This is a genomic window from Orrella dioscoreae (assembly GCF_900089455.2).
Classification (GTDB): domain Bacteria; phylum Pseudomonadota; class Gammaproteobacteria; order Burkholderiales; family Burkholderiaceae_B; genus Orrella; species Orrella dioscoreae.
In genome coordinates this window covers 2,938,604-2,994,741 of the sequence record NZ_LT907988.1, presented here as the reverse complement: position 1 = coordinate 2,994,741, position 56,138 = coordinate 2,938,604, and the positions used below count along the sequence as shown (strand labels likewise).

Below are 56,138 nucleotides of genomic sequence, written 5' to 3'. Positions count from 1 at the left end.
GTCTGGCGCGCCGCGCTGGTGCTGCGCCCGCCAACGGGGCTGAGCAACCCCCAGGGTTTCGATTACGAAGGCTGGATGTTCCAGCGCGGCATCCGTGCACGCGGCACGGTGCGCGGCGAGCCCGTGCTGCTGCAGGCATGGGCAGGCGGCGCCGAAGCCCTGCTGCATCGTGCACGCTGGCATGTGCGGGAAGCCATGCTGCAAGCCCTGGCCGGCAAGCGTTACGGCCCCGTGCTGGTCGCGCTGGCCTTGGGCGACCAGCAGGGCGTGGCGCGCGAGGATTGGGACATCTTCAACCTGACCGGCATCACCCATCTGGTGTCCATCAGCGGCATGCACGTGACATTGCTGGCTGCCCTGGCAGGCCTGGCTGCGCGTGGCATCTGGAAGCGCCTGCGCTGGCGCCGCCGTGCCTGGGCGGAGCGGCTGCCGGCCCAGGCCGTGGGCGCGGCGGTCGCGGTCATCGTGGCGCTGGCCTACAGCCTGCTGGCCGGCTGGGGCGTGCCGGCGCGGCGCACCTTCTTCATGCTGGCGGTCATCGCGATGGCCGCCATGCTGCGCCTGCCGCTCACGCCCTGGCGCATCCTGCCCGCCGCGGCGGCGCTCGTCGTGGCGCTGGACCCATGGGCGCCGCTGGCGCCGGGTTTCTGGCTGTCTTTTGGTGCCGTGGCGGTGCTGATGCAGGCGGGGGCGAATGCCACGCAGACCGTGCAAGGCGACAAGCCGCCCAAGCGCTGGCGGCGGGCCGCGGCGCTGCTGTGGGAGGCCACGCGGCTGCAATGGCTCATCACGCTGGCGCTGACGCCCGTGCTGGCCTACCTGTTCCAACAGGTGCCGCTGGTGTCGCCGCTGGCCAATGCCATCGCGATTCCAGTCGTGAGCTATCTCGTCACGCCGCTGGCATTGCTGGCTGCCTTGCTGCTGGTCGCCCCTGGCGTGACAGCAGCGGGCGCCTGGGCGGCACTTGCGGGCGAAGCCGTGTTCGCGCAGATGATGGTGCCGCTGGTGGCCATGGCGGCGTGGGACGGCGCGGCGCTGAGCGTGGCGGCGGCGCCCTGGCCTTATCTGGTGCTGGCCCTGTTCGGCGTGGTCTGGGCGCTGGGAACGCCAGGGCTGCCGGTGCGCGCGGCCGGCTGGCTGCTGGCCCTGCCGGTGCTGGTGTGGCAGCCCACGCGGCCGCCACCGGGGCAGTGGCGGCTGACGGCCATCGACATCGGCCAGGGCGCGGCGGTCCTGGTGGAGACAGCCACGCAGACCCTGCTGTACGACACGGGCGTGCGCTACGGCCCGGACAGCGACGCCGCCAGCCGCGCCATCCTGCCGCTGTTGCGGGCGCGTGGCATCCGCGCGCTGGACGTGCTGGTGGTGTCGCACGCCGACGGCGACCACGCGGGCGGGCTGCGCAGCGTGCTGGCGGCGTTTCCGGTGGCGCAGGGCTACAGTCCCTTCGACATGGTGGCCTATCTCAGGCGCGAGGCCCGGCAAGGCCTGGCGACCTCGCCGATGCCGGCACTGCCAGCGCGCATGTCAGCGTGCGAGGCCGGTGTGTCCTGGGTGCAGGATGGCGTGCGCTTCGATTTCCTGCATCCGCCGCCAGGCGATGACAGCGCCCGGGCCTTGATGGACCGCAATGCCGCAAGCTGCGTGCTGCGCCTGGCGGGCGAGCACCACAGCGCCTTGCTGACGGGTGACATTCCCGTGGCGCAGGAGCGCGCGCTGGCGCGGGCGGGGCTGCCGGCCACGGAGTGGGTCATGGCGCCGCATCACGGCGCGGCCACGTCCTCCGGGGCTGATCTGGTGGCCGCGACGCAGGCCTGGCACGTGGTGGCGCAGGCTGGCCGCTACAACCGCTATGGCCATCCGAAAGCGCCCGTGCAGCGGCGCTGGGAGCGTGCCGGGGCGGTGTTCTGGCGCACCGATCTGCACGGCGCGGTCATGGCCGTATCGGAGGGACCCGGCACGCAGGGGCTGAGGATGCGCGCGCAGCGGTTGCATGCGCCGCGCTATTGGCAGGGACGATAAAAAAACACGGCCATCGGGCCGTGTTGTCGTCATGGCAGGATCGCTCAGCGCATCGGCTTGGGCGGCGCCGGTTGCGGCATGGGCTCCACGCGCTGCTCGTCATGCCGTTGGCGCGACGGGTTCTGCTGGCTGACCGGCACGGGCCTGGCATCCAGCGGCGCGGTGGCCGCGCCTTGCTCGACGGCCCACTTCACCAGCGCGGCCGACAAGGCGTCGGTGGCCTGGCCGAAAGCCGTGACGACGTCCGTCACGCTGGTGCCATTCGACGGCTGTGCGACCTCGAAGCGGTTGGCCGCCAGCAGCCTGCCGGTGCGCAGCGCAACCAGGCGGGCTTCGTAGCGCACGACGGCGACGGGTTTGCTGTCACGGTATTCCACCTGGAAGGTGCGCAGCGTGCCGGACAGGTCCAGCACCGAGGGCAGGGGATTGCGGTCGGTGCTGACCACGGCGATGCGGCGGTCATCCAGGAAGGCCTGCACCAGGCGCTCGCGCACCAGCACCGGCGACGGGTCGGCCCAGCGCACGCCTTCGTAGGCTGCCAGCCGGTTGCCATCGGGCACGACGAGGATGCGCGCCGAATCGATCATCTGGCCGCTTTCCGGCGTGCTGATGCGCAGCGAGGACATCGTGGGCGACTGGGACGCGGCGGGCAGGGCGGTCAGCGGCAATTGATAGACGGCGAGCTTTTCGCTCTTGGGCAGCAGCGTGCAGGCCGACAGCAGCGCGCTGGCGGCCAGCACGCCCAGCGCCACGGCGCGGCGCGTCAGGTTACGCGGGGCGGATGTCATGGACGGAACTCCTCAAGCGATTCGCGGCCCAGGATGTAGTTGGCCGGGTTGTCTTCCAGGCGGCGGGCGATGGCGTTGAGCGCCGACAGCGTGCTGCGCAGTTCGCGCACGGCCGGGCCGATCTCGCTGAAACCTTGCATGCCGCGGTTCAGCGCGGGCTGGTTGGTTTCCAGCAGCGTCTCGATGCGCGAGGTGGCGTTGGCCAGCGAGTTCATCGCATCCCGCGCGCCCTTCAGGGTGGCGGCACCTTCGCCGGCCACCAGCTGGTTCGTGTTCTTGATGAGGCTGGTGGCTTCCTTCAGCGCTGCCTGGCCTTCCTTGCTGGCCTGGGTCAGCTGGGCCAGCAACTCGCGGAACGAGTCACGCTGGTCCGCCATGGCGCCGGTGGCCTGCTCCAGGTTGGCCAGCGTCTTGCTGATGCTCTCGATGTTCTCCTTCGAGAACAGCTGCTTGGCATTGAAGATGATTTCGTTCAGGTTGCCCATCAAGTCTTCGCCGTTGGCCAGCAGCTTGGACAGCTGCGAGGGCGTGGCGACGATCACGGGTTCCTCGTTGCTGTCCGGCTTGGGCTTCAGCAGGGGGCTCTCCGGCGTGCCGTTGCCCAATTCGATGGCCGCGGCGCCGGTAATGCCGGTGATCATCAGGCGGGCGTTGGTGTCTTCCTTGATGCGGGCGGTGTCCTCGACGCGGATCCGCGCGATGACGCGGCGCGGGTCGTTGGGGTCGAGCGACAGCGCGACCACGTCGCCCACGCGGATGCCGCTGTACTGCACGGCGCTGCCGCGCGACAAGCCGTTGACCGGCTCGTTGAAGACCACGCGGTAGTAACTGACGCCGCCGTCGCCATGCGCCTTGGCCAACCACAGGCCGAAGATCAGGGCGCCGGAAACGGCGAGCAGGGTGAAGAGTCCAATGAGGACGTGGTGGGCACGTGTTTCCATATCAGGATCCCGTAGCGGCGGCGGCCGCTGCGCGTGCGCGCGGCCCGTGGAAGTATTCCTGCACCCAGGCGTCGTCGTAGCTGGCGACGGCGTCGATCGTGTCCACGACCAGCACCTTCTTTTGCGACAGCACGGCGACCCGGTCGCAGATGGTATAGAGCGTGTCCAGGTCGTGCGTGACCAGGAATACGGTCAGGCCCAGCGCATCGCGCAGGGTCAGGATGAGCTGGTCGAAGGCCGCGGCGCCGATGGGGTCCAGCCCGGCGGTGGGCTCGTCCAGGAACAGGATGGCGGCATCCAGCGCCAGCGAACGGGCCAGCGCCGCGCGCTTGATCATGCCGCCCGACAGCGAGGCCGGATACTTCGGGCCGGCTTCGGGAGGCAGGCCGGACAGCGCCAGCTTCACTTCCGCCAGCCGCTCGGCTTCGGCGCGCGACAGGCCGGCGTGTTCGATGAGCGGCAGCGCCACGTTTTCCGTGACGGTCAGCGACGAGAAGAGGGCGCCTTTCTGGAACAGTACGCCAAAGCGGCGCTCCTGCTCCGAGCGTTCGGCGGACGACAGGGAAAGCAGGTCCTTGCCTTCGACCTGGATGGTGCCGGCCGCGGGTTCCTGCAGGCCGACGATGCTGCGCAGGAGCACCGACTTGCCGGTGCCCGAGCCCCCCACCACGCCCAGGATCTCTCCGCGGCGCACGTCCAGGTCCAGGTTGTCGTGCACGACCTGGGCGCCGAACTGGTTGCGCAGGCCGCGCACCGAGATGGCGAGTTCGTCGCCAGCCTTGTCCTGGCGCGGGTCGTTGGCGGCCGTCACCATCCCATCTCCATGAAGAAGAGCGCGGCCAGGGCGTCGAGCAGGATCACCATGAAGATGGACTGCACCACGCTGGAGGTGGTGTGCTCGCCCACGGACTGCGCGCTGCCCGTGACCTTGAAGCCTTCCAGGCAGCCGATGATGGCGATGACGAAGGCAAAGATCGGCGCCTTCACCATGCCCACCAGGAAATGGCGGATATCCACGTTCTCCTGGATGATCGAGATGTAGCGCGTGAGCGAGATGTCCAGCGTCAGCAGGCAGACCAGCGCGCCGCCCAGCAGGCCGGCCAGCACGCCGATGAAGGTCAGGATGGGCAGCGAGATGAGCAGCGCGATGACGCGCGGCGCCACCAGCATTTCCACCGGGTTCAGCCCCAGGGCGCGCAGCGCGTCGATTTCCTCGTTGGCCTTCATGGAGCCGATCTGCGCGGTGTAGGCGCTGGCGGTGCGGCCCGCAATCAGGATGGCGGTGAGCAGCACGCCGAATTCCCGCAGGAACGAGAAGGCCACCAGGTTGACGGTGTAGATGGTGGCGCCGAACTGTTGCAGCACGGTCGCGCCCAGGAAGGCCACGACCGTGCCCACCATGAAGGTCAGCAGCGCGACGATGGGCAGGGCGTCCAGGGCGACCTGTTCGACCAGCGCCGTGACGGACGTGACGCGCCAGCGGCGCGGGCGGAAGACGGTGCGCGCGAGGGTCTCCAGCACCAGGCCGGCGAAACCCAGCAGCGTGATGAAGGTCTTCCAGCCGGCCATGACGGCAATGCCCACGCGCTCCAGCACTTCGCCCACGGCGTGGCGCGGTTCGCGTGGCGGCGGCGCGCAGCGGTCCAGCATGGCGACGCCCATGTTCTCCAGCAGGGCGCGGCGGGCGGCGGGCATGTCGGGGTCGGCCTGGGCGAGGTCCCGCGCATGTGTCGGGCCCAGCAGTTCGATCAGCAGGGCGGCGCCGGCGGTGTCCAGTTCCTTGAGCTCGCGCCAGTCGACGTCGGCCCCGGTATCACCGTCCGGCGCCAGCGCGTTGTCGGGCTGCAGGCGCGCGGCTTCGCGCGCCAGGGCCGGGTAGTTCTCCAGCACCCAGTCGCCGCCGATGACCCAGCGCGCGTCGCCGGCGTCCGATGCCTCGCGCGCGATCCAGGCCTCGCGGCCGGACGCACCGACGCGAACGGCGGACGATTCCCGCTTGGCGGCGGCCGGGTCGGGGGCGCGGAGTTGGGCCATGAAATAGGGGGGGAGGAAGAGACGCTGCGAGTCTAGCACTAAGGATGGGGCGTTTTTTTAAGGTGTTATTAATGGGAAGGCTTTGCTGTCGCGGGTTACGGCTGGGTGAGCAGGTGTTAGCGGCGTAGCAGGCGGTTGCCGGGCGTTTTCGTGGGGCCGGACAGCGGGTGGACGGGTTTCTCCGGCTGGATAAACCTGCCCACGAACGGAATCCGCCGCTCACGCTAAAATCCCGGCTTGCCTTCCCCCCTCCTGAACGAATCCCGCACCGTGCCCCTGTCCATCCTGAACGTCCCCGGTTCCTCCGCCCTGTCCGACTTCCGCCGCGCGCGACTGCTCGCCCGGCTCCAGGAGGCCGGCCTGCCCGTGGCAGATATTGCCGCCCGCCACGAACATTTCGTCTGGACCGACGGCGCCCTGGCAGGCGACGACCAGTCGCGCCTGCTGGCCTTGCTGGACTACGGCACGCCTTACACGGCGCCCGAGCGCGCCGACCAGGCCTTGGTGCTGCGCGTCATTCCCCGCCTGGGCACGATCTCGCCGTGGGCCAGCAAGGCCACCGACATCGCCCGCAACTGCGGTTTCGCCGCGGTGCGCCGGGTGGAGCGCGGGGTGCGCTACGCCCTGATCCCCCAGCGCGGCCTGCTGGGCATGGGCAGCAAGTCGCTGGACGACGCCCAACTGGCCCTGGCGGCAGGCCTGCTGCACGACCGCATGACCGAAACCGTGGTCGACGAGGCATTCGACGGCCAGGCGCTCTTCACGCCGCTGGCGGGCAAGCCCATGCGCACCGTTGCGGTGCAGGCAGAGGGCCGCCAGGCCCTGGTCACGGCGAACACCACGCTGGGCCTGGCCCTGTCGGAAGACGAAATCGATTACCTGGCCGAGTCCTTCAATGCGCTGGGCCGCGACCCGACCGACGTCGAACTGATGATGTTCGCGCAGGCCAACAGCGAGCACTGCCGCCACAAGATCTTCAATGCGCAGTGGGTCATCGACGGCCAGCAGCAGACCAAGACGCTGTTCGGCATGATCCGCGAGACGCACGCCGCGCAGCCCGCCGGCACCGTCATCGCCTATTCGGACAACGCCGCCGTCATGGAAGGCGGTGTCGCCACCCGCTTCCAGGTCGTGGGTCAGGGCGAAACCGGCGCGCCGCTGTATGGCCGCCAGGAAGCCACCATCCACACGCTGATGAAGGTGGAAACGCATAACCACCCCACGGCCATCGCGCCGTTCCCCGGCGCCTCCACGGGCGCGGGCGGCGAGATCCGGGACGAAGGCGCGACGGGCCGCGGCTCCAAGCCCAAGGCCGGCCTGACCGGCTTCACGGTCTCGCACCTGCGCGTGCCGGGCGCCGAGCAGCCCTGGGAGGCCGACCATCACGGCCTGCCCGACCGCATCGCCTCGCCGCTGTCCATCATGATCGACGGCCCGCTGGGCGGCGCCGCGTTCAACAACGAATTCGGCCGTCCCAACCTGCTGGGCTACTTCCGCACCTTCGAACAGACCGCCGGTGGCTCGCGCTGGGGCTACCACAAGCCCATCATGATCGCGGGCGGCCTGGGCAGCATCGATGCGCGCCTGACCACCAAGCTGCGCATCCCGCCGGGCGCGCTGCTCATCCAGTTGGGCGGCCCTGGCCTGCGCATCGGCATGGGCGGCAGCGCCGCGTCCAGCATGGGCGTGGGCAGCAACACCGCCGAACTGGATTTCGATTCCGTGCAGCGCGGCAACCCTGAAATCGAACGCCGGGTGCAGGAAGTCATCGACCGCTGCTGGCAGCAGGGCGAGCAGAACCCCATCCTGGCCATCCACGATGTGGGCGCCGGCGGCCTGTCCAATGCCTTCCCCGAACTGGTGAACGACGCCGAGCGCGGCGCCGTGTTCGATCTCAAGCGCGTGCCGCTGGAAGAGTCGGGCCTGTCGCCCGCCGAGATCTGGAGCAACGAGTCGCAGGAACGCTATGTGCTGGCCATCCAGCCCGCCGACCTGCCGCGCTTCCACGCCATCACGCGCCGCGAGCGCTGCCCCTATGCCGTCATCGGCATCGCCACCGAGCCGCGCGACCTGCGCGTGGTCAACGGCGCCACGGGCGATGACGCCACGCTGTTCGCCGAACTCGACGCGATGCTGGCCAGCCTGGACGCGCAACCCGCGCCGCAGCCGCCGGGCGCCGAAGGCGGCGCCCCGGGCCACCCGGTGGACGTGCCCATGAGCGTCATCCTGGGCAAGCCGCCGCGCATGACGCGCGACGTGCGGCGCTTGCCCGGCGTAGCCGAAGCGCTGGATCTCACCGTCATTTCCCTGGACGATGCCGCGCGCCGCGTGCTGCGTCATCCCACCGTCGCCAACAAGACCTTCCTCATCACCATCGGTGACCGCACCGTGGGAGGCCTCTCCAGCCGTGACCAGATGGTCGGTCCCTGGCAGGTGCCGGTGGCCGACTGCGCGGTCACGCTGGCCGACTACGAGGGTTTCCGCGGCGAAGCCATGTCCATGGGTGAGCGCACGCCCATCGCCATGCTCGACGCGCCGGCCTCGGGCCGCATGGCCGTGGCCGAAGCCCTGACCAACCTGGTCGCGGCCGACGTCGCGCGCCTGGAGGACATCAAGCTGTCGGCCAACTGGATGGCCGCTTGCGGCGTCGATGGCCAGGATGCCGCGCTGTTCGACACGGTGTCGGCCGTCAGCACGCTGTGCCAGGAAGTGGGCCTGTCCATCCCGGTGGGCAAGGACTCGCTGTCCATGCGCACCGGCTGGCAGGAAAACGGCGAGGCCCGCCAGGTCGTGGCGCCCGTCTCGCTCATCGTGACCGCCTTCGCGCCCGTCAGCGACGTGCGCGCCAGCCTGACGCCGCAGCTGCGTACCGACGCCGGCGACACCGCGCTGATCCTCATCGACCTGGGCCGTGGCCGCCATCGCCTGGGCGGCTCGATCCTGGCGCAGGCCTTCAACCAGGTCGGCGAAAACGTCCCCGACATCGACGCGCCGCAAGAACTGCGCGCCTTCTTCGTCACCATCCGCGCGCTGGCCGAGCAGGGCATCATCCTGGCGTACCACGACCGTTCCGACGGCGGCCTCTACGCCACCGTCTGCGAAATGGCCTTTGCCGGCCACACCGGCGTGTCCATCAACCTGGACATGCTGACCATCGACGCGAACACCGCCGATTGGGGCGACTACAAGATCCGTCCCGAGCAGGTCTCGGTGCAGCGCGCCGAGCTCACGCTCAAGGCGCTGTTCTCGGAGGAGGCGGGCGCCGTCATCCAGGTGCCGGCCGCCGAGCGCGACGCCGTCATGCAGGTGCTGCGCGCCGCGGGCCTGTCGGTCCACTCGCACGTCATCGGCGGCCTGAACACCCGCGACGAGGTCGAGTTCTTCCGCGACGGCCAGCGCATCTGGGGCGCGCCGCGCGCCGAACTGGGCCGCCTGTGGAGCGAGGTCAGCCATGACATCGCCGTGCTGCGCGACAACCCGGCGAATGCCAAGGCCGAGCTGGACATGTGGAACGACGCGGCCGACCCCGGCTTCACGCCGCGCGTGGCCTTCGACCCGCAGGAAGACGTGGCCGCGCCCTTCATCCATACCGGCAAGCGCCCGCGCGTGGCCATCCTGCGCGAGCAGGGCTGCAACAGCCAGGTGGAAATGGCCTGGGCCTTCGACACCGCCGGCTTCGAAGCCTGGGACGTGCACATGACCGACCTGCTGGCCGGCCGTGTCGACCTGGGCCAGGCGCAAGGCCTGGTCGCCGTGGGCGGCTTCAGCTACGGCGACGTGCTGGGCGCTGGCGAAGGCTGGGCCCGCACCATCCGCTTCAATGCGCAGCTGGCCGACCAGTTCGCCGCCTATTTCGCGCGTCCCGACACCTTCGCGCTGGGCGTGTGCAACGGCTGCCAGATGATGGCCGCGCTGGCGCCCATGATCCCGGGCGCGCAGGACTGGCCGCGCTTCACGCACAACCAGTCGGCCAAGTACGAGGCGCGCCTGTCCATGGTGGAGATCACCGCCTCGCCGTCGATCTTCTTCGCCGGCATGGAAGGCACGCAACTGCCGGTGGCCGTGGCGCACGGCGAAGGCTATGCCAACTTCGCGCAGCAGGGCGACGCCGTGCGCGTGCTGGGCGCGGCGCGCTTCATCGACAACCGTGGCGCCGCCACCGAGGCCTATCCCTTCAACCCCAACGGCAGCGCCGGCGGCCTCACCGCCGTCACCACCGCTGATGGCCGCTTCACGGTCATGATGCCGCACCCCGAGCGCGTCACGCGCAACGTCATGATGTCGTGGGCGCCTGCCCGCTGGGGCCAGGCCGATGCCGGCGGCGCCTATTCGCCGTGGATGCGTCTCTTCCGCAACGCGCGCGTCTGGCTGGGCTAGGCCCAGGTCGTCAGGGCCGAGACTTACGCGGCCCTGACGACACCGCAGCAAAAATGGAACGGCCGGGGCAACCCGGCCGTTTTGTTTGTGGCCAATGGCGGGTTTCGCGGGTTTCCGCTACTCCCGCAAGCACGCGATAGTCGCTATGTTTGCCTCATTCCGGCAGCCCCCGCAGACAGGCGGCGCCGGGAGCGGAGACGCCGCGGGCCTGGCGGGAGATCACGGGGCCAGGCATGGCGCGCGGCGGCGCGACTCGAACAAGAATGAGGAGAAGCCATGCTGTTGCAGTCGATACATACGCTGAGCTTGCGCAAGCGCCTGGGCTTGCTGGTGTTGTGCGCCGTGGTGGGCGTCCTGGCGATCGCAGCGGGTTTCCTGCTGTCCGAGCGCGCCTTGTTGATGGACGAACGCGCGCAGAGCGTGCGGCAGACCGTGGAGTCCGCGCACAGCCTGGTGGCGCGTTTCCACGCCCGCGCCCAGGCAGGCCAGATGACCGACGCGCAAGCCAGGACCGAAGCCATGGATGCCCTGCGCGCCATGCGCTACAGCGGCAGCGAATACTTCTGGGTCAACGACATGGCGCCGCGCATGGTCATGCATCCCGTGCGTCCGGAGCTGGATGGCAAGGACCTGTCCGGCATGGCCGATCCCAACGGCCTGCACCTGTTCGTGGAATTCGTGGACGTGGTCAAGGCCCAGGGCGGCGGCCTGGTCTATTACATGTGGCCCAAGCCCGGGCACGACGAGCCCGTGCGCAAGGCGTCCTATGTGATCGGCTTCGCGCCCTGGGGCTGGGTCATCGGCTCGGGGGTCTATGTCGACACCGTGGAAGCCACCTTCCTGCAGCGCGGCGCCACCTTCGGCGGCGTGGCCTTGTTGCTGGCAGCCTTGCTGCTGCTCATCGGCATGGTGATCTCGCGCGGCCTGTTGCGCCAGATCGGCGGCGAGCCCGGCCCGGCGGCCGAGGCCACGCAACGCATGGCGCGGGGCGACCTGAGCTGCGACATTCCCCTGGCGTCCCACAGCGAAGGCAGCCTGCTGCATGCCATCCGGGCCATGCGCGACAGCTTCGCCGGCATCGTGACCGAGGTGCGCGGCGGCACCAGCGCCATCGTGCAGTCCTCGCACCAGATCGCCTCGGGCAGCGCCGACCTGGCGTCGCGCACGGAATACCAGGCCAGTTCGCTGGAGGAAACCGCGGCCTCCATGGAAGAGTTCACGGCCACCGTGCGCCAGAACGCCGACAACGCCGCCGAGGCGTCCAGCCTGGTGGCCAGCACGGCCAGCACCGCCACGCGTGGCGGCGAGGTCGTGGAGCGCGTCGTCACCACCATGGGCGACGTGCAGGCCGCGTCGCGCAAGATCGTGGAAATCGTCTCGGTCATCGACAGCATCGCCGCGCAGACCAACATCCTGGCCTTGAACGCCGCCGTCGAGGCCGCCCGCGCGGGCGAGCAGGGGCGCGGTTTCGCGGTGGTGGCGGGCGAGGTGCGTGCGCTGGCCCAGCGCTCGGGCGCCGCGGCGCGCGAGGTGCGCCAGTTGATCGATGCGTCCACCGCCAGCGTCGAGGCCGGCACCGCGCTGGTGGCGCAGGCGGGCGCCACCATGCGGGAGGTGGTGCAGGGCGTGCAGGAAGTCACGCGCATCATCGACGAGATCGCCACGGCCAGCCGCGAGCAGTCCGACGGCGTCGAGCAGATCAACCAGGCCGTCAGCAGCATGGATCAGATGACCCAGCAAAACGCGGCCCTGGTGGGCGACTCGGCGAATGCCGCCGAATCATTGAACGCGCAGGCGGAAAGGCTGGAAGCGCTGGTCAGCGTGTTCAAGGTGGGCACGCCCAGTGCCACCGTGGTGCTGGAGGCCGAGCCGGCGCCCAGCCATGCCCGCGGGCCGCTGGTGTGGCGGGAGCAGGGCGCTTAGGGCCTGCAGGAGGGCTGCAGGCGCGCCCGCGCGATGCTCAGGCCAGCCTGTCCGCCCACTCGTCCCCGAACACCTCGGGCTCGCTGAAGGCTTCCAGGCGGGCGAAGTGCTGGTCGATGTCCTCGACGTACAGCGCGCTGGCGATGCCCTCGGCCAGCCGGCGCGCGCCGTCGCTGATGGCCGGGATATCGCCCGAGATCGCGCCGTGCGACAGCGCCGCGGGATAGTTGAAGCAATACACCCGCGCCAGCCCCGGGCAGGCGCCCGGCGTCTTCTCGCGCAGCTCGAAGGCCGGCCCCACGTCGGGCGAGTCGTGCAGCTCCTGGTCTTCGTCCCCCGAGGGCGGGGCATAGCGCTGGTGCCAGGCGCGCACGTGCGGCGCGATGGTCGCGAACTCCTCGCGCGCGAACCAGTCGATGCGAAAGCCCGTGGACAGGAACAGGAAGTCCAGCGCGATCACGCCCCGGGGCGTCGTCACGTGGATCTCGTCGCCCGCCATCTCGGCCTTCAGCACCGGCGACGACAGATGCACGCGCACATTCGGGTGGCGCATCACGCGCAGCGTGCTGCCGCGCGGGGGCGGCACCTGCTCGCGGTTGATGTAGTGGCGGAAGCGCCATTTCCAGGCGTCCGACAAGGCCTGGTGCCCATGCACCAGCCCCGGATTGCCCGCGGCCTTCTGCTTGTTGATGCGCGGGATGTCGGCGCGGCGCACCAGCATGTCCACGCGCTGGGCGTTGGCTTCCAGCGCGGTCGCGGCGCTGTCCATGGCCGACGAGCCCGCACCGACCACGCCTACGCGCTTGCCGGCCAGCATGGCCGCGTCCAGCACGTCCGAGGAATGCGCCCAGCGCTCGCGCGGCAAGCCGTTCACGAAGGCCGGCACCTGCGCGCCGCCCAGGCCGTCGCGGCCCGTGGCCAGCACCACGTGGCGCGCCAGCAGCGTGCGCGTGCCCTCGGCGTTGGCAATGTCCAGCGCCACCACGCCGTCGCCGCGCGGCCGCAGGCCCGACAGGCGGTGCGCATTGCGCAGGTCCAGGCCCATGACCTTGCGGTACCAGCGCAGGTAGTCCATCCATTGCAGGCGCGGAATCTTGTCCAGCGCTTCCCAGGCCGGCACGCCGTATTGCGCCTCGTACCAGGCGCGGAAGGTCAGGGCTGGCAGGCCCAGCGCCGGCCCTGTCAGCGTCTTGGGCGAGCGCAGCGTCTCCATGCGCGCCGTCGTGGCCCAGGGACCCTCGAAACCGGCAGGCGCCTGGTCGAAGATCACTGCCGTGATGCCCAGGTGGCGCAGCGCGGTCGCGGCCGTCAGGCCCGCCATGCCGCCGCCGATCACCGCCACGTCCAGCACCGGCAGGCCGTCGCGCTGGCTGGGCGGCACCCAGGCAGGCGGCGGCAGTTCCAGCCACGCCAGGTCCTGCGCCAGCCGGGCTTCCAGCGCGGCCAGGCCCGCAAGACCGGGGGCGCCGGGCGGATAGGGTGGGGCGCTGGCGGGGTTGCCCGTCAGGGGGGAAGGGGGCGCAGGGGCGGTGCAGGAAGGCGTTGCGGTCGATGTCATGCCCGCAAGTGTAGCCCTGCCCTGGGGCCGCCACGCCACACCTGTCCACGTCCGGATCAGGGTTTCCACTGACAGGTTCGCGCTCAGGCGTATAATCTTGCTTTGCGCCCGGAGTCCCCCATGCGTCTCATCAAAAAAGCACTCACTTTCGACGACGTGTTGTTGGTGCCTGCTTATTCCGACGTGCTGCCGCGCAACACGTCGCTCGCCACCCGCCTGACCCGCAACATCTCCCTGAACATCCCGCTCGTCTCGGCCGCCATGGACACGGTGACCGAAGCCCGCCTGGCCATCGCCATGGCGCAGGAAGGCGGCATCGGGATCATCCACAAGAACCTTTCCGCCGACGAGCAGGCCCGCGAGGTCTCCCGCGTCAAGCGCCATGAATTCGGCATCGTGATCGACCCGGTCACCGTCACGCCGGACATGAAGGTGCGCGACGCCATCGCCCTGCAGCGCCAGCACGGCATCTCGGGCCTGCCCGTGGTGCAGGATGGCAAGCTGACCGGCATCGTCACCAACCGCGACCTGCGCTTCGAAACCCGCCTGGACCTGCCGCTGCGTGACATCATGACCCCGCGCGAGCGCCTGGTCACGATGGACGAAAGCGGCACGCTCGACCAGGCCCAGACGCTGATGCACGAGCATCGTCTGGAGCGCGTGCTGATCGTCAACGACGCCTTCGAGCTGCGTGGCCTGGCCACCGTCAAGGACATCGTCAAGAACACCGAACATCCCAACGCCTGCAAGGACGCCCAGGGCCAGTTGCGCGTCGGCGCCGCCGTCGGCGTGGGCGAGGGCACCGAAGAGCGCGTCGCCAAGCTGGTCGCCGCGGGTGTCGACGTCATCGTCGTCGACACCGCCCACGGCCACTCGTCGGGCGTCATCGAGCGCGTGCGCTGGGTCAAGCAGAACTATCCCAAGGTCGACGTCATCGGCGGCAACATCGCCACCGGCGCCGCCGCGCTGGCGCTGGTCGAAGCCGGCGCCGATGGCGTCAAGGTCGGCATCGGCCCCGGCTCCATCTGCACCACCCGCATCGTCGCGGGCGTGGGCGTGCCGCAGGTCACCGCCATCTCGGACGTTGCCGAAGCGCTGGAAGGCACGGGCGTGCCGCTCATCGCCGATGGCGGCGTGCGCTACTCGGGCGACGTCGCCAAGGCACTGGCTGCCGGCGCCTCGGCCGTCATGATGGGCGGCATGTTCGCCGGCACCGAAGAGGCGCCGGGCGAAGTCGTCCTGTACCAGGGCCGTTCCTACAAGTCCTACCGTGGCATGGGCAGCCTGGGCGCCATGACGGACGGCTCGGCCGACCGCTACTTCCAGGACCCCTCCAACAACGCCGACAAGCTCGTGCCGGAAGGCATCGAAGGCCGCGTGCCCTACAAGGGCAGCGTCCTCGCCATCATCTTCCAGCTGGCCGGCGGCGTGCGCGCCTCCATGGGCTATTGCGGTTGCGCCAGCATCGAGCACATGCGCACCCGGGCTGAATTCGTCGAAATCACCTCGGCCGGCGTGCGCGAATCGCACGTCCACGACGTGCAGATCACGAAGGAAGCACCGAACTACCGCGCGGACTGATTCCTTTCCGCGCACCCCGCAGGTCCTATGCAGCACCCAAGCGCGCGCCCCTCGGCGCGCGCTTGGTTCATTCGCCGCCCTGAATTCACATTCAATCCGACAGAGTCCTCATGCATCAGCGCATCCTCATCCTCGATTACGGTTCACAGGTCACCCAGCTCATCGCGCGCCGCGTGCGGGAAGCGGGCGTCTACTGCGAAATCCATCCCGGTGACGTCGATCCCGCCTTCGTGGCCGAGCAGGCCGCGCAGGGCGGCCTGAAGGGCATCATCCTGTCGGGCAGCCACGCCTCGGCCTACGCCGAAGACGCTTTCTCGGTGCCCGCCAACGTCTTCGACGTGAAGGTGCCCGTGCTGGGCATCTGCTATGGCATGCAGTCCATGGCGCAGCAACTGGGCGGCGAGGTCAGCTTCTCGGACCACCGTGAGTTCGGTTACGCCGAAGTCCGCGCCCACGGCCACACGCGCCTCTTGGACGGCATCGAAGACTTCCGCACCCCGGAAGGCCACGGCATGCTCAAGGTCTGGATGAGCCACGGCGACAAGGTCACCGCGCTGCCGCCGGGCTTCAAGCTCATGGCCTCCACGCCGTCCTGCCCCATCGCCGGCATGGCCGACGAGGAACGCGGCTTCTACGCCGTGCAGTTCCACCCCGAAGTCACCCACACCCTGCAAGGCCAGGCGCTGCTCACCCGCTTCGTGCGCGAGATCTGCGGCTGCGAGGGCGACTGGAACATGCCCGACTACGTCTCCGAGGCCGTCGCCCGCATCCGCGAGCAGGTCGGTGACGACGAAGTCATCCTGGGCCTGTCGGGCGGCGTCGATTCGTCCGTGGCCGCGGCCCTGATCCACAAGGCCATCGGCGACCAGCTGACCTGCGTCTTCGTCGACCACGGCCTGCTGCGCCTGAACGAAGGCGAGCAGGTCATGGCCACCTTCGCCGACGCCATGGGCGTGCGCATCATCCATGTGGATGCCAGCGAACAGTTCCTGGGCAAGCTGGTCGGCGTCGAAGACCCCGAAGCCAAGCGCAAGATCATCGGCCGTGAGTTCGTCGAAGTCTTCCAGGCCGAAGCCGGCAAGCTCAAAAGCGCCCGCTGGCTGGCCCAAGGCACCATCTATCCCGACGTCATCGAGTCGGCCGGCGGCAAGACCGGCAAGGCCGTCGCCATCAAGTCGCACCACAACGTGGGCGGCCTGCCCGACACGCTGAACCTGAAGCTGCTGGAGCCGCTGCGCGAGTTGTTCAAAGACGAAGTGCGCAAACTGGGTATTGCATTGGGCCTGCCGCCCGCGATGGTGTACCGCCATCCGTTCCCTGGGCCTGGCCTGGGTGTGCGGATCCTGGGTGAGGTGAAGAAGGAGTACGCAGACCTGCTGCGTCGTGCGGATGCGATCTTTATCGAAGAGCTGCGCGGGACCGTGGATACGGTGAGTCAGCAGACGTGGTATGACCTGACCTCGCAGGCGTTTGCGGTGTTCCTGCCGGTGAAGTCGGTGGGGGTGATGGGGGATGGGCGGACTTACGATTACGTGGTTGCGCTGCGGGCTGTGCAGACGTCGGATTTCATGACCGCGGATTGGGCGCAGTTGCCTTATGCGTTGTTGGCCAAGGTTTCCTCGCGGATTATTAATGAGGTGCGGGGGATTAACCGGGTGGTTTATGACGTTAGTAGTAAGCCGCCGGCTACTATTGAGTGGGAGTGATTTGACGTCCTTCGAGGACTATCGCCAGCTATCGAAAAATCGTCGTAACGTATTGATTTTATAGGTAAATACGTCGCGGCATCTATCGGTGGCTATCGCCGGCTAGCAAAACAAGTTGACGGTGGCGCTGGCGGTAAGAATCGAGGCCGGATTAAGACACTCTCGTTCACTATTGAGACTTTTACTGTCTTTGACGGTAAAAATCTTCTCGGGAAAGCTTGTTTTACGCGGCTTTCCGAGCATCAGCAGGCCTCCAGGTCCCTGACGGTAAAAGCCGTCGAAAAACCGGAGGAAAACCTCGATGCTGACCGACGCTGCACTGCGAAATCTGAAGCCTAAGTCCAAGATTTATAAGGCTTCTGACCGGGATGGGATGTACGTGACGGTATCGCCCAGCGGTACCGTCACCTTCCGCTACGACTACCGGCTCCACGGCCGCCGCGAGACGCTGACCCTGGGACGCTATGGCCCGGGCGGTATCTCGCTGGCGATGGCGCGCGAACTGCTCTTGGATGCGCGCAAGTCCGTTCAGGCAGGGATATCCCCCGCGCTTGAAAAGCAACGCGAGAAGCGGCGGGTGGTCGCCATCAAGACCTTCGGCGCGGCGACGGAAGCATGGCTGACCAATGCGCGGTTGGCCGACAGCACCCGCGCCATGCGCAAGCACATCATCGACCGGGACATCCTGCCGGTGTTCCGCAATCGCCTGCTGACCGAGATCCAGGCCGAGGATCTGCGGGCCTTGTGCAACAAAGTCAAGGAGCGTGGGGCGCCGGCCACGGCCGTCCAGATTCGCGACATCGTGAAGCAGGTCTATGTATACGCCATCGCCCACGGCGAGAAGGTGGAGAACCCTGCGGAGAGCGTGAGAGCCTCCTCAATCGCCACCTTCGTGCCCAAGGATCGAGCCTTGTCGCCGCTGGAGATCCGGCTGGTGATTCAGCACCTGGAATTGGTGGCGACCTATCCGACCATCAGGCTCGCCTTGCGCCTGATTCTGCTGACGCTGGTGCGAAAGAGCGAACTGATCCAGGCCACCTGGGATGAGGTCAACTTCGAGCGCGCGACTTGGACGATTCCGAAGCAGCGGATGAAGGGGCGCAATCCGCACGTGGTTTACCTATCGAGTCAGGCGCTCGACATCTTCGTCACGTTGCACGCTTGCGCGGCGGGTTCAAGGTTCGTCTTTCCGTCTCGTTACGATGCCGAGCGGTGCATGTCCAATGCGACCTTGAATCGGGTCACGCAGCTCGTAGTACAGGCCGCGAAAACCAAAGGGCTGCCCCTGCAACCGTTCACTGTCCATGACCTGCGCCGCACCGGCTCGACGCTGTTGAACGAAATCGGCTTCAACCGCGACTGGATCGAGAAGTGCCTGGCCCACGAGGACGGGCGTTCTTCGCGCTCGGTCTACAACAAAGCCGAATATGCCGAGCAGCGGCGCCACATGCTGCAAGAGTGGGCCAACCTGGTTGAAGCCTGGGGCGGTGGGCAGACCTACGTGCCGAAGCTGGTGCCGAGAGACGTGGTCGTGCCGGCGCTGAGCGCGATCGTATAGGAGGGCCGCATCATGATGTGTCTTGGATCGGCCTTTGACGGATCGGGCCAAGTTCATTTTTTCGAGGAAATAATCACTTTGAGTGATCGAAAACCTGGAAATCTGAACCTCCTGATGGTCGAGCCGCGCGATACGCTGGCCAATTCCGATGAGGCCGGGTTGTCACTTGACAACCCGGCCTATTGTCTCGATACTGGAGACTACTGATGGCCCGTCCCTCCCACCCGAAGAAAGAGGTCGAGGAAGCTGTCAGGCACGCTGAAGGGCATGGCTGGCGTGTCGAAGTCGGCGGCAGTCACGCATGGGGGCGGATCTACTGCCCATACAACGACGAGGAGTGCCGCTGCGGCGAGTTCTGTATCGCCAGCGTCTGGAGCACGCCGAGGAGCCCCGGCAACCACGCCCGCGCCTTGCGGCGCGTCGTGGACAACTGCACCACGCATCGTAAGCAGCAAGAGGCTGACGATGACGCCAAGGAATAGCGCGATGGAATACACCTTCACCTTGAAGTACCAGCTCGCCGACGATGAGGGTGACCCTGATGCGCTGGTCGAACGCCTGGGCGAAGCCGGCTGCGACGATGCCCTGGTGGGCATCGGCCAGCCGGGGCGCTTGGCGCTGGAGTTCACCCGCGAGGCGGCAGATGCCGGCATCGCCATACGCAGTGCGTTGGCGGACGTGCGCAATGCCGTGCCGTCGGCCAAGCTGATCGAAGTCGCGCCGGATCTGGTCGGTCTGACCGACGTGGCCGACATCGTAGGCGTGTCGCGGCAGAACATGCGCAAGCTGATGCTGGCACATCCGGGCAGCTTCCCGGCACCGGTACATGAGGGGAGTGCGTCGATCTGGCACTTGGCGGACGTGCTAGCGTGGTTGCAGGCCAGGGGCAGCTATTCGCTGGCCAGGGGCATGCTGGACGTTGCGCGGGTGGCCTTGCAAGTCAACGTGGCGAAGGAGGGGCGGCGACTGCCGCGCTCGGCGTCCAAAGAGTTGGAAGCATTGGTGGGTTGAGGACTGTTGCCCCGCTTCATGCCTCGTCCGAACCGGCCCGGACAGGGCGGGTTTTTCGTAGGTGGACATCCGGCTTGGAGATGCTGCCGCGAGGCGCTTGCTTTCGTTCCTCGACCCACGCCTCTACTTCGGCTAAGTCCCACACCACGCAGCGCGGTGTCAGATTGAAGCGTCGTGGGAACTCGCCGCGGCGCTCCATTTCGTAGATCGTTGTTTCGGCCAGGGGCACGATGTGCCGCAGGTCCTGGCGGCGGATCGTGCGCCGGAAGGGAAGGGGACTGCCCTTCGGAAATTGTGGCAGCGCTTCATAGGCCTCCGTTCCCGGCATGGGAAGAGACTGGCGGCCGGCATCGATGCCGGTCATGTTGGTTTTTTGCGATAGCTTTTCCACCTTGAACTCCGTGAGTACGCTACATGGAGACATGGTGGAGCTCCGTACCTATCGGCACAACTTGCTGTGGCGTGGCGCAGCGAGCTCGGTGCAAGTTACAAGCTAAGGCATGGCAGTGCTTGGCGACGCCGCATGCAGGTTTAGCCCGGAATTGCCCTTATTTCGTGGGCTTTGCACGTCCTGATGTTGCAAGACGTTCTAGGTTCGACGCGCTTGTCTCCAGGTCTGTGTCAGCCATTCGCGCTAGAGCATTTAGCCCGACGCGGACTACCTCGCTTTGGTTCATAAGCAAGCCTAGGGTGGCGTAGCGCAACCTCAACGTCTCGATCAAGTCTGCGTCTGCCTTTTGCATCGAAAACGCGCGTCTTACGACCTGGCCCGCTGGTACGGGTTGGCGTTTTCCCGCTCCTGTAGACATAGTCGGCTCCTGACGGCAATCGTGTGATAATACCGTATGCTGCGTATGTGCAAGCCAGTCGCTGCAAAAAAATGAAGACGGCAAGCGCCCGTAACCAATCTCGGAGTCGTTGATGGCTACATCTCCTCGTCGTGCAGCTCCAGTTAGTAGTGGCCAATCTCGTCGCCGAACCGAAACTGACGTGATTGATAAGGCGACGTCGGAAGAGTCGCCTTACCATCTGCGCATTTCCAGGCTCACCGTCGATAAGCTTGGGGTCAAGCTGTATGACAAGGCCAGCGCAGTGGTTGCCGAGTTGATCGCCAACGGCTACGACGCAGACGCGGAGACAGTTACGGTTCGCCTGCCCTTAAGCATACAGTTGGCCTCGAAAGCAGGAGGTCAGCTCAGGGATGTAGGATATGTGATAGACGTTGAGGACGACGGGCATGGAATGGCTCCAGAAGAGGCCATCAATTTCTATCTCCGCGTCGGTGCTGACCGCCGAACTCGCAAAGGACAGGACGGCGGAAGGTCGCGCAACAAGAAGCGTCCTGTGATGGGGCGTAAAGGAATTGGCAAGCTTGCGCCATTTGGCATCTGTCGGCGCATTGAAGTTTGGTCAGCCGGTGGTCCAAAGACCAAAGAGGGCTACGCAGTAACCCATTTTTTTATGGATTTCGACAAGATCGTCACTGATGACGATGAAGCCGTGCCGTTGGAAGTGGGAAATGCTGATCGGACATGGAGTAAAAAAACGGGAACGCGTATCCGTTTGACGTCGTTTCTCGCAAAGCGAGTGCCTGATCTTGAGACGTTTCTTCGACAGCTTGCTGTTCGCTTCACGTTTGCCAAGCCGGATTTCCAGATCCTCGTTGTGGATGCCACGAAGGACAAGGCGAAACCCGTCAAGGTCAATCCACTGGACATCCCATTGTTACCCGGCTCACGGATAGACCTGTCGAGCCGTCCAGTACATGCTGATGACGGCTCGATACTTCCAGTATCCGGGTGGTTAGGCATGGCTAAAGAGGCGTACAAAAACGAAGAAATGATGGGTGTCCGCATTTATGCCAGAGGAAAGATCGCTGGCGTGACTCGCGATTTCAACCAACCTGCGGGTTTCACAGGCGAGTTCGCCATGCGCTCGTATCTGGTTGGTCAAGTTGAAGCAGAGTGGCTCGACTTGGATCAAGGGGACGATCTCGTTAGAACCGATCGCCAGGACATTCTGTGGGATTCCGACTATGGCCAATTACTAAGAAAGTGGGGTGCGGAACTCATCAGAGAGATAGCGCGAATTTCGCGTGAGCCGCGTCGGATTCGGGTGCGAGATGAATTCCTACGTAAGTCGAAGATCGAGGAGCGTGCGCGCGAACGATTCGGCGATAAGGAAGTGTCGCGAGTTGCCATTGACCTTGCCAAGAAATTCGGTGGATTTGCTGCTGAGGATGAATTAAACGATGAGGTCTACGTCGAAGACTTGTCCCAAATCATTCTTTCGGTCGCTCCGCACCAAGCTTTGATGGAGGCATTTCATGAGTTCTCCAATAGGGTGACGAAGGGCGAGGCATCCATTGAGCAGATGCTTGACATTTTCAGCAAGGCGCAGCTTGCGGAGCTTGCGTCCTATGCTCAGATTGCGGCACAACGGGTTCGAGTCATAAAGGATCTCGAACAAATTATCGACGTTTCGATGGATGAGAACCAGTTCCAGTCACTTATTGCGAGTGCGCCTTGGCTGATTGAGCCGTCGTGGACTGTCATCACGAAGAATCAAAGCTTAAAGAACTTCAAGAATGCATTTGAGAAGTTCTGGCAGAAGGAGCATGGTTCAACCATTAAGCTGGCCATTGACTATGAAGTCAAACGTCCGGATTTTACGTTGGTCAGCATTGATGGTCTGTTGCATATAGTTGAGATTAAAAAAGCAGGACATGTGTTCGACGATACGGACTTTTCGCGTCTCGTTAACTACGTCGATGCATTCAAGAAGTTTTTCAAGGATAACGAAGAAACTGTGTCTGAGTTCTATAAGGGGTGGCGAATTAGCCTCGTCGCCGATGGCGAAAAATTGAAGCAGAGCGTCAACAAACACGCATACGAGGGATTCGTGAAAGAGAGCTGCGTAAGACGTATGTCGTGGCGCGACTTCCTTACGCGAGCGAAGAGAGTTCACGAGCAATTTCTCGATGTGCATGATCTTGGTGCCGACAAGCGCAAAGGCAGATCATCATGAGTAGGCTACGAGCCGTTAGCTTGTTCTCGAATTGCGGGGCAGGTGATGTCGGGTACCGCAAGGCTGGATTCCACTTTGAGGTGATGGCGGAGCTGGAGCAGGATCGTTTAGACGTTTGTTTGCTGAATCACCCCGGTGCAGAGGGCGTTTCAGGTGATCTCCGAAAAACGTGGAAGACGGTAGTCAAGAAGTACCGTGCGAAAGCAGGCCGTGCGCGCCCAGCCTTGCTCTGTGCATGCCCACCTTGCCAAGGCATGAGTTCGGCACGTTCGGGGAAAGGTAGCCATGATGATGCAGATGCAGGGTCGAAAGACGAACGAAATTTGCTGGTGACCGTGGTGGCGAACGTGGCGTTGGAACTGATGCCTGCACTGTTAGTCGTCGAAAACGTGCCTGCTTTTTTTACGCGGAAAGTCCATCATCCGAAGGACAAGAACCCCGTTTCTGCGGCCAACTATCTCATTGCCTCCCTGGCGAAGGACTACGTTGCGTTTCCTCTCGTGGCGGACCTATGTGATTTCGGCGTTCCTCAGTCCCGTAAGCGAGCGTTCTTGACCTTTGTTCGACGCGACATCCGAGGTCTGAAAGAAATGCTCAGGTTGGGCCGTACTCCCTTTCCCCGAGCAACGCACGCCCCCGATACGGGGGACGCGCGCCCCGTTACGTTGCGGGAAGCACTCGAAAGTTTTGGATTGCCCGACCTTGATGCTTCTACACGGAAGACGGCATCGGCGGACGAATTTTCTGGCTTCCATTCTGTACCCATCTGGGATGAGCGGATTTACGCTATGGTCGCTGCCATTCCGCCTTCAACGGGGCGTAGTGCATGGGACAATGAAGTATGTGCGGATTGCGGCCCGGTCACGGTGCCCGCGGAGGCAGCAACCTGCCCGAAATGCGGCGAGCCACTATTACGTCCCGTGGTTAAAGAGCACAATGGCACCTTTCGCTTGGTTAAAGGCTTTGCAAGCAGCTATCGACGCATGCATGCAGACCGGCCTGCGGCTACGGTTACGACGGCAAGTGGCCACATCGGGAGCGATTACACTATTCATCCCACGCAGAACCGTTTGTTGAGTCCTCTCGAATGTGCTCTGTTGCAGACGTTCCCTCGTGATTTTCAATGGGGCGACGCGCTCAAAAGACTTGGCCATACGAACGTCCGAGAAATGATCGGTGAAGCGGTTCCGCCTGCGTTTACCACGATGCATGGTGAGGTGCTTCGCGGTCTTTTGCAGCGACAGCCAGTTAGAGCACCGATGGCGATGAGTGACGAGCGATGCGTGAAGGGTTGGGAAAAGCTGGCAGGTGCAGCTAAGAAAGACGGGCGCCAAGACCCACGTAGTTTTTTCGAGTACGCGACGGCTTCTAGTCGTTCAGCGAGATATCTCCAGAAGCGTACCGAGTTGCAGCAGCCGATCTAACGATTAGCCCGATATAAAATCACGCAGGCGTTCTGCGACCTGCGTGATTTCTTTCAATTCACATTCCCAGACGATCAAAACGTCCCACCCATGGTGGCGAAGTTCCGTGATGTTGCGCTTGTCACGCGCTTGGTTTTTCTCAATCTTCATTCGCCATGTGTTCGCGTTATTGACAGGCAATTTCGCACGCTTGCACTCCTCATGCCCATGCCAAAAGCAGCCGTGAATCAGCACGATTTTCCTGTGTTTTGGTAAAACGATGTCCGGTGACCCAGGAAGGTCTTTGCGGTGCAAACGAAATCGATAGCCCATCTGATGCAGTAGGCTTCTCACCACCATTTCAGGAGCGGTGTTAGTGCCACGTACCGCCTGCATGCGGCGGCGTGTTGCCGGCGCTACGTTCGAATAGAGCGAATTTTCGTCTTGGTTGTTCGACATGATCCTTGACGCGACTACTTCCGGTTAGGCGCCATCATTATCAGGAGCGGGTGACCCTGGGACGGCTCGCAGTCTATTGACCAAATCACGCAGTTGGGGTTCTCTAGCACTCATCTGCGTGAGGAAATCTCTCACGGCTTGACCGCCCAGCTCACACACCTGCTGAATGCGTGCATCGTCCCCAAATGGATCGGTCCCAACCAGAAGCGCAGTGAGCAAGTCCATGTGTCCACGCCGAGAATGAAGGAGTACGTCGCTCCACTTGGCGAAGTCAATAGCTTCTGATCTGTTTCTCATGAGATAAGGGGCATGATCGCCAGATACCAGAAGTCCAGATACGTTGGAGCTTGGAAAACGGGACGACAAGTAAAGCACATATGAATGTAGTTGCTGATACTCTTCGTGCTGAGCGGTGTCTGCTGGTCCTTTGAGCTCAACAATCAAAATTTCCCGATCTTCTGGCGAGCCGAAGAAAACGAAATCCGGCATCGTTCGGTCGGCAGGAATTGCAGGGAAGGGATTTCGCTTATCAATGAGGGTAGCCTCATCCTTGACGATACTAGCGAGAGCTTTTCGATATACATAACGTTCGTATCGAGTGTTGAGTATCCAGGGGAAACTCTCAATGAGCTTTTGTAGCTGGGTTTCTTGGCCTTTTAGGATATGCCCGTGAAGTTGGGTTAATGCGAATACACGCAGCGAAAAGGCAACGGCGAGAGACAAGCTCTCAGGGACGAGTTCGTCGCTCAGCCTGTTGACTGACGATACGAAAGCGGAAGGTTCGAAGGTGGTAACTTGTGTCCACAGTTCTTTTATCAGCTTGCGAGCCGGTTCATGTACCCAAGCTTTTGCTGCTGCTTCGATAAGACGTATTTTTGCATCCTGATCCTTGCCGAGTCGGGGCGTAACGTCGCTGATGAGTTCGACGAGATGGCTCTTATCGGTTGGCCGCAACTTGATGTCGGGGGTTTTGTCTAGGAACCCCTCGACCAGCGTGATGTCTTCGAGACGTGAGGTCTCTTTTCTCTTCTGCTCGTAAGCGTTGATCCATGCGACGACGGACTGTGCACCCCACGTATGTAATGTTTGAAGATCAGAATCCTCCCAGTTCACGCTCGTGCGATCGGTAGATATCGTGTCCTGCTGAAGCTCATCGATCCAGTCTGCTTCGACCACGGCATACATGTAACGGGAAAAAATCTCGCGTCCCTTGACGCCAAAGAAGAAAGGGCGGTCTTGGGCAATCTTCCCGTGCGCGTAGACGCCGACGCCTGCTTCCTCTTGCGACCAGGCTGCCGATTTGACGAAACCGACCCAGAACTTCACTAATCTCGGACCCATCGGCGTATTCAAGGTGTGTTCGGAAATTCCCTGTTCTGGGATGCGAAGCTCCCACTCCGGAAAAACGTCCGTTTCTGCGAGAGCACCACCGTTGACATGGACTTTGAAGTCGGGTCTCGCCAGCGTAACCGTAAAACGGCGACCCAACGACTCACGCAGTTGCACGGTCGATATTTGTTTGCGGAGGGTGAGGGCGGTTGCGTAAATCAAGGTCCCCGACTTAGACAGCGAGATGGCACTCCGAAATTTGTCTATGACCCCCTGCATGCCAGACGGTTCGTCCGCTGATAGCTGGTCCACAGGAATTTCATCGGCAAGCACGTCCGGCGCATATATCGCTGTGGCGGACGCATCTAGGTTCTCGGCCGCTAACATTGCGTCATAGTCGAACCGAAGCCACATGGCGATGTCATTCTGGATGGTAATGACGTGTACGATGCGCGCGATCCCGAACGGGGCTAACTTGCCGATGCCCTTTCTCCCCATCGGATACCTGTCGTTGTTCCGGTCATCAGCCGTTGGAGGTCGGGGTTTAGGCTGTCCCACCACGAGATAGTTGTTGACGAGATCCGCCTTGCTCATGCCGCGGCCATCGTCGAACACGCTGATAGCTGTTGGTGAACCGGCGTCAGAGTTTTCCAATTGGATGAATACTTGAGATGCGGAAGCATCCCATGAGTTGGATACCAATTCGGCCAATACGTTCGTTGGCTTGTTTTGATACAGCTTCAAGCCAAGATGTTCTATTACGTTATGTGCAAACCGGAGCGTGAGTGGTTGCGAGCTGGAGGTTGGTTGATTCACGTGGTCCCCATAGTCAATCCGTTGGCATTTGCCGTAGTTGCCGGGTCATTAACCTTGGTTATTACCGTGCTGCCGTTAGGTAGTGATTGAATGGCGGCTGGCTGTTGATCCAATGGCTAGGCGTCACGCATTGTTGCATTTTATAGGCATGGCGTCGCCCGACGAAGTCGGGCCGCGCTCTCGTGCTGCGCATCGAGCCTCGCTGCGCGAATCTCGCCCCTGACGGGCTTCCATCGTTCCCTCGCTCCGCTCGGCTGACGCCTCCGGCCCGGCTTCCAGCTTCGGGCCTGCGCGCTTCGCTTGCGTGCGGTTCGGCACACAGGGACGACCGTTGCCTTGTCCAGCCGTCTCCCCTGACTTCATCACCTTGTCCGCGACTGTAGCCCGCGCCCGTGTGCCGTCAAGGCGCGCAGGGCCGTGTCCTCGGCTGCGCCTGCGGGCCGCACCAACCCTGCGCTTGTTTCCTTGACGGCCCCCGTCCGCGCGCTCCTGACCGTCGCGGGCGATGAACTCAGGAAAGACGGTGGCAACAGGGCCAACCGGGTTCCTCGTGCCGACCGCACCAAACAGCCGAAAGGCTGGGCTCCGAATCTAGGAATCCGGTGTGCGGTTTGAACAGCAAACCCTTTTCGTCAGGAGAAATGCCATGCAACTCGCATCCCGATTCGCTTCCCGCTCCCCGTCGCTGCGCAGCGATTACCCGCTGTCCGACGATCAAATCCGCAGGGTCGCGCCGTCCATCTTTGCGGATGCGCCGCACGAAAGCCGTTCCGAGCGGTACGCCTATATCCCGACCGCCGCCGTGCTGGCGGAGCTTCGCAAAGAAGGGTTTCAGCCCTTCATGGCATGCCAGACCCGCGTGCGCGACGAAGGCAAGCGCGAACACACCAAACACATGCTGCGCCTGCGCCACGCCAGCCAGATCAACGGCGCGGAAGCCAATGAAATCGTGCTGCTCAATTCTCACGACGGCACGAGTTCCTACCAAATGCTCGCGGGCATGTTTCGGTTCGTGTGCAGCAACGGTCTTGTCTGCGGCGACACCGTGGCCGATGTGCGCGTGCCCCACAAGGGCGACGTGGCCGGTTCCGTCATCGAAGGCGCTTACGAAGTCTTGCGCGGCTTCGACCGCGTGCATGAATCCCGCGATTCCATGCGCGCCATCACCTTGAACGATGGCGAATCCGAAGTGTTCGCCCGCGCCGCGCTGGCCCTCAAGTACGACGACCCCGACAAGCCCGCGCCCATCACGGAATCGCAAATCCTAATGCCGCGCCGCTTTGATGACCGCCGCCCGGACTTGTGGAGCGTGTTCAACCGCACGCAAGAGAACCTGACCCAAGGCGGCCTGCGCGGGCGTAGCGCCAACGGACGCCGCCAGCAAACCCGCCCGGTGCAGGGCATCGACCAAAACATCCGACTCAATCGTGCGCTTTGGCTGCTGGCCGATGGCATGCGCCAGTTGAAAGCCTGAATCCCCACGCGGCAGGGACAGGCAGCAGCCCTTGCCGCGTCTCTCGCTGCTGCATCCCAACCGCTAGGAGTTATCACCATGAACGCCGTTACCCAAATCGAAACCCGTGTCATCGAAACCGCCGCGCCGCTGGAAGTGGCCGACCCGACCAAGAACCTGATTTTGGTTCCGCTCTCGCAGTTGCTGCCGCGCCGCTCCAAGCGTAACGCGCGCACGAGTCCGCGCCTGTCCATTCCCGAACTGGCCGCGAGCATCGCCCGCATCGGTCTGCTGCAAAACCTCATCGTCATTCTGTCCGCCGGTGGCGAGCAATACGAAGTGGTGGCGGGCGACCGCCGACTGACCGCGTTGAAGCTGCTGGCGAAGAAGAAGCAGAAGCGCATTGCCGCCGACTTTGAGGTGCCTTGCCTGCTGGTGCCGGACGCTTCGGCCCGTACAGTCAGCCTCGCGGAAAACCTGCTGCGCGAGCAGATGCACCCGGCCGACCAGTTCGAGGCGTTCGCCGCACTGGTCAAGGAAGGCCGGCCCGTCGAGGACATTGCCGCCGACTTCGGCGTGTCCCCGCTGGTGGTGCAGCGCCGCTTGAAGCTGGCCAACGTCTCGACGCGCCTGATGGCCGACTACCGGGCCGGAGCCGTCACGCTGGAACAGTTGATGGCCCTGACCATCTCCGACGACCATGCCGCGCAGGAAGCTGCGTTCTACGGTGCGCCCGAATGGCAGCGTGGCGCGTCCGCGCTGCGCGAACGCCTGACCGAACGCGAAATCGATGCCACGCATCCGCTGGTGCGCTTCGCCGGGCTGGACGCCTACACTGCGGCGGGCGGTGGCATCCGCCGCGACCTGTTCGCGGAAGGCGATGCCGGAACCTACCTGACCGACGCCGCGCTGCTGGAAACGCTGGTGCGCGGCAAGCTGGATGCGCTGGCCGGGGACGTGCGCGCCGAGGGTTGGGCGTGGGTGGAAGCCGTGCCGCACATGAGCTACGCCGAACGGCAGGCGTTCCAGAATGCACCGCGCCAGCGCCGCGAACCGAACGCCCGCGAAGCCCGCCGCATCGCCTCGCTGCAAACCCGCCTCGACAAGATCGACGCCGAACTGGAAGACGCCTACGACGCCGAGGACGAGGACAAGACCGAAGCGCTGGAACCGCGCCGCGAACAGGTTGCCGGGGAACTGCAAGCCGTGGAGGAAGCCTTGCAGGGCTACGCCCAGGACGTGCGCGCCGTGGCCGGTGCCATCGTCACCCTCGACCGCAGCGGCGAATCCGTGATTCATCGCGGGCTGCTGCGCGAAGCCGAAGCCAAGGCGCTGCGCACGCTGGAACGCTTGCGGCAAGGGTTCGGCAACGCGGAGGGCGAAGCCGGGAACGACGACGAAGGCGAGGATGCCGAGCAGCCCAAGGCCGCGAGCCTGTCCGACAGGCTGGCGCAGCGCTTGAGCGCGCACCGCACCGCCGCGCTGCAAATCGAAGTCGCCCGCCATCCGCAAGTCGCGCTGGCCGCGCTGGTGCATGGCATAGTGCAGAGCGTCTTGCAGGACAACCACTACGGCCACGACTTGCCGCTGGGCGTGAGCCTGAAAGTGCAAGACCGGCTGGAAGGCATGGCCCCCGACTGGCCCGAGTCGCCCGCCGCCGTCGCCCTGCGCGAGTTGCAGCAGGTCGCGGGTGAAGCGGTGCCGCAGGACAGCGCCGAACTGTTCGCCGCGCTGCTGGCGACGGAGCAAGGCGAACTGGTGCGGCTGCTGGCGGTATGCGTAGCGGCGACCGTGGACGTGGTGACGCCTCGCGCCACGGCGCACCAGCCGGGCGTGGAACTGGCGCAGGCTGTGGGGCTGGACATGGCCGCATGGTGGCAGCCCACCGCAGACGGGTATTTCCAGCATGTGCCGAAGGCCGCGATTCTGGAAGCCGTGGGCGAGTTCGCACCGTCGCACGCTGCCCGACTGGCGAAGTTGAAGAAGGCCGACATTGCCAGCGAGGCGGAACGGCTGGCCGATGGTACGGGCTGGATGCCCGCCATCTTCAAGGCCGAAGGTCCGGAAGCTGCGCCGGAGGGAACGCAGGCGCAGGACGCCCCGGAGGATGACGAGGAAATGGCGGATGAACTCGCCGAGGCACTGGCCGCTTGACCCGCGCCGAAGGCAAGCGCCCCGGCCTCGACCGGGGCGTTTCGCTTGAAGGAGAAGCCCCATGACTCGCACCACCACCAGCCGCCCGTGCATGGCGGCGACCTATGCGCCCGGCACGGTACGCGCTCGCCGCTGGCACGGCGAAGGCGGCATGCGCGGCTACCGTCCGCCCCCTGGCTGGACAGCCTGCGCCGACCTGACCGACTTGCATCCCATCACGGGCCGCGCTTTGCCGCGTGCCGTGTGGTGGATCATCGAAACCAAGGAATAACGAGCAGCACCGGCCCCAAGCCGTTCCGCCTTGGGGCCGGTGGTCGAAGAACCGGGCGCGGCGGTGGCCGCGCCCGGTTCCAGCATCCAGAGCAAAATCGCCACGTCGCCGCCTTCGACCAAGCGGCGACGTGGCGGACGTGCAAGTGCCTTGCACGCGGTACAGCCATCGGCGCCCGCTGGCGCGAGCAAGGTTTCGATGGCGCGCCGCCGCAATGGGCGGGGCTGGGGCTACGCCCCGGCTTGCTGCGGCAGGTTGTGCCAAAGCGTGCCGTCCTCGACGCTGGCGGTTCGCGCCTGTACGTCACGAAGGACGGTTCACAGACACGCCACCCGGCCTCGCTATGGAGCATCCACGCCACGCCTCAAGCCCGTCGCCGCAATCTGCGGCAAGGAGCGTTCTCGCTTGTCGTTGGGGTGTTGGCCTTGCCAGTGCCAGGGTGCAAGCCGGTGAAGCCGTCACGCGGGGATGCCGAGTCGGCCACATCTCCATTCGGGAGCGGGCGGCCTGTGCGTCCTTGGCTTGTCGTGAATCCTGGCGAGGGAACGGCTACGCCTTGGGCTTCATGGCCGCAACCTTCCAGCGAAAACAATTTCCCCTGCGCTGCGCGCATTCCTCGCGGGACAAATTCTTTTCGCTTCCAGGCTCTCCACGGTGTTGCGACCGCTGCGCGGTGCGGCCAGCCCATCCCCCGCCGGCCGGATCACAACAAGGACGCACTGGCGCGACCTTATACACCCCGAAAGGAGAAACATCATGGCTAACATCGGCACCTTCACCGCAGAGAAAGACGGCTTCACCGGCACGCTTCGCACCCTGACACTCAACGCCAAGGTCAAGCTGGTTCCCAACGACAAGGGCGACAGCGAGAACGCCCCCGACTTCCACCTTCAGGCGGCCGGCCACGAGATCGGCGCGGCGTGGAAGAAGACCAGTGAGGCCGGGCGGGATTACCTGTCCGTGAGCATCGACGACCCTTCGTTCCCGGCGACGGTCTATGCCCGCCTGATCGAGAACGAGGACGGCACGCACGACCTGATCTGGTCGCGCAGCAAGCCCAAGGCAGCCTGACAGCCGCCCACCGCGCCCCGCCTGTTGCGGCGGGGTGCCTTTCGCTGACAGCCTACGTCTCGGACACGGACGCGAGCTGGCTTTCCGTCGCGGCCATCAGCACGGCGGTACTGCAACTAAGCGCGCTGGCGATCTTGAAGATGATCGCCAGCGTGGGCATGTGCTCGCCGCGCTCGACCTTGCCCATATGGGAACGCTCGATGCCAGCCAGGTTGGCCAGCGATTCCTGCGCAATCCCGCGTTCCATCCGCAGCGCACGCACCGCCGCGCCGAAGGCTTGCGCCAGCTCGGCATCGAAGGTGGTGGCACCGGCCGGTCGGCCAGGTTGTACGGATCGCTTCTGCATAGACAGAAGCGTCCAATCGCGGGACAATTAAAACCACGTTATCTTTAACTCATGACGGTAATTTAGTCCGCTTCCGTGCTTTTACTGAAATCCGCAACTGCGGATTTCACCAGACCCGGGGAGCCGCATCCGTGTCTTTCCTGACCTGCGTAATTCCGCTTCTGCGTTTCCGTGCATGTACGGATTCGATGGCTTGCGCCTTCGTGCTTTCCCGCCAAAGCACGCATCCGTTTCGGCGGTTCCGCGCTTCGGTGGAAAATCGTATCCGTGCATCCTCGGATGCGTGGGGATTCGGGTCATGAACCAGCCGCTCGTCACCGCTGAACAGCGGGCGCAACTGCTCGCCGTCGGCGCGGCACGCGCCGCTGATCGAGGCATCGACCCGATGCCGGCGGTGCGACTGTTCACCCCTGACGCGCACGCCACCTGGTTGCTGGCCGCGCTCGACCCGGCCGATGGCGATACGGCATGGGGGCTGATCGACCTGGGAATAGGCATGCCCGGCCTGGGCCATGTGAAGTTGTCCGATCTGGCGTCCATCGTCGGGCCGCGCAAGCAGCCGGTGATGCGCGATCGCTACTTCCAGCCGGTGCGTCTGTTGTCGGAGTACCTGCGGCTGGCCGAGGAAAACGGCTCGATCACCGACTGACCAACCCCAGCCAACGACAGCGCATTCTGGCCATTTCAGTCTTACCCAAGACCTGATTGGTCTGAATCCGCACTCTTGCACCGAAGCGGTGCACTTCTGTTGAAAACAGTCATGATCTTTGGCGCGGGCTGCTGCACGGTGCTCCATGCTGCGCGCCATTTTTGTGGCGGCGCAGCCGTCGCATTCAGACGATTTCCGCAATGCCCTGGAGCCAATCGGTCTTGACACCAGCAGTTACAGCTTATCCCGATTTCGATGACGACTTGATGGCGGCCCGATAGCTTCTGCACGCCGGAATCCGTGGCGACGTTCCTGCTGAATGACAGGAGGTTGCGGCATGGCTGACCCGAGCGCCGAACACTGGTATCCGACCGCCGCGTATCTCTACACGCTGCATCTCGACGGCCCCGCACTGGCGTGGGAATACCTGCGCCGCCACCCCGACTACCGCCGCGACTGGCTGCGCCGGCGCCGCCGGCCAGAGGCCGCCGCGCGCTGGGGACTGCGCCTGCTGGAAGATCCCGCCCTGGATGCGCGCGACGCGCATCCGGCCTGGTTCCCCGATCACGATACGGTGGTGCAGCTCTATCCGGACGCCGACCCGCCGCCCGACGCGGTGGCCTTCGCGTTTTGGTGCCTTCCCGGCCAGAAGCGCCTGATCCACGACGGCAAGCGCCTGGTGCTGCTGACACGCTGGCCGGGCTGCTGCCTGCGGCTGGTGATCGCTCCCGGCCTGGCCGACGGCATGGCCTACGCCTATGCCATTCGCGCCTGCGCCGCATCCTGCGGACGCTATCAGGCGCTGGTGGCCGAACTGGACAAGCTGGCCACCGCTGGTGATGCAGTGACAGCGGGAACGGCACGGTCACGGCCGGCTCCCGCTGCGCTGCTGGAGTTGAACACGCTCCAGGCGCTCGACGGTACCCTCGCGGGCGCGTCCCTGCGCGACGTGGCCGAAGGGCTGTTCGGCGTCGATGCCGTCGCCGGCGACTGGCACGCCGACAGCGCCTTGCGCGCCCGCGTTCGCCGGCTGGTACGGCGGGGCGATGCACTGATGCGCGGCGGCTATCGTCGCCTTGCACAGCTTCCGCCGCTCAGGGAGGGACGTTCTGCATTCCCTGCAAAACGTCCCTGAGCGGGAAGCCTTGCTTTCTTGAAAGTGCCTCTATCCGGCCGCGTGGTGTGGCCGGGCTTGATGGAGGTACATTCCATGCGACCCGCTCCCTTGCGGCCTGCTGCCGCTGCTATCGCTGCGCCCGTGCAGCCCCAACGCTACCTGACCAACGACGAAGCCGCTGAATACCTGCGGCTGTCGCCGCGCACGCTGGAGAAACAGCGCGTGATCGGCGGTGGCCCGAAGTTCCGCAAGTTCGGCCGTCGCGTCATGTATGCGGTGTCCGACCTCGATGCCTGGGCCGACCAGCGCAGCTATGAGGCCACGTCCGACCCGGAATATGCCGAGCGTCACGCAGGCGACTACCGTGATGGCCGCTGATCGTCGGCTCGCCGGTGGTCATCGTCATGTCCAGCCCATCGCTGCCGCCGGGGCAGCGATCGCAGCAGCGGGAACAGCTCGACCTGTTCCGCGCGCTGCCGGGCGACGGCATGGCGCCGCGCGACAGCCAGGACTTGATGGCCTTTCCGTTCTTCTCGCTGGCGAAGTCGCGGCGCACGGCGCCGATCGACTTCCGCAGCGGGAACATCTCCATCCGCGTGGAAGGCACGGCCGAGCACGGCATCGCCACGATATGGGATGCCGACGTGCTGATTTGGGCGGCCTCGCAGATCGTGGAGGCACGCGACGCAGGCATTCGCCCGTCGCGCTTGATACACGCCACCCCATACGAAATCCTGCGCTTCATCGGGCGCGGCACGTCCCTCAACGACTACCAGCGCCTGAAAGCTGCGCTCGACCGGCTGCAATCGACCAGCGTGGCGACTTCCATCCGCGAAACCACCGGGCGGCGCCTGCACCGCTTTTCGTGGGTGAACGAATGGCGCGAGCTGGCCGACGCCAGCGGCACGCCGCTGGGCATCGAGCTGATCCTGCCGGACTGGTTCTATGCCGGCGTGCTCGATGCCGCCCTGGTGCTGACCATCGACCCGGCCTATTTCCGCTTGAAGGGCGGCATCGAACGCTGGCTGTACCGCCTGGTGCGCAAGCACGGCGGGCGGCAGGAACACGGCTGGCAATTCGACTTCCGGCACTTGCACCGCAAATCCGGCAGCGCGGCGCGCTTCTCGGACTTCGCCTACGACCTACGCGTGCTGGTCGCGCGGCAGTCGCTGCCCGGCTACGTCCTGGGCATCGAGCCGATGCCGGACGAAAAGCTGGAACTGCTGACCTTCCGGCCCGTGCCGTCCACGGCACGGGGATAACTGCGGGAAAAGGTGTGGACGGCCTCGTGCTATCAGGAGTACGGCGTATCGTGCTATCGGGAGTACGACCCTCGTGCTATCAGGAGTACGAAAACGCCGCAAAGCCAGTAACGGCGCGGGTTTTCCACTCCTCTAACTTACCTAACTATAAATCTCTAACTTTTAGTAGAAGCGCGCCGTTTCGGTGGACAACCGCAAAACGGCACGGCCAGGCCGGCTTTCCAGCAGGGAGGGCCAGGCCATGATCGTCGCGTTTCTCAACCAGAAAGGCGGCGTCGGCAAAACCACGCTCGCCACCCACATCGCGGGCGAACTGGCGATGCGCGGTCTGCACGTCATCCTGCTGGACGCCGATCCGCAGGGTTCCTCGCTGGACTGGACGCAACGCAGAAGCCAGCAGGGCTTGCCACGGCTGTTCAGCGCCGTGGGCCTCGCCCGCGAGACGCTGCATCAGGAAGCGCCGGAGCTGGCCCGCCGCGCCGATCACGTCATCATCGACGGCCCGCCGCGCATCGCCGCCCTAGCGCGTTCTGCGCTGCTGGCGGCCGAGCGCGTGCTGATTCCCGTGCAGCCCAGCCCGTATGACCTTTGGGCCAGCGCCGAGATGGTGGCGCTGATCCGCGAGGCACAGGTGTTCCGGCCTGCGCTGCGCGCGGCCTTCGTCATCAATCGGCGCGTCAGTACCACCATCATCGGCAGAGAAGCACGGCAATCGCTGGCCGAACAGCCGCTGCCGGCGCTGCGCGCCGAGGTGCGCCAGCGCATCGTCTTCGCCGACAGCGTGGCCGCTGGCCGGCTCGCCCGCGAGACGGCGCCCGACAGCGCCGCCGCACGCGAGATCGCCTTGCTCACCGATGAACTGCTGCGGTGGCCGACATGAGCAGCCCGCGCAGTAAGCGCGTCGGCATCGGCGCACGTCCGCCCGCGAATCCGCACGCCGAGGCGTGGATTCGCCAGGGCGATGCCGATGCGCTCAACAAAGGCGACGTCTACACCGCACGCCTGACGCTCGACGTGACGCCTGCGCTGCGCGCGCGCATCAAGATCGCCGCCTTCGGCCAGGGCGTGACCGTGGCCGAACTGCTGCGCGGCCTGCTGGAGCGGGAGTTCCCCGACAAGCGCACGGAGAACCTGCCATGAACGTATCCGCCTTGCCTGCCGCTCACGCGGCAACAGCTGCACCGGCTGCTGCGCCGCCGCCTTCGCTTTCGACGCTCGCCGGCCAGGCTGGCAACGTGCCGCTGACCCGCGTATCACTCGCCTACATCGAGCCGCGCTTCAAGCTCTACCTGCGTTTCGGCGAACCGACGCGCACGCTGCGGCTCGACCGCTGGCGGCGCTGCGCGGTGTTCCTGCCGCGTGCAATGTTCTGCCGCGTGCGCTGGGAAGCAAACGACTACGGCACGATCCGCTGGCAGCTCATGGTGATGCAAGCCGCCACGCCGCTGGACGACATGCAGCGCATTCCCGGCGTGCGACCGGGCGCACGCCTGCTGCTGCACGCCGAAGGCGAAAACGCGGTGCGTACCGTGCTGGAACGCATCGACGGCATCGAAGGGCAAGGCATCGCCGCAATCGACGTGTCGCCCGCGTACTGGCGCACGCTGGGCAACCGTCTGGCGGCCCGTCTGCCGCTGCCCGAATACACCGCCGAGCGGCACGCCGCTTGGCTGGCCGGGAGGGCGATGCCATGACGACCCAATCCAACACCACATGCACGCACGAAGCCGTGCCGCATTCTCGCTCGCGCCGACGCGCTCGCCTCGCGCTGGCGGGCTTCGCCGCAGTCGGCTTCGCTGCGCTGGCCTGGGCAGCTTTCGTGTCGCCGCTGCCGCGTCTGACCTACAACCCGTCCGACAGCGTGGCGGTCGGTTGGTATCGCATTGAACCGTTCGACCCACGCACCGCCTCGCTGCCACGTCCGCTGTCCGTGGACAGCATCGTGCTGGTGCCGTTGCCTGACAGGGCCGCCATGCTGGCTGCGCAGCGCGGCTACCTGCCGACGCGCGTGCCGCTGCTCAAACGTGTGGGCGCGGTCGCGTCGCAACACGTTTGCATCGTCGCCGGGCAGGTACGCATCGACGGCGTGCCTGCGGCCGCCGCGCTGCCTGCCGACCGGCAGGGCCGGCCGCTGCCATCCTTGCGGCTTTGCCGCCGCCTCGAACCGGGCGAGCTGTTCCTGTTGAGCGCGACCAACTCGGCGTCGTTCGACAGCCGCTATTTCGGCCCGGTCAGCGCATCCGCCGTGATCGGCGTCGCGCATCCGGTCTGGCTGGAGACACGCCCATGATGGCCGCCGATTCGCTGCACGTTGCCGTGCATCTCATTGTGCCATCGGGCATGCCGTTCCGGCTGCTGCCGCCGTGTCGTCGCGCGTGCAGCGCGGGCGCATTCGCGCCGCGCTTCGCGCAACATCCGGCGCAGCCGTCCAACGTGCAGGCGTCTTGCCTCGAACGCGCACGGCCTCCGGCCCCCATCGCGTCCATCTGCGCGTTCGCCGGCGGGCTGGCTGCAAGCAGCGCAGCGCCGCCGGGCCGCCGACGCCCGGAGCGACAGCGAGGGGCAAAGGCGGAAGGCAAGACAAAAGGACGCGGCACCGGGCCGCGTCGAAAGCCTGTCTGCACATGGGGGTGGCGCGGCACGGAGCGGCTTCGCCACCGTGCCGCATTGGGCGCGAAGGTCGCGCCAATGCAGGCATGTCCGCGTGCTTCGCACGACCGGACACGGCAGAGCTTGCAGGGAGAACGGCGATGACCGATCGCCGCGATGACGATTTCCGGGTGCGCCCGAGCGCCCCGAAGAACCGGGGTAAGGGCCAGGGCCAGAGCTTCGTTTCCAAGGTACTCAAGCAGGCTGGCAAGGCCAGCGGCGGCAAGTCCTCGATGCGCCATTCCGCAGCCGGTGGCAGCGGCGCACGCGCAGACCAGCGGCCCGGCTCGCGCCTGGGGCGCGGCCACACGGCGGCGCGTTTCGCTGGTGCGAAGCTGACGCCCATGTCGCGGCGCGTGACCATCAAGACCTTGCTGGTCAATCAACGCAATGCTAGCCCGCAGTCGCTCGCCAAGCACCTGCGCTACATCGAGCGCGACGGCGCGGGCCGCGATGGCGAACCGGGCCGGGCCTATGGGCCGCAGACCGACGAAGCCGACCTCGGCGCCTTCAAGGAGCGTGCCGCCGACGACCGGCATCATTTCCGCTTCATCGTCTCACCGGAAGACGGGGGCGAGCTGGACGACCTGCGCACCTACACCCGGCATCTGGTGAACCGCATGGAAGCCGACTTAGGAACGCGGCTGGATTGGGTGGCGGTCGATCACTGGAACACCGACAACCCGCATACTCACCTGATCGTGCGCGGGCGCGAAGACACCGGCAAAGACCTCATCATCGCGGGCGACTACATCGCCCACGGCTTTCGCCATCGGGCCGCCGAACTGGCGACCGAATGGCTGGGGCCGCGCACCGAACTGGAGATCCAGCAGACCTTGCAGCGCGAGGTGGAGCAAGAGCGGTGGACGAGCCTCGACCGCACGCTGCAACGCGAGGCCGGCGAGGATGGCCGGGTGCAGGTCGAACGCTTCAACGAACCCCGGCTGCAACGCCAGCGCCTGCTGCTGGTCGGCCGCCTACAACACTTGCAGCGCCTGGGCCTGGCCGAAGAAATGCAGCCCGGCACCTGGGCCGTGCATGCGGATGCGGAGAAGACCTTGCGCGCCCTGAGCGAGCGTGGCGACGTCATCCGCACCATGCAGCGGGCCATGAGCGGCCAGCCGCGCGAACTGGCGGTGTTCGAGCCGGGCGAGGATGGCCGATCCGTCATCGGTCGCGTGGCCGCGAAGGGGTTGGCCGACGAGCTGCACGACCGCGGCTATCTGGTCATCGACGGCGTGGACGGGAAGGCCCACTACGTCGCACTGAACGCCCGTGACGAGCTGGCGAACTACCCCACGGGTGCGGTGGTGGAAGTGAAGGGTTCGGCCGACGTGCGCGCCGCCGACAAGAACATCGCCGCGCTGGCGAGCGATGGCCTGTACCGCGCCGATCACCACCTGGCCATCGAACAGGGCCGGGCCAAGCCCGGACGCGACCCGCAGGAGGTTGTCGCCGCCCACGTCCGGCGGCTGGAAGCGTTGCGCCGGGCTGGCATCGTGGAGCGTGTGGCAGAGGGGCTATGGAAGGTGCCGAACGACCTGGCCGAGCGTGGCCGCCAGTACGATGCGCAGCGCCTGAGCGGCGTGGCTATGGAACTGAAATCGCACCTGCCCATCGAACGGCAGGCGCGCGTGATCGGCGCGACCTGGCTTGACCAGCAATTGGTCGGCGGCGGCCGCGGGTTGGGCGACCTGGGCTTTGGTGGCGACGCCAAGCAGGCGATGCAGCAGCGCGCCGACTTCCTGGTCGAACAGGGGCTGGCCGTGCGGCGCGGGCAGCGCGTGATCCTCGCCCGCAACCTGCTGGGCACGCTACGCAATCGAGAACTGACGCAAGCCGCCAAAGACATTGCCGCCGAAACTGGCCTGGAGCATCGCCCGGTAGCCGACGGGCAGCGCGTCGCCGGCATTTACCGGCGCTCTGTCATGCTGGCGAGCGGGCGTTACGCCATGCTTGATGACGGCATGGGGTTCAGCCTGGTGCCGTGGCGGCCGGTGATCGAACAGCGGCTAGGTCAGCAACTTGCAGCCACGGTACGCGGCGGAGGCGTGTCGTGGGAGATTGGGCGGCAACGCGGGCCTGCCATCTAATCCTGTGAGCCGCCGTCCTTAAACGCACTTAGGCAGAGATCCACGAAGCTGCGTACTTTCGGATCCATGTAGCGGCTCGATGCGAATACGGCGTGGACAGGCGCCGGAACCTCTGCCCAGCCGGGAAGCACGCAAGAAAGCGTGCCAACAGCCACATAGGGTTCAGCCATGAAGCGCGGCAAGTGCGTGATCCCGAGTCCTGCAAGCGCGAGGTTCTTCGCGGCGATCGTGCTGTTGACTGCACAGCGCGGGGATACCGTGACCTTCTCGGTTTTCTCACCATTTACCAGGGCCCAATTGGAGCGCCCCCGCGTCGTCTTCATGATCAGGTTGTGGCGCTTCAGGTCGCCGACGGCGGAAAGCGCCGGCCCGCGCTTCAGATAGCCAGGGGCCGCATACAGCCCGTAAGACACCTCGCCGAGTTTGCGCGCCGAGAGCCCCGAATCTTCGAGCGTGCCGACACGGACGGCGACGTCGAAGCCTTCATGGATGATATCGACCAGGCGGTTCGTGTACTCCGCTTCCACCGTCACTTTCGGGGCCATTCGCAGAAACGCTGCGATCCAGTCGTCCACGACCATCGTTCCGAACTCGGATCCAGCCGTGAGCTTGAGCAGTCCTTTGGGCTCCCTGGACTGCTGCGCCACCGCCGCCTCTGCGGCTTCGGCGGCGGTCAGGATGCACATGGCGCGCTCGAAGTAGTCGCGACCGACCTCCGTCACGTTGAGGCGACGTGTCGAGCGGGTGAGAAGCTGTGCGCCGAGTTTCTTCTCCATGCGACTGACGATGCGGCTGATGCGCGCCTTGTCGGTGCCCAGCCGATCCGCAGCCGTCGTGAAAGAGCCGTCGGTCACAACCGCGACGAAGACGCGCATCTCCGGCAGATCGATTGATGTATTCATGGACAACAGTATTTGACTTATCTCTATATTTATCAATTAAGAGGGTAAGTCCATAGTGCGATTCATGCAACACGTCGCACTCAACGAATACAGCGGCGGCATTGACTTGCTGCGGTTGTAAGCGTCACGGCGATCGAGACGCACACCGCCCTGTCGTTCACACGACTTGCTTGCATCGCGGCGCGCTTAGGCGTGCGTCCCAAGAAACCTGTCGGCGGGTTCCCGCCGTTCTCCCATAGAAGGAATGCGAAGATGACACAAACAATCGGAATCATTGGCTCCGGCCTCGTCGGCAAGGCAGTCGCGCGTCTCGCGACCGCAGCTGGCTACAAGGTGGTGATCAGCAACTCCCGCGGCGCGGACACCATCAAGGATCTGATCGAGGAACTTGGTCCGCTGGCGAGCGCCGGCACGACCGAGGAGGCCATCGCGGCAGGTGACATCGTCACGCTCTCGATCCCGATCGCCGCCTCCGAGCAGCTGCCCGCCGACAAGTTTGCGGGCAAGGTCGTACTCGACCAGACGAACTACTATCCCGCATTCGGCAACAATGACGTTCTCGACAAGGGGGAGCTGACCTCCAGTGGGCTGATCCAGCGGCGTTTGCCGGGAGCGAAGGTCGTCAAGGGCCTTCACAACCTCAGCTGGCTCCACATGAAGGCCAACGCGACGCCGAAGGGTTCGGCGAACCGCACGACGCTGCCGATCGCGGGTGACGAAGCCGGAGCGAAGCAGGCGGTGACCGAGTTCTTCGACAAGATCGGCTTCGATACCATCGACGCGGGCTCCCTCGCAGACAGCTGGCGCATTGAACCGAGCACGCCCATCTACTTTTGGCGCTACGCTCCGACGGTAGATCTGAAAGCGACGGGCGAAAAAGCCGAGCGCGCCTACACGCAGCCCGGCAAGCCCGTGTCGCGCGAAGATGCTCAGCGCTTGATCAACGAGGCAAAGCGCCCGTCACCGATCGGCGGCACGTTCGAGGGCATGCCGCAGGTCCACGTCGACCTCTTCATGGCCCAGGCAAGCGCCGCGACCGTCAAGAAATAAAGCCTCTACATCGGGGGCCCTTGCGGGCGCCCGATGACCGTTCACAGCCTCTGGCCGATACGGTGCGCCCAGCCCGACAGACAAGTGGACCATGCACCTGGCGCCTCTCGCCGTGCCGATGATTGCCACTCGTGTGGCCTCGTTCCAATCGTTTTATTGATGTATTTATGGACAACGGTCTGTAGTTTTTTCTGCCATTTATCTATTTTTCGATCATCTCTAGAGTAATGCTTTCAACGCACTACTGGGAAGCTCGAAAGCAAATGAAGATAGGAATTTTGAATGCCGGCAATGTCGGCAGTCGCCTAGCGCGAGTCTGGGCAACCGCAGGTCATGACCTCGTCATTGCGAAGGACGGCGAGGATCGCAAGATCGCACCGTTGCTGGCAGAACTGGGCGACCGGGCCCGGCTCGGCACGATCCGCGAGGCCGCCGAATTCGGCGAGGCTGTTCTGTTCTCCGTCTACTGGCCGCGGGTCGACGCGATCGTAGGCGAAGTAGGCGACGCGCTCGATGGCAAGACCGTCATCGACACCATGAACCCGCTCGGCGTCACCGCCGAGTTCCAGCATTTCCATGAACTGGACTTCATGCGCGACAACTCGACCTCCGAGGTTTTGCAACAACGCCTCCCGAAGGCTCGGATCGTCAAGGCGTTCAATCTGCTGGGATCGCCATTGCTTGAGGCCGCAGCGTGGTCGAAGTCGCCGGTGCAGCCCAATGTCTTCTATGTCAGCGACGACGCCTCGGCCGGGCAGGTCGCCCGTGGTCTGATCGTTGATGCCGGTTTCAAGCCCATCAACGCCGGCCCCCTCAAAGGCGCCCGGCAACTGGAGCAGGCCGGCGTCCTGCTGCACCACATTGCCGAGCATGAATATGCCGGGGACGCGGAGGGTCTTGTTCGGCTGGCGCTGTCGGTCATCGAGGCAAGCCCCGGCCCGATCGTGCGCGAACGGGTCACCTGAGCCACCTCGCAATCCGATCCGCAAGCCCAATGAAACCACATTTCGCTTTACCTAGGAGAATCTCATGTCCCAATCCCTCAAGGGAAAAACCGCTCTCGTCACTGGCGGATCGCGCGGCATCGGTCGCGCGATTGCCGAACGGCTTGCGGCCGACGGTGCGACCGTCGCCATCACCTACAACGCAAGCAGCGCAGGCGCAGAAGAAGTGGTTGCGACCATCGAAAAAACGGGCGGCACCGCTTTCGCGCTTCACGCCGACCTGGTCGATGCCGCGGCGATCCCGGCGTTGTTCGATGCGCTCGACCGCGAGTTCAACACAAGGAAGGGCAGCAAGGCGCTCGACATTCTGGTCAACAACGCCGGCAACTCAGGCTGGGGCGGTCTTGCCGATGCGACGCCGGACGCCTGGAACACGATGTTCGCGGTTCACGCCCGCGCACCGTTCTTCGTCGTTCAATCCGCGCTGAGCCGTCTCTCCGATGGTGGTCGGATCATCAATACGTCCTCCGGTCTGGCCACGCGCCCATTGCCGGCCGTCCCCATCTACTCCATGGCCAAGGCGGCCATCAACAACCTGACCCATGCGCTGGCGATGGAACTGGGGCCGCGCGGAATCACGGTGAACGCCGTGGCGCCGGGTTGGACGCGAACGGACATGAACGCCGCTGTCCGCGAAAACGCCGACATGGTGAAGGCCATCGAAGCCGATACCGCGCTGGGACGCTTTGGCGAAACCTCGGATATCGCCGCAGTCGTGGCCTTCCTTGCCTCCGAGGAAGGTCGATGGGTGACTGCCCAGGTGATCGAGGCGAGCGGCGGCTACAAGCTCTGATTCCGCCTGGGCGGAAAAAGGCGTGACGACGCCGGCGCTTGTCGCGGGCAAGTCAAGCTGACCTCCATCAAAACCGACTAGCGAAATGGGAGTTCCCTCATGGATATCGGAATCATAGGAGCCGGGGAGATCGGAGGCTCGCTGACGCGCCGGCTGTCGAAACTGGGCCACAAGGTGTCCGTCGCCAACTCGCGCGGCCCGGATTCGCTAGCCGAGCTTGCCGCCGAAACCGGCGCCACGGCGGTCACCGTCACCGAGGCAGCCAGTAGCGGCGAGATCGTTTTCGTCGCCATACCGGTGTGGAAGATCGCCGAACTGCCGAAGGATCTCTTCGACGGGATCGGTCCCGACATCGTCGTCGTCGATACCGGCAACTACTATCCCCGGGAGCGTGATGGCCGGATCGATGACATCGAAACGGGCATGGCTGAAAGTCGCTGGGTGGCAAATCAGTTGGGACGGCCAGTGGTGAAGGCACTCAACACCTTGTACTGGCGCAAGCTCCTCCATGAGGGCAAGCCAGCGGGTGCTCCCGGTCGTATCGCGTTGCCGGTCGCTGGCGACGATGAAGCCGACAAAACAAAGCTCATCCGGCTTTTCGACGAACTCGGATTCGACGGCATCGACGCTGGGGGGCTCGACGAGTCCTGGCGTCAGCAGCCTGGCACGCCGGTCTATGCCACCGATCTCGACGCCGAAGGTGTCCGCAAGGCGCTTGCCGAAGCAAGCCCGGAGCGCAAACCTGAAATGCGTGCCACGCCGAATAGCAGCCTCGGCAAGCCTATTTGAGAGGAGCTTCCCATGGACACACAGCTTAAAGGTCGCGTCGCTTTGATCACAGGTGCTAGCCAAGGCATCGGCGAGGCGATCGCACGAGCGCTGCACGCCGAGGGCGCCAAGGTCGCCCTTCTGGCGCGCGACGAGAGCAAGCTGGCGAAGATCGCCGAGGATCTCGGAGACCGGGCCTTCGCGATCAGCGGCGACGTGACGAGCGCCGACAGCTTGGCGCAGGCGATTGCGGCGGTGGAGTCAGCGCTTGGGCCAATCGACATCGCTGTCAACAATGCGGGCGGATTGCGGTCATCGACCGGCGGGCTGTTCCGACCATTCGAAGAGGTTCCCGACGCTGACTGGCTCGAAACCTGGGAATTCAACGTCCTATCCGTTGTGCGGGTTGTCAGAGCAGCGGCACCGAAAATGGCAGCGCGCGGATGGGGCCGGATCATCAACATCTCGTCGGAAAGCGGCGTCCAGCCCGACGCGGTCGCCATTGAGTATGCCTCCGCCAAAAGCGCGTTGAACATCCTGACCAAGGGACTCGCGAAAACTTATGCCGACCGGGGCGTGCTGGTGAACGCCGTATCGCCGGCCTATGTGGACACGCCCATCCTCCGTGATCTGCTGGCGCAGCAGGATGGTGCCGAGGATCTGTTGCCTGACGAGCTTGCGGCTCATTTCATGCCCACCTTCCGCCCGAACATCGGGGTCGGCCGGCCGTGCAAGCCGGAAGACGTCGCCGCGGCAGTTGTGTTCCTGGCGTCGGAACAGGCTGGCTTCATCACCGGAACCAATCTGCGTGTGGACGGCGGCTCGGTAATGGCGATCTAACGGCCCACGTTCGCAGATTGGGGATCGATTTTGAGAGTCATGGAGGTAGACCCGCCCGCGACATCGAGCGTGACCCCGTGGTACGCCACCGCCGACCTGGTTGACGCATTTGCGATCGACCTTCCGCCCGATACGACAGGCGATCCCCTGCGACTGGCGGAGTTCGTCTTCGCTACCCAGCCGGGCTGGATCGCGGCGTTGATGTGTGTACGTGACACGCTCGTGCGCCCGTTTGGGATCAAGACATCAAGGCGGCTGCAAGCGGAGCAAGCGATCTCCGGCGCCCGGCATATCGGCATCTTTCGGGTCTTCGCCAGCGACGAAAGGGAGGTCATGCTCGGCGAAGACGACCGTCACCTGGATTTTCGCGTCTCGGTATTGCGTCAATCGAAGCTGGAGATGGATGGTGGATCGGATGCCTGTCTCGTGGTCACCACGGTCGTCCGTTGCCACAACCGACTGGGCCGGGTCTATATCGCCGCGATCCGGTTCTTTCACCGGCGCGTAGTCATTGCAAGCCTTCGACATGCGGCTTGGCGTGGCTGGCCAGTGTCATGAGATGGAGGTCATCACGTAAGGTATGGAACTGCGCCACCTTCGCTGCTTTCTCGCCGTGGCTGAAGAACTGCACTTCGCCCGCGCGGCCGAGCGACTGCACATGGAGCAGTCGCCGCTGTCGCGTGCCATCAAGGAGCTGGAAGAAGAACTGGGCGTGGTGCTATTCGCCCGTACTACGCGCAGTACACGGCTGACTCGCGCAGGCGCACTTTTTCTGGAGCATGTTCCACGCGTCTTCGCCGCCTTGCAGCAAGCTCGCGAAAGCGTGAAGGCGGCGGCCAATGGCTTCCACGGCCAGTTGCGCGTCGCGCTGTCAGACGGCATCACGCCGTCTCGTCTGCCGTCGCTGCTGGCGCTGTGCCGCCAGGAGGAACCCGAGGTCGAGATCCGCCTGTTCGAGGTGCCACTTTCGCAGCAAATCAAAGGGCTGCTTGACGACCTATACGACGTAGGCTTCGCACAGTCCGATGAGGTTGGCGACGGCATCGTGGCAGCGGCGGTTTGGAGCGATCCGCTGATGGTGGCCGTGCCGGCACGGCATGACTTGCTCAAGCACAAGCGGATTCCTCTGGAAGAAGTGCTGCGCTTCCCGCTGGTGTTGGGCGATCCGCAGGCATGCGAAGGCCACGTACGGCAAATCGAGCGCGTGCTGCGTCGCGTGGACATGGAGCCGCTGGTGGTCGAACGGGTGGCTTCATTCGATCTCATGATGACGCTGGTATCCGCCGGTTTCGCCCTGGGGCTGGCGGGTGCAGCACACATCGCAGCCAGCCGCGAGCCTGGAGTCGTGGCAAGGCCTTTGGCAGGCCGCTCGCCAGTGCTGACGACCTATCTGCTGCGCCCGGCGGGAGAACCCTTGGAAATGGTGACCCGCTTCATAGACCGCGTTCAGGCCATCGAGTCTCCCGAAGCTACTAGGCCATCGCCAAGCTATCCCCTCGATCCCCCGGAGGAACCCAAACCATGAGAAGGAGCATCCTGTTCCTGCTAGCGGCGGTGCTGACGGCCTGCGGCCAATCCGAAACACCTCAACAGGCGAACCTGCCGATCGTCGAAGAACTGGCATCCAACCCCGAGCTGCTTAAAGAGCTGCGCCAACAATGCAGAGTCGAACGCGCGAAGTTAGGCGACGAGCTATGCAACCGCGTCGCCGAGGCCACACGCAAGCGCTTCTATAACGATGGCACAGTGCCCTATACGCCGCCGGAGAATCCGCCCAAGTTCTGATCGTAGGCGCTTCGCCACGAATCTTCCGACTTCTTGCTCGACACGCCGCAACGCGCCATCGCTTGCGGCGTTTTTTCTGCCTGCGCCCCTGCGCGAAATCTTGCTTTTTACTCGACCTTTCTTCCGATAACGGTCTTTGACCGGCACCGACCCGGCACTGATCCTCGCGCTATGCGGCACGCCCTTGTGCCGCGTGTGGCGAGGAATCAGCGCAGAGGAAATCGGAGGCCAGTCATGCAAGGTCAGGGCGTGCTGTTCGGGCAGATCGCCGCTGTTTTCACCATCGTGATCGCCGGCGTATGGAGTGCAACGCAATGGACAGCGGCAGCACTCGGACATCAACTACGCCTTGGCTCGCCCTGGTTCGACTTCTTTGGCACGCCGGTCTATCACCCCTGGCGGCTGTTTGAATGGTGGTTTTTCTTCGATGCCTACGCGCCGCATGTCTTCGACATAGGCGGTGCGATTGCGGGCGGCAGCGGCCTTCTGGCCGTGGTGGTCGCCATCGCCATGTCGGTATGGCGCTCGCGACAGTCGCGCCTCGTCACGACCTACGGTTCGGCGCGCTGGGCTGATACCGCCGACATCCGCAAGGCTGGGCTGACCCAGCCGGCCGGGGTCTTCCTCGGCCTGCACCGCGACCAGTACCTGCGGCACGAAGGCCCGGAACACGTCTTGACTTTCGCACCCACTCGCAGCGGCAAGGGCGTGGGGCTGGTGGTGCCCACTTTGTTGAGCTGGCCGGCGTCCGTCGTCGTCCACGACATCAAGGGCGAGAACTGGACGCTTACCGCCGGCTGGCGTTCGCGGTTCAGCCATTGCCTGCTGTTCAACCCCACCGATGCGAAGTCGGCAGCCTACAACCCGCTGCTGGAAGTCCGGCGCGGCGCGCATGAAGTGCGCGACGTGCAGAACGTGGCGGACATTCTGGTCGATCCCGATGGCGCGCTCGAACGCAGGAATCATTGGGAAAAGACCAGTCACGCGCTGCTGGTCGGCGCCATCCTGCATGTGCTCTACGCGGGCGAGGACAAGACGCTGCGCGGCGTCGCCAACTTCCTCAGCGATCCGGCTTGCCCGTTCGAGCTGACGTTGCATCGGATGATGACGACGAAGCACCTGGGCGAAGCGCCGCATCCCGTGGTCGCATCTGCTGCGCGCGAGGTGCTCAACAAGTCGGACAACGAGCGTTCCGGCGTGTTGAGCACCGCCATGTCGTTCCTCGGCCTGTACCGCGATCCCACGGTGGCCGAAGTCACGTCACGCTGCGACTGGCGCATCGCCGACCTGATTTCTGCCAAGCATCCCGTATCGCTGTATCTAGTGGTGCCGCCTTCGGACATCAGCCGCACCAAGCCGCTGATCCGGCTGATCCTCAACCAGATCGGGCGGCGGCTCACCGAATCGCTTGACGGCTCCGACGGCATCGCCCGCCGCCACAAGCTGCTACTGATGCTCGATGAGTTTCCGGCGCTGGGCCGCCTGGACTTCTTCGAGTCCGCGCTTGCCTTCATGGCCGGCTACGGCATACGCAGCTTTCTCATCGCTCAGAGCCTGAACCAGATCGACAAGGCGTATGGGCAGAACCATTCGATTCTCGACAACTGCCACGTCCGCGTGACGTTTTCGACAAACGACGAACGCACGGCGAAAAGGATTTCGGAAACCCTGGGCACGGCCACTGAACTGCGCGCGCAGCGCAACTATGCCGGCCACAGATTGGCCCCGTGGCTCGGGCACCTGATGGTGTCGCGGCAGGAAACCGCGCGTCCGCTGCTTACCCCTGGCGAGGTGATGCAGCTTCCGCCCGACGAGTCGGTGGTGATGGTGTCCAGCCTGCCACCGATCAAGGCGAAGAAGCTGCGCTACTACGCCGACGCCAACTTCAAGCAGCGCGTGCTGTCGCCGCCTGCGCTCGCAACCGGGCGCTATGCCGATGCGCCGCCGGCCCGACCCGACGATTGGAGCGGCCTGGCGATTCCCGCCGTACCCGCCGCGCCAGCCACGGCATTCGCCGATGACCTTGGCGGCGCCGACGACGGCGGCCCGCGCCGTCAGCCCGAACTGTCCGAAACCGTCGCCTACGACCCTGAGCCGGACGCGCACGCGACCGACCTGGCGCTGCTCGATGACGACGACCTGCCGATGCCGCTTCCCGGCCAGCTCGACCCGGCCATGCAGCGCACGGCCCGGCTGGCATCGCTGAACCCCAACGACGGAATCGACCTATGAGCCAATACCGACTCAACCTGTTCATTCAGCCCGAGCACGCCAAGCGCCTCGATGAATTGGCCGCCAAGAAAGGCGTGTCGAAATCCAGCATCGTCGCGGCGGCGCTGGCGTCCTGGCTGTCGCCGGACGCGGGCGACCAGCGTGAGGCGGCCATCGCCAAGCGGCTGGATCGGCTGTCGCGCCAGACCGAGCGCATGGAGCGCGACCAGAACATCCAGATCGAAACGCTGGCGCTGTTCGTCCGCTACTTCCTGACCGTAAGCACGCCCGTTCCCGAGGCACACCAGGAAGCCGCCCGCGCCCAGGGCAAGGCCCGCTTCGAGCAGTTCGTCGAACAACTCGGCCGCCACCTGCTGCGCGGCCGCAGCCTCGTGCGCGACGTGGTGGAAGAACGGCACCCGGACACCGCACGGATGGATGACGCGGCGGCGCTGGCCGAAGCCCAGGAGCGTGCCTCATGAGTGCCGTTCCGCAGTTCCCGCCCGAGCCTCGTTCGTCCGCCGCGACCTCGCTCGATCGCCGCATCCAGATGCTGCGTACCGCAATGGGGCCGGTGATCGCCACCGCGCTCGAAGACCCGGACGTGGTGGAAGTCATGCTCAACCCCGACCGCACACTATGGGTCGATCGGCTGTCGTCGGGCCGTGCGCCGTTGGGCGTGGAGCTGCCCGAAGCCGATGGCGAACGCATCATCCGGCTAGTCGCGGCCCACGTCGGCGCGGAAGTGCATCGCGGCCAGCCGCTGCTGACCGCCGAGCTGCCGGAGACGGGCGAACGCTTCGAGGGCATCTTGCCGCCTGCCGCGCCCGGCCCGGCGTTCGCGCTGCGCAAGCGCGCCGTGAACATCCTCGGCCTGGATCAGTATGTGGCCGACGGCATCCTCACCGCCGGGCAAGCGGACTTCCTTCGCCGCGCCGTGCGCGAGCGGCAGAACATCCTGATCGCCGGCGGCACCAGCACCGGCAAGACCACGCTGGCGAACGCGCTACTGGCCGAGATCGCCGCCACCGGCGACCGCGTGCTGGTGCTCGAAGACACCATCGAGCTGCAATGCGCGGCCCGCGATCATGTGCCGCTGCGCACCCGCGCCGGCGTGGTGTCCATGACCGAGCTGGTGCGCGCCACGATGCGCCTGCGCCCCGATCGCGTGATCGTCGGCGAAGTGCGCGGCGGCGAAGCCCTCGACCTCATCAAAGTGTGGGGAACGGGGCATCCGGGCGGCATCGCCACGATCCACGCCGGTTCCGCGCTGGGCGCGCTGCTGCGCCTCGAACAGTTGATTCTCGAAGTCGCGGTGAATCCGCCGCGGGCGCTGATCGCCGAAGCGGTCAACGTCGTCATCCACATCGCCGGTCGTGGCCGCAAGCGCCACGTCGAAAGCATTGCCCGCCTCAATGGCTTCGACGCCGCCGGCTACCGCCTGGCGGACGCGATGGAAACGCCGTTTCCCGCGCTGCCGCCGCCTTCCTCCCCGTCCCCTGACCACCCTGGAGAACTGCCATGACGCAGATGAACGCTGTTGCTTTCCGTTTTTCCGTAAATCCGGCCTCAATCCTTGCGCGCCTGCGCCGCCTGGCCGCGCCGGCACACCACGGCCTGCTGCTGGCCGCCGTCATGCTGATGACGGCCGGCACGGCGAAGGCCGCCGGTTCCTCGATGCCGTGGGAAGGCCCGCTGCAATCCATCCTCGATTCCATCCAGGGGCCGGTCGCGCGCATCGTCGCGGTCATCATCATCATCGCCACGGGCCTGGCGCTGGCCTTCGGCGACACGTCGGGCGGCTTCCGCAAGCTCATCCAGATCGTGTTCGGGTTGAGCATCGCGTTCGCCGCGTCCTCGTTCTTTCTGTCGTTCTTCAGCTTCTCCGGTGGGGCGGTCGTATGAGTACGGCCAGCGACCTTCCGGGCTTCGAGGTGGCGCTGCACCGCTCGCTGACCGAACCGATCCTCATGGGCGGTGCGCCGCGCACGGTCGCCATTGCGAACGGCACGCTCGCCGCTGCCGTGGGCCTGGGCCTGCAACTGTGGATTCCGGGGCTGGTGCTCTGGCTCGTCGGCCATTCGCTGGCGGTGTGGGGAGCGCGCGTCGATCCGCAGTTCATGCAGGTCTTCGCCCGGCACATCAAGCACAAACCGCTGCTCGACGTGTAGGGGGGTGCCGCGATGCTGAACCTTGCCGAATACCGCCAGCGCCCGGCCTTGCTCGCCGACTGGCTGCCGTGGGCCGGGCTGGTCGCGCCGGGCGTCGTCTTGAACAAGGACGGCAGTTTCCAGCGCACGGCGCGCTTTCGTGGCCCCGATCTGGACAGCGCCACGCAAGGCGAGTTGATCGCCGCGTCTGCACGGCTCAACAACGCGCTGCGCCGGCTGGGTTCTGGCTGGGCCTTGTTCATCGAGGCCGAGCGCCAATCCGCCGCCGACTATCCGCATTCCGACTTCCCCGAACCGTTGTCCTGGCTCGTCGATGAAGAACGCCGCGCCGCGTTCGAGGAATCGGGCCATCACTTCGAGAGTGCCTATCACCTGACGGTGGCTTTCCTGCCGCCGGAGGAATCCCGCGCCCGCGCGGCGAAGTTGCTCTACGAGAACTCGCCCGGCGATGGCGTGGATTGGGACGGCCGACTCGATGCCTTCGTGGCGGAAACCGATCGCGTGTTCGACCTGCTCGACGGCGTGATGCCGGAAATCGCCTGGCTGGACGACAGCCAGACGCTGACCTACCTGCACGAGACCGTCTCGACGCGGCGCTACCCGATCGGTGTTCCCGAAGTGCCTTTCCATCTGGACGCGCTGCTGGCCGACTCCGCGCTGGTCGGTGGCCTGGCGCCCACGCTGGGCGACCTACACCTGCGCGTGGTGTCGGTGCGCGGCTTTCCGACCTCGACCTGGCCGGGCCTGCTGGACGACCTCAACCGCCTGGGCTTTGCCTATCGCTGGAGCACGCGCTTTCTTTGCATGGACAAGGCCGAGGCGGAAAAGGAGCTGGGCCGCCTGCGCCGTCAGTGGTTCGCCAAGCGCAAGAACGTGGTGGCGCTGCTACGCGAAACGATCTTCCAGCAGGAAAGCCCGCTGATCGATACCGACGCCAGCAACAAGGCGGCCGACGCCGATGCCGCCTTGCAGGAACTGGGTAGCGATCAAGTCGCGTTCGGCTATCTCACCGCCACGGTGACGGTGCTCGATGCCGACCCGGCCGTGGCCGACGAGAAGCTGCGCATGGTGGAGCGCGTCATCCAGGGCCGGGGCTTCGTGACCATTCCCGAAACCCTCAATGCGGTGGATGCCTGGCTGTCGTCCATTCCCGGCAATGCCTACGCGAACGTGCGCCAGCCCATCGTCTCAACGCTGAACCTAGCGCACATGATGCCGCTATCGGCGGTATGGGCCGGGCCGGAGAAGAACGACCACCTCGACGGCCCGCCGCTGATCGTCACCCGCACCGATGGCGCCACGCCTTTTCGCTTGGTCACGCACATCGGCGACGTGGGGCACACGCTGGTCGCTGGCCCCACCGGCATGGGCAAGTCGGTACTGCTGGCGACGCTGGCCTTGCAGTTCCGCCGCTACTTCGGCTCGCGGATCTTCGCCTTCGACATGGGCCGCTCGATGCGCGCCACCATCCTGGGCCTCGGCGGAGAGCACTATGACCTGGGCGCCGATGGCGGCATCGCGTTCCAGCCGCTCGCCCGCATCGACCATGAAGGCTACCGCTCCTGGGCCGCCGAGTGGGTGGAGGGTCGCCTGTTGCATGAAGGCGTGACCGTCGGCCCGGACGAGAAGGTGGCCATCTGGTCGGCGCTGGGCAGCCTCGCCGGTGCGCCGCAAGAACAGCGCACGATGACCGGGCTTTCCGTGCTGCTGCAATCGAACGCGCTGCGCCAGGCACTCGCGCCTTATGTCCTGGGCGGTGGGCACGGCAAGCTGCTGGACGCCGACCACGACCGGCTGGGCATGGCCGGCGTGCAGGGCTTCGAGATGGAAGAACTGATGCACAGCGCCGCCGCCGTGCAAGCGGTGCTGCGCTACCTGTTCGCCCGCTTCGACGAGCGTTTCGATGGCGCACCCACGCTGCTGATTCTCGATGAGGCGTGGCTGTTCCTCGATGAGCCGTCTTTCGCGGCCCGCATCCGCCAATGGCTCAAGACGCTCAGGAAAAAGAACGTCAGCGTCATCTTCGCCACGCAGTCGCTGGCCGACATCAAGGATTCGACCATCGCGCCCGCGATCATCGAAAGCTGCGCCAGTCGGATTTTCTTGCCTAACCCGCAGGCCACCGAGCCGCAGATTCGCACGATCTACGAGGGCTTCGGCCTCAACAGCCGGCAAATCGAAATCCTCGCCACCGCGCAGCCCAAGCGCGACTACTACTACCAATCGCGCCTCGGCAATCGCCTGTTCGACCTCGACCTTGGGCCAGCCGCGCTCGCGTTCGCGGGCGCATCCACACCGCAAGACCAACGCGACATCGACCGCGTGCTGACGCAGGCAGGCGCACCCGGCTTCGCCGGCGCGTGGCTGCGCCATCGCGGCCTCGATTGGGCCTCCGACCTGCTGCCGTCCGCACCGGCGGCCGCTTCGTTCCTCAACTCCCAACCACTGGAGGTTTCACCATGAAGACCAAGCCCCGTTTGCTGTCCGCCTCGCTCGCTGCCGCGCTGTCTGTCTCGCTGATGCTCGCGCAGCCGGCGGCCGCCATCACCGTGTTCGATCCATCGAACTTCGTGCAGAACACGCTGACCGCCGTTCGCACGCTGGAGCAGATCAACAACCAGATCAAGCAGCTACAGAACGAAGCACAGATGCTCATGAACCAGGCGCGCAACCTGGCGCGTCTGGACTTCAACATCGTCAACCGCCTGCGCTCGACGCTCGCCACCACCGAACGCCTGATCGCCGAGGCGCAGGGGCTGGCCTACGACGTGACGAACATGGATCGGGAGTTCGCACGCCTGTATCCCGAGCAGTACGCCGCCACCGTCAGCGGCGACCGCATGGCGCAGGACGCCCGCGAACGCTGGCAGAACAGCTTGAACGGCCTGCACACCGCGATGCGGATGCAAGCCCAGGTGTCGCAGAACCTGACCCAAGACGAAAGTGCGCTGGCCGATCTGGTCAGCCAGAGCCAGTCCGCCACCGGTGCGCTGCAAGCGATGCAGGCGACGAACCAGCTCCTTGCCTTGCAGGCCAAGCAGTCCATCCAGGCGCAGCAGCTCCAGATCACGCAAGACCGGGCGGCCTCGCTGGAACTGGCGCGGCAGGCGGCGGCCACCGAGCGCGCCCGCGAAGTGCGGCGGCGCTTCCTCGGCACTGGCACGCCGTACACGCCGCAGCGCGTGGACTTCTACGGCAACTGACGGGAGACAGCCATGCGATGCGTCCTCGCCCTGTCGGCTTCGCTGCTGGCCCTGCTGCTGACCGCGTGCGGCCAGCAGCAGGCCAAAGATCTGGCCGATACCTTGGCCACCGATCCGGTGCGGCTCAAGGCATTGCGTGCGCAATGCGCCGCCAACCGGCAGGCCGCAGGCGAAGACGCTTGCCGCGCTGCCGCCGAAGCGTTCCGGCGGCGCTTCTTCGCCGGCCAGACCGGGCCGGACGAATACCGGACGCTGGCCGATCTGCCGCCCATTCCGCCGAGCTTCGATGAACCCGCCGATGGCGGCGAAACGCCGGCCTCGGCTGCATCCGAGGACACGCCATGAACGACGTGACCATCATCGACCGCTTCCTCGACACGTTCTCGCGCTACATCGACTCCGGCTTCGGGTTGCTGCAAGGCGAAGTGGCGTTCCTGACCGCCACGCTCATCGTCATCGACATGACCATCGCCGGCCTGTATTGGGCCATGAACCACGCCACCGGCCAGGGCGAAGACGTGATTGCCAAGCTGCTGCGCAAGGTGCTCTACGTCGGTGCCTTCGCCTACATCATCGGCAACTTCAACTGGCTGGCCGGCATCGTGTTCCGCTCGTTCGCCAGCCTGGGACTGACGGCCACCGGCTCGGCCATCACGATGGAGAACTTCTTGCAACCGGGGCGGCTGGCGAAGACCGGCATCGACGCGGGTGCGCCGATTCTGGAGCAGATCGGCGACATGGCCGGGTTCCCCGAGGTGTTCGTGAACATCGACCCCATCGTGGTGATGTTCCTCGCCTGGCTGGTGGTGATCCTCTGCTTCTTCGTGCTAGCGGTGCAGCTTTTCATCACGTTGATCGAGTTCAAGCTGACCACGCTCGCCGGTTTCGTGCTGGTGCCGTTCGCGCTCTGGAACAAGACCTCGTTCCTCGCGGAAAAGGTGCTCGGCAACGTGGTGTCGTCTGGCGTCAAGGTACTGGTGCTGGCCGTCATCGTCGGCATCGGTTCGAGCCTGTTCGCCGAGTTCCAGACCGTGCCGGATGAGCCGTCCATCGACCATGCCCTGGTCGTGATGCTGGCCTCGCTTGCGCTACTGGCCCTGGGCATCTTTGGGCCGGGCATCGCCACGGGCCTCGTATCCGGTGCGCCGCAGCTTGGCGCGGGCGCGATGGCCGGTGCCGCTGTCGGCGCTGTTGGCACGGGCGTTGCCATTGGTGCCGCCGCGACTGGCGTGGGCGGTGCGGTCATGGCCGGGGCGCGCATGGCGCCGGCTGCCGCCAAGCTGGCCGGTAGCGGTGCGCGGGCCGCCGCTTCGACGGCGAGCAGCGCCCGGTCGGCATTCCAGACGGGTTCTGCCGCAGCCGGCGGCGGCGCCAAGGGCGCGATGGCCGGCCTGGGCAATGTCGCCAAGACCGGCGCGCAGGCGGCCGGCCAGAAGGCCGCCGCCGGGGCGCGCTCGCTCAAAGACCGCACAGCAGCCGCTTTCCGCGCCGACGGCGCGGCCCCGATCTCGGGCGGCGCTGCGGCAGCGGCCAGCGGCGCCGCCGCCCAAGGGAGTGCAGCCGAAGGCGATGCCCCGGCCGCCGCCGGGCAGAAGCAACCGGCCTGGGCCAAGCGCCTGCACCGCCGCCAGCAGATGACCCACGCCGCGACCACCACCGCTCACACGCTGCGCGGTGGCGATGGTGGCGGCTCAGGGCAAGGCCCGAGCCTGCGCGATTCCGATTCATAAGGAGAGACGACCATGCGATTCAAGCGACCGCAGGTGCGCTATGCCGATACGCCGCAGCCTGCCACCCCATACCAATCCGCCGC

Annotated in this window: 51 protein-coding genes (2 of these 51 running past the window's edge); 41 read left to right on the top strand and 10 right to left on the bottom strand. The window is 65.3% G+C overall.

Annotation, left to right across the window (positions count from 1 at the left end; all coding sequences use genetic code 11):
- Positions 1 to 2,022, top strand: the 3' portion of a protein-coding gene (locus ODI_RS13925) for a DNA internalization-related competence protein ComEC/Rec2 (RefSeq protein ID WP_067751423.1). The gene continues 546 nt to the left of window position 1, outside the view; 2,022 of the gene's 2,568 nt are visible here — the last part of the coding sequence; the start codon falls outside the window, past its left edge; the stop codon is at positions 2,020 to 2,022.
- Positions 2,023 to 2,066: 44 nt separating this feature from the next.
- Here ODI_RS13925 and ODI_RS13920 read toward each other — a convergent pair whose 3' ends face one another.
- The 4 genes from ODI_RS13920 to ODI_RS13905 are packed head-to-tail and all read right to left on the bottom strand — an operon-like array spanning position 2,067 to position 5,785.
- On the bottom strand, positions 2,067 to 2,810 hold the full coding sequence (locus ODI_RS13920) for an ABC-type transport auxiliary lipoprotein family protein (protein ID WP_067751417.1): 744 nt from the start codon (positions 2,808 to 2,810) through the stop codon (positions 2,067 to 2,069).
- Positions 2,807 to 3,751 (bottom strand): MlaD family protein, encoded by a 945-nt coding sequence (locus ODI_RS13915; protein ID WP_067751415.1) that lies wholly within the window; start codon positions 3,749 to 3,751, stop codon positions 2,807 to 2,809. The genes ODI_RS13920 and ODI_RS13915 overlap by 4 nt, the downstream gene beginning before the upstream one ends.
- Position 3,752: 1 nt before the next feature.
- The gene (locus ODI_RS13910; RefSeq protein WP_067751413.1) at positions 3,753 to 4,565 is read right to left on the bottom strand and encodes an ABC transporter ATP-binding protein; all 813 of its coding nucleotides are present in this window, start codon (positions 4,563 to 4,565) and stop codon (positions 3,753 to 3,755) included.
- Positions 4,559 to 5,785, bottom strand: coding sequence for an MlaE family ABC transporter permease (locus ODI_RS13905; protein WP_082985221.1), 1,227 nt, complete (start codon positions 5,783 to 5,785; stop codon positions 4,559 to 4,561). The genes ODI_RS13910 and ODI_RS13905 overlap by 7 nt, the downstream gene beginning before the upstream one ends.
- A gap of 237 nt (positions 5,786 to 6,022) precedes the next feature.
- Here ODI_RS13905 and purL point away from each other — a divergent pair, with 237 nt between their 5' ends.
- A complete protein-coding gene (purL, locus tag ODI_RS13900) occupies positions 6,023 to 10,162 on the top strand; it encodes a phosphoribosylformylglycinamidine synthase (RefSeq protein WP_408635828.1) in 4,140 nt (1,379 codons plus the stop codon).
- A gap of 276 nt (positions 10,163 to 10,438) precedes the next feature.
- The gene (locus tag ODI_RS13895) at positions 10,439 to 12,085 is read left to right on the top strand and encodes a methyl-accepting chemotaxis protein (RefSeq protein WP_067751409.1); all 1,647 of its coding nucleotides are present in this window, start codon (positions 10,439 to 10,441) and stop codon (positions 12,083 to 12,085) included.
- Between the two features lie 37 nt (positions 12,086 to 12,122).
- On the opposite strand, the gene ODI_RS13890 is transcribed toward ODI_RS13895, so the two are convergent.
- Positions 12,123 to 13,643 (bottom strand): NAD(P)-binding domain-containing protein, encoded by a 1,521-nt coding sequence (locus ODI_RS13890; RefSeq protein WP_082985220.1) that lies wholly within the window; start codon positions 13,641 to 13,643, stop codon positions 12,123 to 12,125.
- A 120-nt stretch (positions 13,644 to 13,763) separates the two neighbouring features.
- Here ODI_RS13890 and guaB point away from each other — a divergent pair, with 120 nt between their 5' ends.
- The 5 genes from guaB (at position 13,764) to ODI_RS13865 (ending at position 19,499) form a co-directional block, all read left to right on the top strand.
- Positions 13,764 to 15,224: an IMP dehydrogenase gene (gene guaB / locus ODI_RS13885; protein ID WP_067751408.1), complete on the top strand. Its 1,461-nt coding sequence runs from the start codon at positions 13,764 to 13,766 to the stop codon at positions 15,222 to 15,224.
- Between the two features lie 110 nt (positions 15,225 to 15,334).
- Positions 15,335 to 16,930, top strand: coding sequence for a glutamine-hydrolyzing GMP synthase (gene guaA / locus ODI_RS13880; RefSeq protein WP_067751404.1), 1,596 nt, complete (start codon positions 15,335 to 15,337; stop codon positions 16,928 to 16,930).
- 301 nt (positions 16,931 to 17,231) lie between these two features.
- Positions 17,232 to 18,488, top strand: a complete 1,257-nt coding sequence (locus ODI_RS13875) for a tyrosine-type recombinase/integrase (RefSeq protein WP_067751401.1) — start codon at positions 17,232 to 17,234, stop codon at positions 18,486 to 18,488.
- A 206-nt stretch (positions 18,489 to 18,694) separates the two neighbouring features.
- On the top strand, positions 18,695 to 18,970 hold the full coding sequence (locus tag ODI_RS13870) for a hypothetical protein (RefSeq protein WP_067751399.1): 276 nt from the start codon (positions 18,695 to 18,697) through the stop codon (positions 18,968 to 18,970).
- Between the two features lie 4 nt (positions 18,971 to 18,974).
- Positions 18,975 to 19,499, top strand: coding sequence for a helix-turn-helix transcriptional regulator (locus ODI_RS13865; RefSeq protein WP_067751396.1), 525 nt, complete (start codon positions 18,975 to 18,977; stop codon positions 19,497 to 19,499).
- Between the two features lie 16 nt (positions 19,500 to 19,515).
- Here ODI_RS13865 and ODI_RS13860 read toward each other — a convergent pair whose 3' ends face one another.
- Positions 19,516 to 19,863, bottom strand: a complete 348-nt coding sequence (locus tag ODI_RS13860; RefSeq protein ID WP_098020908.1) for a helix-turn-helix transcriptional regulator — start codon at positions 19,861 to 19,863, stop codon at positions 19,516 to 19,518.
- A 557-nt stretch (positions 19,864 to 20,420) separates the two neighbouring features.
- Here ODI_RS13860 and ODI_RS13855 point away from each other — a divergent pair.
- Together ODI_RS13855 and ODI_RS13850 are read left to right on the top strand one after the other, a co-directional pair.
- The gene (locus ODI_RS13855; RefSeq protein ID WP_082985219.1) at positions 20,421 to 22,526 is read left to right on the top strand and encodes an ATP-binding protein; all 2,106 of its coding nucleotides are present in this window, start codon (positions 20,421 to 20,423) and stop codon (positions 22,524 to 22,526) included.
- Between the two features lie 20 nt (positions 22,527 to 22,546).
- A complete protein-coding gene (locus tag ODI_RS13850) occupies positions 22,547 to 23,950 on the top strand; it encodes a DNA cytosine methyltransferase (RefSeq protein ID WP_231968057.1) in 1,404 nt (467 codons plus the stop codon).
- A 3-nt stretch (positions 23,951 to 23,953) separates the two neighbouring features.
- On the opposite strand, the gene ODI_RS13845 is transcribed toward ODI_RS13850, so the two are convergent.
- Complete coding sequence (locus ODI_RS13845) at positions 23,954 to 24,388, bottom strand: very short patch repair endonuclease (RefSeq protein WP_074046781.1); 435 nt, start codon at positions 24,386 to 24,388, stop codon at positions 23,954 to 23,956.
- A 24-nt stretch (positions 24,389 to 24,412) separates the two neighbouring features.
- Positions 24,413 to 26,461 carry an ATP-binding protein gene (locus ODI_RS13840; protein ID WP_173719660.1) on the bottom strand — a complete coding sequence of 683 codons (2,049 nt, stop codon included), beginning with the start codon at positions 26,459 to 26,461 and terminating at the stop codon, positions 24,413 to 24,415.
- A 718-nt stretch (positions 26,462 to 27,179) separates the two neighbouring features.
- Between ODI_RS13840 and ODI_RS13835 the strand changes: the two genes are divergently transcribed.
- The 4 genes from ODI_RS13835 (at position 27,180) to ODI_RS13810 (ending at position 31,482) form a co-directional block, all read left to right on the top strand.
- On the top strand, positions 27,180 to 28,007 hold the full coding sequence (locus ODI_RS13835; protein ID WP_067751383.1) for a DUF932 domain-containing protein: 828 nt from the start codon (positions 27,180 to 27,182) through the stop codon (positions 28,005 to 28,007).
- A 78-nt stretch (positions 28,008 to 28,085) separates the two neighbouring features.
- Entirely contained in the window at positions 28,086 to 30,140 is a 2,055-nt protein-coding gene (locus ODI_RS13830; RefSeq protein WP_067751380.1) for a ParB/RepB/Spo0J family partition protein, read from the top strand.
- 61 nt (positions 30,141 to 30,201) lie between these two features.
- A complete protein-coding gene (locus tag ODI_RS13825) occupies positions 30,202 to 30,411 on the top strand; it encodes a hypothetical protein (RefSeq protein WP_067751375.1) in 210 nt (69 codons plus the stop codon).
- A 756-nt stretch (positions 30,412 to 31,167) separates the two neighbouring features.
- Complete coding sequence (locus ODI_RS13810; RefSeq protein ID WP_067751373.1) at positions 31,168 to 31,482, top strand: DUF736 domain-containing protein; 315 nt, start codon at positions 31,168 to 31,170, stop codon at positions 31,480 to 31,482.
- A gap of 52 nt (positions 31,483 to 31,534) precedes the next feature.
- On the opposite strand, the gene ODI_RS13805 is transcribed toward ODI_RS13810, so the two are convergent.
- Positions 31,535 to 31,828, bottom strand: a complete 294-nt coding sequence (locus ODI_RS13805) for a helix-turn-helix domain-containing protein (RefSeq protein WP_005304583.1) — start codon at positions 31,826 to 31,828, stop codon at positions 31,535 to 31,537.
- Between the two features lie 298 nt (positions 31,829 to 32,126).
- Between ODI_RS13805 and ODI_RS13795 the strand changes: the two genes are divergently transcribed.
- From ODI_RS13795 to ODI_RS13745, 9 genes are all read left to right on the top strand, one after another.
- Positions 32,127 to 32,477 (top strand): DUF2958 domain-containing protein, encoded by a 351-nt coding sequence (locus ODI_RS13795; RefSeq protein WP_067751372.1) that lies wholly within the window; start codon positions 32,127 to 32,129, stop codon positions 32,475 to 32,477.
- A gap of 337 nt (positions 32,478 to 32,814) precedes the next feature.
- Entirely contained in the window at positions 32,815 to 33,612 is a 798-nt protein-coding gene (locus ODI_RS13790) for a DUF2285 domain-containing protein (protein WP_067751368.1), read from the top strand.
- A gap of 75 nt (positions 33,613 to 33,687) precedes the next feature.
- On the top strand, positions 33,688 to 33,972 hold the full coding sequence (locus ODI_RS13785; protein ID WP_067751366.1) for a helix-turn-helix transcriptional regulator: 285 nt from the start codon (positions 33,688 to 33,690) through the stop codon (positions 33,970 to 33,972).
- A 26-nt stretch (positions 33,973 to 33,998) separates the two neighbouring features.
- Entirely contained in the window at positions 33,999 to 34,856 is an 858-nt protein-coding gene (locus ODI_RS13780) for a replication initiator protein A (protein WP_197707101.1), read from the top strand.
- A 241-nt stretch (positions 34,857 to 35,097) separates the two neighbouring features.
- A complete protein-coding gene (parA, locus tag ODI_RS13770; RefSeq protein WP_067751360.1) occupies positions 35,098 to 35,736 on the top strand; it encodes a ParA family partition ATPase in 639 nt (212 codons plus the stop codon).
- Entirely contained in the window at positions 35,733 to 35,996 is a 264-nt protein-coding gene (locus tag ODI_RS13765; protein WP_067751912.1) for a chromosome partitioning protein ParB, read from the top strand. Before parA ends, ODI_RS13765 begins: the two co-directional genes overlap by 4 nt.
- Complete coding sequence (locus tag ODI_RS13760; RefSeq protein WP_067751357.1) at positions 35,993 to 36,550, top strand: DUF2840 domain-containing protein; 558 nt, start codon at positions 35,993 to 35,995, stop codon at positions 36,548 to 36,550. The genes ODI_RS13765 and ODI_RS13760 overlap by 4 nt, the downstream gene beginning before the upstream one ends.
- Positions 36,547 to 37,146: a S26 family signal peptidase gene (locus tag ODI_RS13755; protein ID WP_067751355.1), complete on the top strand. Its 600-nt coding sequence runs from the start codon at positions 36,547 to 36,549 to the stop codon at positions 37,144 to 37,146. The genes ODI_RS13760 and ODI_RS13755 overlap by 4 nt, the downstream gene beginning before the upstream one ends.
- Positions 37,147 to 37,606: 460 nt before the next feature.
- The gene (locus ODI_RS13745; RefSeq protein WP_067751349.1) at positions 37,607 to 39,598 is read left to right on the top strand and encodes a relaxase/mobilization nuclease domain-containing protein; all 1,992 of its coding nucleotides are present in this window, start codon (positions 37,607 to 37,609) and stop codon (positions 39,596 to 39,598) included.
- Here the strand turns inward: ODI_RS13745 and ODI_RS13740 are convergent.
- Positions 39,595 to 40,500, bottom strand: coding sequence for a LysR family transcriptional regulator (locus ODI_RS13740; RefSeq protein ID WP_067751348.1), 906 nt, complete (start codon positions 40,498 to 40,500; stop codon positions 39,595 to 39,597). The genes ODI_RS13745 and ODI_RS13740 overlap by 4 nt on opposite strands.
- Before the next feature lie 252 nt (positions 40,501 to 40,752).
- Here ODI_RS13740 and ODI_RS13735 point away from each other — a divergent pair, with 252 nt between their 5' ends.
- From ODI_RS13735 to trbF, 18 genes are all read left to right on the top strand, one after another.
- On the top strand, positions 40,753 to 41,550 hold the full coding sequence (locus ODI_RS13735) for an NADPH-dependent F420 reductase (RefSeq protein WP_067751342.1): 798 nt from the start codon (positions 40,753 to 40,755) through the stop codon (positions 41,548 to 41,550).
- Positions 41,551 to 41,813: 263 nt separating this feature from the next.
- Positions 41,814 to 42,515 (top strand): NADPH-dependent F420 reductase, encoded by a 702-nt coding sequence (locus ODI_RS13730; RefSeq protein ID WP_067751336.1) that lies wholly within the window; start codon positions 41,814 to 41,816, stop codon positions 42,513 to 42,515.
- A gap of 64 nt (positions 42,516 to 42,579) precedes the next feature.
- Positions 42,580 to 43,347 (top strand): SDR family NAD(P)-dependent oxidoreductase, encoded by a 768-nt coding sequence (locus ODI_RS13725; RefSeq protein WP_067751332.1) that lies wholly within the window; start codon positions 42,580 to 42,582, stop codon positions 43,345 to 43,347.
- A 99-nt stretch (positions 43,348 to 43,446) separates the two neighbouring features.
- The gene (locus ODI_RS13720) at positions 43,447 to 44,136 is read left to right on the top strand and encodes an NADPH-dependent F420 reductase (RefSeq protein WP_067751330.1); all 690 of its coding nucleotides are present in this window, start codon (positions 43,447 to 43,449) and stop codon (positions 44,134 to 44,136) included.
- Between the two features lie 12 nt (positions 44,137 to 44,148).
- On the top strand, positions 44,149 to 44,955 hold the full coding sequence (locus tag ODI_RS13715) for an SDR family NAD(P)-dependent oxidoreductase (RefSeq protein WP_067751327.1): 807 nt from the start codon (positions 44,149 to 44,151) through the stop codon (positions 44,953 to 44,955).
- A 39-nt stretch (positions 44,956 to 44,994) separates the two neighbouring features.
- Positions 44,995 to 45,513 (top strand): DUF2867 domain-containing protein, encoded by a 519-nt coding sequence (locus ODI_RS13710; protein WP_067751322.1) that lies wholly within the window; start codon positions 44,995 to 44,997, stop codon positions 45,511 to 45,513.
- Positions 45,514 to 45,535: 22 nt separating this feature from the next.
- On the top strand, positions 45,536 to 46,480 hold the full coding sequence (locus ODI_RS13705) for a LysR family transcriptional regulator (RefSeq protein ID WP_067751319.1): 945 nt from the start codon (positions 45,536 to 45,538) through the stop codon (positions 46,478 to 46,480).
- Positions 46,477 to 46,740 (top strand): EexN family lipoprotein, encoded by a 264-nt coding sequence (locus tag ODI_RS13700; RefSeq protein ID WP_067751314.1) that lies wholly within the window; start codon positions 46,477 to 46,479, stop codon positions 46,738 to 46,740. Before ODI_RS13705 ends, ODI_RS13700 begins: the two co-directional genes overlap by 4 nt.
- Before the next feature lie 234 nt (positions 46,741 to 46,974).
- Positions 46,975 to 48,972 (top strand): conjugal transfer protein TraG, encoded by a 1,998-nt coding sequence (locus ODI_RS13695; protein ID WP_067751313.1) that lies wholly within the window; start codon positions 46,975 to 46,977, stop codon positions 48,970 to 48,972.
- A complete protein-coding gene (locus tag ODI_RS13690; RefSeq protein WP_067751309.1) occupies positions 48,969 to 49,433 on the top strand; it encodes a ribbon-helix-helix protein, CopG family in 465 nt (154 codons plus the stop codon). The genes ODI_RS13695 and ODI_RS13690 overlap by 4 nt, the downstream gene beginning before the upstream one ends.
- Complete coding sequence (trbB, locus tag ODI_RS13685; protein ID WP_067751306.1) at positions 49,430 to 50,476, top strand: P-type conjugative transfer ATPase TrbB; 1,047 nt, start codon at positions 49,430 to 49,432, stop codon at positions 50,474 to 50,476. The genes ODI_RS13690 and trbB overlap by 4 nt, the downstream gene beginning before the upstream one ends.
- The gene (locus tag ODI_RS13680) at positions 50,473 to 50,856 is read left to right on the top strand and encodes a TrbC/VirB2 family protein (protein ID WP_033482754.1); all 384 of its coding nucleotides are present in this window, start codon (positions 50,473 to 50,475) and stop codon (positions 50,854 to 50,856) included. Before trbB ends, ODI_RS13680 begins: the two co-directional genes overlap by 4 nt.
- Entirely contained in the window at positions 50,853 to 51,122 is a 270-nt protein-coding gene (locus ODI_RS13675; protein ID WP_067751303.1) for a VirB3 family type IV secretion system protein, read from the top strand. The genes ODI_RS13680 and ODI_RS13675 overlap by 4 nt, the downstream gene beginning before the upstream one ends.
- A 12-nt stretch (positions 51,123 to 51,134) precedes the next feature.
- Positions 51,135 to 53,585, top strand: coding sequence for a conjugal transfer protein TrbE (trbE, locus tag ODI_RS13670; RefSeq protein WP_067751301.1), 2,451 nt, complete (start codon positions 51,135 to 51,137; stop codon positions 53,583 to 53,585).
- A complete protein-coding gene (trbJ, locus tag ODI_RS13665; RefSeq protein ID WP_067751299.1) occupies positions 53,582 to 54,325 on the top strand; it encodes a P-type conjugative transfer protein TrbJ in 744 nt (247 codons plus the stop codon). The genes trbE and trbJ overlap by 4 nt, the downstream gene beginning before the upstream one ends.
- A 12-nt stretch (positions 54,326 to 54,337) precedes the next feature.
- The gene (locus ODI_RS13660) at positions 54,338 to 54,670 is read left to right on the top strand and encodes a hypothetical protein (RefSeq protein WP_067751297.1); all 333 of its coding nucleotides are present in this window, start codon (positions 54,338 to 54,340) and stop codon (positions 54,668 to 54,670) included.
- Positions 54,667 to 56,055: a P-type conjugative transfer protein TrbL gene (gene trbL / locus ODI_RS13655; protein WP_067751293.1), complete on the top strand. Its 1,389-nt coding sequence runs from the start codon at positions 54,667 to 54,669 to the stop codon at positions 56,053 to 56,055. Before ODI_RS13660 ends, trbL begins: the two co-directional genes overlap by 4 nt.
- Before the next feature lie 12 nt (positions 56,056 to 56,067).
- Positions 56,068 to 56,138, top strand: the start of a protein-coding gene (gene trbF, locus ODI_RS13650) for a conjugal transfer protein TrbF (protein WP_067751292.1). 634 nt of this gene lie beyond the right edge of the window; the window shows 71 of its 705 coding nt (coding positions 1-71); it begins with the start codon at positions 56,068 to 56,070; its stop codon lies off the right edge, out of view.

What these genes read in the sequence shown, in the direction of transcription:
- ODI_RS13695 (WP_067751313.1), top strand. Translation starts at nt 46,975, where the DNA reads ATGCAAGGTCAGGGCGTGCTGTTCGGGCAGATCGCCGCTGTTTTCACC.
- ODI_RS13870 (WP_067751399.1), top strand. Translation starts at nt 18,695, where the DNA reads ATGGCCCGTCCCTCCCACCCGAAGAAAGAGGTCGAGGAAGCTGTCAGG.
- ODI_RS13855 (WP_082985219.1), top strand. Translation starts at nt 20,421, where the DNA reads ATGGCTACATCTCCTCGTCGTGCAGCTCCAGTTAGTAGTGGCCAATCT.
- ODI_RS13745 (WP_067751349.1), top strand. Translation starts at nt 37,607, where the DNA reads ATGACCGATCGCCGCGATGACGATTTCCGGGTGCGCCCGAGCGCCCCG.
- ODI_RS13875 (WP_067751401.1), top strand. Translation starts at nt 17,232, where the DNA reads ATGCTGACCGACGCTGCACTGCGAAATCTGAAGCCTAAGTCCAAGATT.
- ODI_RS13835 (WP_067751383.1), top strand. Translation starts at nt 27,180, where the DNA reads ATGCAACTCGCATCCCGATTCGCTTCCCGCTCCCCGTCGCTGCGCAGC.
- ODI_RS13780 (WP_197707101.1), top strand. Translation starts at nt 33,999, where the DNA reads ATGTCCAGCCCATCGCTGCCGCCGGGGCAGCGATCGCAGCAGCGGGAA.
- trbL (WP_067751293.1), top strand. Translation starts at nt 54,667, where the DNA reads ATGAACGACGTGACCATCATCGACCGCTTCCTCGACACGTTCTCGCGC.
- ODI_RS13715 (WP_067751327.1), top strand. Translation starts at nt 44,149, where the DNA reads ATGGACACACAGCTTAAAGGTCGCGTCGCTTTGATCACAGGTGCTAGC.
- ODI_RS13720 (WP_067751330.1), top strand. Translation starts at nt 43,447, where the DNA reads ATGGATATCGGAATCATAGGAGCCGGGGAGATCGGAGGCTCGCTGACG.
- guaA (WP_067751404.1), top strand. Translation starts at nt 15,335, where the DNA reads ATGCATCAGCGCATCCTCATCCTCGATTACGGTTCACAGGTCACCCAG.
- ODI_RS13860 (WP_098020908.1), bottom strand. Translation starts at nt 19,863, where the DNA reads ATGACCGGCATCGATGCCGGCCGCCAGTCTCTTCCCATGCCGGGAACG.
- ODI_RS13790 (WP_067751368.1), top strand. Translation starts at nt 32,815, where the DNA reads ATGGCTGACCCGAGCGCCGAACACTGGTATCCGACCGCCGCGTATCTC.
- ODI_RS13765 (WP_067751912.1), top strand. Translation starts at nt 35,733, where the DNA reads ATGAGCAGCCCGCGCAGTAAGCGCGTCGGCATCGGCGCACGTCCGCCC.
- guaB (WP_067751408.1), top strand. Translation starts at nt 13,764, where the DNA reads ATGCGTCTCATCAAAAAAGCACTCACTTTCGACGACGTGTTGTTGGTG.
- ODI_RS13740 (WP_067751348.1), bottom strand. Translation starts at nt 40,500, where the DNA reads ATGAATACATCAATCGATCTGCCGGAGATGCGCGTCTTCGTCGCGGTT.
- ODI_RS13830 (WP_067751380.1), top strand. Translation starts at nt 28,086, where the DNA reads ATGAACGCCGTTACCCAAATCGAAACCCGTGTCATCGAAACCGCCGCG.
- ODI_RS13760 (WP_067751357.1), top strand. Translation starts at nt 35,993, where the DNA reads ATGAACGTATCCGCCTTGCCTGCCGCTCACGCGGCAACAGCTGCACCG.
- ODI_RS13705 (WP_067751319.1), top strand. Translation starts at nt 45,536, where the DNA reads ATGGAACTGCGCCACCTTCGCTGCTTTCTCGCCGTGGCTGAAGAACTG.
- trbJ (WP_067751299.1), top strand. Translation starts at nt 53,582, where the DNA reads ATGAAGACCAAGCCCCGTTTGCTGTCCGCCTCGCTCGCTGCCGCGCTG.
- ODI_RS13680 (WP_033482754.1), top strand. Translation starts at nt 50,473, where the DNA reads ATGACGCAGATGAACGCTGTTGCTTTCCGTTTTTCCGTAAATCCGGCC.
- ODI_RS13735 (WP_067751342.1), top strand. Translation starts at nt 40,753, where the DNA reads ATGACACAAACAATCGGAATCATTGGCTCCGGCCTCGTCGGCAAGGCA.
- ODI_RS13845 (WP_074046781.1), bottom strand. Translation starts at nt 24,388, where the DNA reads ATGTCGAACAACCAAGACGAAAATTCGCTCTATTCGAACGTAGCGCCG.
- trbE (WP_067751301.1), top strand. Translation starts at nt 51,135, where the DNA reads ATGCTGAACCTTGCCGAATACCGCCAGCGCCCGGCCTTGCTCGCCGAC.
- ODI_RS13755 (WP_067751355.1), top strand. Translation starts at nt 36,547, where the DNA reads ATGACGACCCAATCCAACACCACATGCACGCACGAAGCCGTGCCGCAT.
- parA (WP_067751360.1), top strand. Translation starts at nt 35,098, where the DNA reads ATGATCGTCGCGTTTCTCAACCAGAAAGGCGGCGTCGGCAAAACCACG.
- ODI_RS13710 (WP_067751322.1), top strand. Translation starts at nt 44,995, where the DNA reads ATGGAGGTAGACCCGCCCGCGACATCGAGCGTGACCCCGTGGTACGCC.
- ODI_RS13865 (WP_067751396.1), top strand. Translation starts at nt 18,975, where the DNA reads ATGGAATACACCTTCACCTTGAAGTACCAGCTCGCCGACGATGAGGGT.
- ODI_RS13730 (WP_067751336.1), top strand. Translation starts at nt 41,814, where the DNA reads ATGAAGATAGGAATTTTGAATGCCGGCAATGTCGGCAGTCGCCTAGCG.
- ODI_RS13690 (WP_067751309.1), top strand. Translation starts at nt 48,969, where the DNA reads ATGAGCCAATACCGACTCAACCTGTTCATTCAGCCCGAGCACGCCAAG.
- ODI_RS13915 (WP_067751415.1), bottom strand. Translation starts at nt 3,751, where the DNA reads ATGGAAACACGTGCCCACCACGTCCTCATTGGACTCTTCACCCTGCTC.
- ODI_RS13810 (WP_067751373.1), top strand. Translation starts at nt 31,168, where the DNA reads ATGGCTAACATCGGCACCTTCACCGCAGAGAAAGACGGCTTCACCGGC.
- ODI_RS13905 (WP_082985221.1), bottom strand. Translation starts at nt 5,785, where the DNA reads ATGGCCCAACTCCGCGCCCCCGACCCGGCCGCCGCCAAGCGGGAATCG.
- ODI_RS13895 (WP_067751409.1), top strand. Translation starts at nt 10,439, where the DNA reads ATGCTGTTGCAGTCGATACATACGCTGAGCTTGCGCAAGCGCCTGGGC.
- ODI_RS13910 (WP_067751413.1), bottom strand. Translation starts at nt 4,565, where the DNA reads ATGGTGACGGCCGCCAACGACCCGCGCCAGGACAAGGCTGGCGACGAA.
- ODI_RS13920 (WP_067751417.1), bottom strand. Translation starts at nt 2,810, where the DNA reads ATGACATCCGCCCCGCGTAACCTGACGCGCCGCGCCGTGGCGCTGGGC.
- ODI_RS13700 (WP_067751314.1), top strand. Translation starts at nt 46,477, where the DNA reads ATGAGAAGGAGCATCCTGTTCCTGCTAGCGGCGGTGCTGACGGCCTGC.
- trbB (WP_067751306.1), top strand. Translation starts at nt 49,430, where the DNA reads ATGAGTGCCGTTCCGCAGTTCCCGCCCGAGCCTCGTTCGTCCGCCGCG.
- ODI_RS13725 (WP_067751332.1), top strand. Translation starts at nt 42,580, where the DNA reads ATGTCCCAATCCCTCAAGGGAAAAACCGCTCTCGTCACTGGCGGATCG.
- ODI_RS13785 (WP_067751366.1), top strand. Translation starts at nt 33,688, where the DNA reads ATGCGACCCGCTCCCTTGCGGCCTGCTGCCGCTGCTATCGCTGCGCCC.
- ODI_RS13890 (WP_082985220.1), bottom strand. Translation starts at nt 13,643, where the DNA reads ATGACATCGACCGCAACGCCTTCCTGCACCGCCCCTGCGCCCCCTTCC.
- ODI_RS13660 (WP_067751297.1), top strand. Translation starts at nt 54,338, where the DNA reads ATGCGATGCGTCCTCGCCCTGTCGGCTTCGCTGCTGGCCCTGCTGCTG.
- ODI_RS13805 (WP_005304583.1), bottom strand. Translation starts at nt 31,828, where the DNA reads ATGCAGAAGCGATCCGTACAACCTGGCCGACCGGCCGGTGCCACCACC.
- ODI_RS13825 (WP_067751375.1), top strand. Translation starts at nt 30,202, where the DNA reads ATGACTCGCACCACCACCAGCCGCCCGTGCATGGCGGCGACCTATGCG.
- ODI_RS13675 (WP_067751303.1), top strand. Translation starts at nt 50,853, where the DNA reads ATGAGTACGGCCAGCGACCTTCCGGGCTTCGAGGTGGCGCTGCACCGC.
- ODI_RS13795 (WP_067751372.1), top strand. Translation starts at nt 32,127, where the DNA reads ATGAACCAGCCGCTCGTCACCGCTGAACAGCGGGCGCAACTGCTCGCC.